Source organism: Rufibacter sp. LB8 (genome assembly GCF_014876185.1).
Classification (GTDB): domain Bacteria; phylum Bacteroidota; class Bacteroidia; order Cytophagales; family Hymenobacteraceae; genus Nibribacter.
Genome location: NZ_JADALJ010000001.1, coordinates 1,209,523 through 1,267,193, shown reverse-complemented (window position 1 = coordinate 1,267,193; position 57,671 = coordinate 1,209,523). Strand labels below are relative to the sequence as shown.

The 57,671-nt window shown below is 50.8% G+C and carries 40 protein-coding genes, 1 other RNA gene and 1 pseudogene (2 of these 42 only partly in view); 10 read left to right on the top strand and 32 right to left on the bottom strand.

Annotation, left to right across the window (positions count from 1 at the left end; all coding sequences use genetic code 11):
- From IMY23_RS05440 to IMY23_RS05385, 12 genes and pseudogenes are all read right to left on the bottom strand, one after another.
- Window positions 1-88: the start of a type IX secretion system membrane protein PorP/SprF gene (locus IMY23_RS05440; RefSeq protein ID WP_192821110.1), read on the bottom strand. 908 nt of this gene lie to the left of the window's left edge; only the first 88 of its 996 coding nucleotides appear in the window; its start codon is at window positions 86-88; its stop codon lies beyond the left edge, outside the window.
- A gap of 3 nt (window positions 89-91) precedes the next feature.
- Entirely contained in the window at window positions 92-3,682 is a 3,591-nt protein-coding gene (locus IMY23_RS05435) for a gliding motility-associated C-terminal domain-containing protein (RefSeq protein WP_192821109.1), read from the bottom strand.
- A gap of 489 nt (window positions 3,683-4,171) precedes the next feature.
- On the bottom strand, window positions 4,172-4,654 hold the full coding sequence (locus IMY23_RS05430; protein ID WP_192821108.1) for a GNAT family N-acetyltransferase: 483 nt from the start codon (window positions 4,652-4,654) through the stop codon (window positions 4,172-4,174).
- Window positions 4,655-4,940: 286 nt separating this feature from the next.
- Window positions 4,941-5,423 (bottom strand): hypothetical protein, encoded by a 483-nt coding sequence (locus IMY23_RS05425; protein WP_192821107.1) that lies wholly within the window; start codon window positions 5,421-5,423, stop codon window positions 4,941-4,943.
- 17 nt (window positions 5,424-5,440) lie between these two features.
- Complete coding sequence (locus IMY23_RS05420; protein WP_192821106.1) at window positions 5,441-5,863, bottom strand: ester cyclase; 423 nt, start codon at window positions 5,861-5,863, stop codon at window positions 5,441-5,443.
- Window positions 5,864-5,924: 61 nt separating this feature from the next.
- Entirely contained in the window at window positions 5,925-6,452 is a 528-nt protein-coding gene (locus tag IMY23_RS05415) for a Crp/Fnr family transcriptional regulator (RefSeq protein ID WP_192821105.1), read from the bottom strand.
- Window positions 6,453-6,632: 180 nt separating this feature from the next.
- Complete coding sequence (locus IMY23_RS05410; protein WP_192821104.1) at window positions 6,633-9,581, bottom strand: FAD-binding and (Fe-S)-binding domain-containing protein; 2,949 nt, start codon at window positions 9,579-9,581, stop codon at window positions 6,633-6,635.
- Between the two features lie 305 nt (window positions 9,582-9,886).
- Window positions 9,887-10,450: pseudogene (locus IMY23_RS05405) on the bottom strand (DUF4256 domain-containing protein).
- Window positions 10,451-10,534: 84 nt separating this feature from the next.
- Window positions 10,535-11,242 carry a hypothetical protein gene (locus IMY23_RS05400; RefSeq protein ID WP_192821103.1) on the bottom strand — a complete coding sequence of 236 codons (708 nt, stop codon included), beginning with the start codon at window positions 11,240-11,242 and terminating at the stop codon, window positions 10,535-10,537.
- Window positions 11,243-11,339: 97 nt separating this feature from the next.
- Entirely contained in the window at window positions 11,340-11,834 is a 495-nt protein-coding gene (locus IMY23_RS05395) for a DUF4348 domain-containing protein (protein WP_192821102.1), read from the bottom strand.
- Between the two features lie 205 nt (window positions 11,835-12,039).
- The gene (locus tag IMY23_RS05390) at window positions 12,040-14,997 is read right to left on the bottom strand and encodes an outer membrane beta-barrel protein (RefSeq protein WP_192821101.1); all 2,958 of its coding nucleotides are present in this window, start codon (window positions 14,995-14,997) and stop codon (window positions 12,040-12,042) included.
- A gap of 138 nt (window positions 14,998-15,135) precedes the next feature.
- Complete coding sequence (locus tag IMY23_RS05385; RefSeq protein WP_192821100.1) at window positions 15,136-16,128, bottom strand: alpha/beta fold hydrolase; 993 nt, start codon at window positions 16,126-16,128, stop codon at window positions 15,136-15,138.
- A gap of 306 nt (window positions 16,129-16,434) precedes the next feature.
- Between IMY23_RS05385 and IMY23_RS05380 the strand changes: the two genes are divergently transcribed.
- The 3 genes from IMY23_RS05380 (at window position 16,435) to IMY23_RS05370 (ending at window position 20,534) form a co-directional block, all read left to right on the top strand.
- Window positions 16,435-17,172: a GLPGLI family protein gene (locus IMY23_RS05380; protein WP_192821099.1), complete on the top strand. Its 738-nt coding sequence runs from the start codon at window positions 16,435-16,437 to the stop codon at window positions 17,170-17,172.
- Between the two features lie 22 nt (window positions 17,173-17,194).
- The gene (locus IMY23_RS05375; protein ID WP_192821098.1) at window positions 17,195-20,008 is read left to right on the top strand and encodes an outer membrane beta-barrel protein; all 2,814 of its coding nucleotides are present in this window, start codon (window positions 17,195-17,197) and stop codon (window positions 20,006-20,008) included.
- Between the two features lie 217 nt (window positions 20,009-20,225).
- Window positions 20,226-20,534: an HPF/RaiA family ribosome-associated protein gene (locus IMY23_RS05370; protein ID WP_192821097.1), complete on the top strand. Its 309-nt coding sequence runs from the start codon at window positions 20,226-20,228 to the stop codon at window positions 20,532-20,534.
- 135 nt (window positions 20,535-20,669) lie between these two features.
- Here IMY23_RS05370 and IMY23_RS05365 read toward each other — a convergent pair whose 3' ends face one another.
- The 13 genes from IMY23_RS05365 to rnpB all read right to left on the bottom strand — a co-directional run bounded on the left by IMY23_RS05365 (window position 20,670) and on the right by rnpB (window position 39,251).
- Window positions 20,670-23,897, bottom strand: a complete 3,228-nt coding sequence (locus IMY23_RS05365; protein WP_192821096.1) for an Ig-like domain-containing protein — start codon at window positions 23,895-23,897, stop codon at window positions 20,670-20,672.
- 470 nt (window positions 23,898-24,367) lie between these two features.
- Window positions 24,368-25,480: a chorismate mutase gene (locus IMY23_RS05360; RefSeq protein WP_192821095.1), complete on the bottom strand. Its 1,113-nt coding sequence runs from the start codon at window positions 25,478-25,480 to the stop codon at window positions 24,368-24,370.
- A complete protein-coding gene (locus tag IMY23_RS05355; protein ID WP_192821094.1) occupies window positions 25,477-26,667 on the bottom strand; it encodes a pyridoxal phosphate-dependent aminotransferase in 1,191 nt (396 codons plus the stop codon). The genes IMY23_RS05360 and IMY23_RS05355 overlap by 4 nt, the downstream gene beginning before the upstream one ends.
- A complete protein-coding gene (locus IMY23_RS05350; RefSeq protein WP_192821093.1) occupies window positions 26,664-27,557 on the bottom strand; it encodes a prephenate dehydratase domain-containing protein in 894 nt (297 codons plus the stop codon). The genes IMY23_RS05355 and IMY23_RS05350 overlap by 4 nt, the downstream gene beginning before the upstream one ends.
- A gap of 428 nt (window positions 27,558-27,985) precedes the next feature.
- Window positions 27,986-29,053 carry a serine hydrolase gene (locus IMY23_RS05345; RefSeq protein ID WP_192821092.1) on the bottom strand — a complete coding sequence of 356 codons (1,068 nt, stop codon included), beginning with the start codon at window positions 29,051-29,053 and terminating at the stop codon, window positions 27,986-27,988.
- A gap of 140 nt (window positions 29,054-29,193) precedes the next feature.
- Complete coding sequence (locus tag IMY23_RS05340; RefSeq protein WP_192820093.1) at window positions 29,194-29,910, bottom strand: IS1 family transposase; 717 nt, start codon at window positions 29,908-29,910, stop codon at window positions 29,194-29,196.
- Window positions 29,911-30,201: 291 nt separating this feature from the next.
- Window positions 30,202-32,766: a zinc-dependent metalloprotease gene (locus IMY23_RS05335; RefSeq protein WP_192821091.1), complete on the bottom strand. Its 2,565-nt coding sequence runs from the start codon at window positions 32,764-32,766 to the stop codon at window positions 30,202-30,204.
- A 276-nt stretch (window positions 32,767-33,042) separates the two neighbouring features.
- Entirely contained in the window at window positions 33,043-35,874 is a 2,832-nt protein-coding gene (locus IMY23_RS05330; protein ID WP_192821090.1) for a pitrilysin family protein, read from the bottom strand.
- A gap of 194 nt (window positions 35,875-36,068) precedes the next feature.
- Entirely contained in the window at window positions 36,069-36,974 is a 906-nt protein-coding gene (locus IMY23_RS05325; protein WP_192821089.1) for a DUF5694 domain-containing protein, read from the bottom strand.
- Window positions 36,975-37,344: 370 nt separating this feature from the next.
- Window positions 37,345-37,644, bottom strand: a complete 300-nt coding sequence (locus tag IMY23_RS05320) for a hypothetical protein (RefSeq protein ID WP_192821088.1) — start codon at window positions 37,642-37,644, stop codon at window positions 37,345-37,347.
- An 84-nt stretch (window positions 37,645-37,728) separates the two neighbouring features.
- The gene (locus IMY23_RS05315; RefSeq protein WP_192821087.1) at window positions 37,729-38,352 is read right to left on the bottom strand and encodes a J domain-containing protein; all 624 of its coding nucleotides are present in this window, start codon (window positions 38,350-38,352) and stop codon (window positions 37,729-37,731) included.
- Window positions 38,353-38,354: 2 nt separating this feature from the next.
- On the bottom strand, window positions 38,355-38,546 hold the full coding sequence (locus IMY23_RS05310) for a hypothetical protein (RefSeq protein ID WP_192821086.1): 192 nt from the start codon (window positions 38,544-38,546) through the stop codon (window positions 38,355-38,357).
- Window positions 38,547-38,791: 245 nt separating this feature from the next.
- Window positions 38,792-39,251: RNase P RNA component class A (rnpB, locus tag IMY23_RS05305), an RNA gene on the bottom strand.
- Between the two features lie 249 nt (window positions 39,252-39,500).
- Between rnpB and IMY23_RS05300 the strand changes: the two genes are divergently transcribed.
- On the top strand, window positions 39,501-41,387 hold the full coding sequence (locus IMY23_RS05300) for a pyruvate kinase (RefSeq protein ID WP_192821085.1): 1,887 nt from the start codon (window positions 39,501-39,503) through the stop codon (window positions 41,385-41,387).
- Between the two features lie 99 nt (window positions 41,388-41,486).
- Here the strand turns inward: IMY23_RS05300 and IMY23_RS05295 are convergent, their stop codons facing one another.
- From IMY23_RS05295 to IMY23_RS05285, 3 genes are all read right to left on the bottom strand, one after another.
- On the bottom strand, window positions 41,487-42,452 hold the full coding sequence (locus IMY23_RS05295; RefSeq protein WP_192821084.1) for a Smr/MutS family protein: 966 nt from the start codon (window positions 42,450-42,452) through the stop codon (window positions 41,487-41,489).
- Window positions 42,453-42,802: 350 nt separating this feature from the next.
- A complete protein-coding gene (locus IMY23_RS05290; protein WP_192821083.1) occupies window positions 42,803-43,531 on the bottom strand; it encodes a response regulator transcription factor in 729 nt (242 codons plus the stop codon).
- 51 nt (window positions 43,532-43,582) lie between these two features.
- Entirely contained in the window at window positions 43,583-45,679 is a 2,097-nt protein-coding gene (locus tag IMY23_RS05285) for a HAMP domain-containing sensor histidine kinase (RefSeq protein ID WP_192821082.1), read from the bottom strand.
- Between the two features lie 146 nt (window positions 45,680-45,825).
- Here IMY23_RS05285 and IMY23_RS05280 point away from each other — a divergent pair, with 146 nt between their 5' ends.
- The 3 genes from IMY23_RS05280 to IMY23_RS05270 all read left to right on the top strand — a co-directional run bounded on the left by IMY23_RS05280 (window position 45,826) and on the right by IMY23_RS05270 (window position 49,878).
- Complete coding sequence (locus tag IMY23_RS05280) at window positions 45,826-46,899, top strand: T9SS type A sorting domain-containing protein (protein WP_192821081.1); 1,074 nt, start codon at window positions 45,826-45,828, stop codon at window positions 46,897-46,899.
- A gap of 247 nt (window positions 46,900-47,146) precedes the next feature.
- Window positions 47,147-49,165, top strand: a complete 2,019-nt coding sequence (locus IMY23_RS05275) for a M1 family aminopeptidase (RefSeq protein ID WP_192821080.1) — start codon at window positions 47,147-47,149, stop codon at window positions 49,163-49,165.
- A 230-nt stretch (window positions 49,166-49,395) separates the two neighbouring features.
- A complete protein-coding gene (locus IMY23_RS05270) occupies window positions 49,396-49,878 on the top strand; it encodes a hypothetical protein (RefSeq protein WP_225986416.1) in 483 nt (160 codons plus the stop codon).
- A gap of 93 nt (window positions 49,879-49,971) precedes the next feature.
- On the opposite strand, the gene IMY23_RS05265 is transcribed toward IMY23_RS05270, so the two are convergent.
- Window positions 49,972-50,400, bottom strand: a complete 429-nt coding sequence (locus tag IMY23_RS05265) for a DUF2147 domain-containing protein (protein ID WP_192821079.1) — start codon at window positions 50,398-50,400, stop codon at window positions 49,972-49,974.
- A 264-nt stretch (window positions 50,401-50,664) separates the two neighbouring features.
- Between IMY23_RS05265 and IMY23_RS05260 the strand changes: the two genes are divergently transcribed.
- Complete coding sequence (locus IMY23_RS05260) at window positions 50,665-51,042, top strand: hypothetical protein (protein ID WP_192821078.1); 378 nt, start codon at window positions 50,665-50,667, stop codon at window positions 51,040-51,042.
- Between the two features lie 746 nt (window positions 51,043-51,788).
- On the opposite strand, the gene IMY23_RS05255 is transcribed toward IMY23_RS05260, so the two are convergent.
- Window positions 51,789-52,391, bottom strand: a complete 603-nt coding sequence (locus tag IMY23_RS05255; RefSeq protein ID WP_192821077.1) for a C40 family peptidase — start codon at window positions 52,389-52,391, stop codon at window positions 51,789-51,791.
- Window positions 52,392-52,520: 129 nt separating this feature from the next.
- Here IMY23_RS05255 and IMY23_RS05250 point away from each other — a divergent pair, with 129 nt between their 5' ends.
- Window positions 52,521-54,317, top strand: coding sequence for a M61 family metallopeptidase (locus IMY23_RS05250; protein ID WP_225986415.1), 1,797 nt, complete (start codon window positions 52,521-52,523; stop codon window positions 54,315-54,317).
- 82 nt (window positions 54,318-54,399) lie between these two features.
- Here IMY23_RS05250 and IMY23_RS05245 read toward each other — a convergent pair whose 3' ends face one another.
- Complete coding sequence (locus tag IMY23_RS05245; RefSeq protein ID WP_192823695.1) at window positions 54,400-56,346, bottom strand: KUP/HAK/KT family potassium transporter; 1,947 nt, start codon at window positions 56,344-56,346, stop codon at window positions 54,400-54,402.
- Window positions 56,347-56,684: 338 nt separating this feature from the next.
- On the opposite strand from IMY23_RS05245, the gene IMY23_RS05240 reads away from it, so the two are divergent.
- The gene (locus tag IMY23_RS05240; protein WP_192821076.1) at window positions 56,685-57,104 is read left to right on the top strand and encodes a hypothetical protein; all 420 of its coding nucleotides are present in this window, start codon (window positions 56,685-56,687) and stop codon (window positions 57,102-57,104) included.
- A gap of 202 nt (window positions 57,105-57,306) precedes the next feature.
- Here the strand turns inward: IMY23_RS05240 and IMY23_RS05235 are convergent, their stop codons facing one another.
- Window positions 57,307-57,671 carry the 3' portion of an FKBP-type peptidyl-prolyl cis-trans isomerase gene (locus tag IMY23_RS05235; protein ID WP_192821075.1) on the bottom strand. 256 nt of this gene lie beyond the right edge of the window, so the window shows 365 of its 621 coding nt (coding positions 257-621); its start codon lies off the right edge, out of view; it ends in the stop codon at window positions 57,307-57,309.

Below are 57,671 nucleotides of genomic sequence, written 5' to 3'. Positions count from 1 at the left end.
TGAACTGGGTGAACTGGGGCCGTTGCTGCCCCCAGGCCGGTGCGGTCAAAAGCAGCAGCACCAGAAACGTGCCTATATTTTTCATCATTGATTATCTAATTATGGTTACGCTGCCTTTGTAAAGGTTTTTATTGCCGTCTAGCCTAATGATGTAGTAATAGGTGTCAATAGGAAGCGGTTTGCCGTTGTGCGTGCCATCCCAGGGTTTGGCATAGCCCTTGGAGTTGAAGACCTGGCTGCCCCAGCGGTTGAAAATCTCCACGGTGGCATTAGGGAAGCTCTCAATATTTTTTATCACCCACACATCATTGATGCCATCATTGTTAGGGCTGAAGGTGTTCACAATGGCCACCCGAGGGAGCACGGTCACCACCACTTCGTCTGTGTCCACGCACCCGTTGGCGTCTGTCACCGTGACCGTATAGGTAGTGGTGGCTGTTGGCCTGGCTACCGGGTCTGACACATTAGGATTGCTCAAACTGTCAGCCGGCGACCATAAATACGTCACCCCGCCGCGCGCCCGAAGCGTCACCGCATCACCCACCATAATGGTCACATCACTGCCGGCATCTGCGGTGGCGGTGTTCAACGTCACCGAGACTGGCGTGCGGGAAGTGCTGGTACATTCAGTGGCGCTGATGGTTTCTACATAAAAAGTAGTGTTCTGCGTCAAGGCCTGGGTTACAAAAACACTTCCTATAAACAAGGGATTGCCACCCGTAGGGGTTGAGTACCAGGCATAGTTCCCTCCAGGGCCAATGGCTCTTAGCGTGGCCGGGAAACCTTGGCAAGACTGCACGTTAGAAGAAGCGACAATGGGGGCAGCCGGCGCCGGCTCTGCCGTAATAGCTACCACGTTAGAAGGCGGAATAGGACAATTGGCACTGGTAGACACCAACCTTCTGCGGTACCAGGTGTTCTGCATAACTCTTACCGGAGAATATGAGGCCGAGTTGGTGTTTGGGATAGGCGCAAATACACCGTTAGGGCCAGAGGTACTGCTTTCCCACTGGTACGTCCAGCTACCCGTAGGCACAGACCCGGTGATTACGGCATCTGTGCCTTGGCAAATGGTGCTTTCCACGGCAGAGATGGTGTTGTTGACATTAGTGGTGATGACGGTGACCACCACGGTATTGCTAATATCTACTTCACAATTACTGCCTGGGTCAACCACTCTTCTAAAATAAGTAGTCTGGGTTAGCGCAGCAGGAGAGTAGTTCAGTTCATTGCTTGTTCCAGGGGCAAGGGCGAAATCTGACGGATTGCCCGTCAAGCTTCTTTCCCACCGATACCGGTTGGTGCTGGTGCCGCCCGTTGGGGTAGAACCTAACAACCGAGCCGGCGTGGCGCCCGCGCAAATGGTCTGGGTACCGTCAATGGTGTTGTTGTCAATAGCCCTAATCACCTCCACCACCACCGCGGAAGAAACACTGCTACAGGCACCAGCTGTTATCCGCCTCCTGAACCAGGTAGTTTGCGTAATTCGTCCTGGGGCATAAGTTGGTAATCCGTTGGTACCAGCCGCCGTGGCAAAGTCGTTGGCATTTGGTCCTGTGGTGCTGCTTTCCCATACAATGGTAGCCGTGGTAGCCGAGCTGGTAATGACAGGTGCCTCATTCCCTTGGCAGATGGTGGCCGGAGAACCGCCCGTTAACGTGATGGTGTTGTTGTCCAGTGGAGGGCCCACCGTCACCATTACGGCCACGGTTGTGTCATTGGGGCAAGAATTACCTGATAAGGCTACTCTCCTGAACCAGGTAGTGGCGGTGAGCGGTCCGGTGGCGTAATTCCGTTGGTTGTTGCCGGTAGGGTTGTTGCTTGGCGCCGTTGTAAAACCTTGCGTACCGCTGGTTCTGCTACTTAACCAAAGAAAGCCAACTTCCCCTGACGGGTCAGACCCTGCAATGGTGCCGGGCACCGCTTGGTTGGCGCAGATTTCCCGCTGGTTTGGCGCCAGGGAAATAGTGTTGTCTGTAATGCGTTGGGTAACGTTGACCGTGAAAGGCGTGCGTGTAGGACTCTCACAACCCTGTGCCGAAAGGGTGGCTACGTAGAAGGTGGTAGTGTTATTGAGCGGGCCGGTGTTGTAGGTGGCCGCAGTGTCCAGGGCAGTGCCTCCGGCTACTACCGTGTAGAAAGTAAACGACGAACCAGGACCGGCAGGGCGTATGGTGGTGCTGTCCCCGCTACAGATAGAAGTACTGGTGGCCCCAAAGTTCGGCGCGTTTGGTGTGGGGTTAACCGTTATTTTTGCCTCAACCACTGGGCCAACCGCATCAGAAAAGCCGCACTCATTCTTTACTCTAGCCGTTACCGTGTAATCACCCGGATTTGGGAATAAAATTCTAGGGTATTTGTCACGCAGGGTAGTACCGCCCACCGCTACAGCTCCCAAGCCAGCGGGAGTGATGGTCCATTCATATGAAGCTTCATCAATGGTGCCCAGATTAGCATCATAAGTGACTACCTCGTCGTTAAAATTAAAGGTGATGGGCCCGCAGGCGGTGGTATCAGCATTGATCTTGATCTCCGGGAAACCAACCAGCAGGCTTTGCGTGGTGGTGTCTGACCCGCACATATTAGACACAATCATTTCAAGAGTATATCGCCCAGAAACATTGAATCGGTAAATTGGGGCTTTTGAGGTGTCTGTGGTGCTTTCTAAATAATCATAAATGCCAGCGGTTGCATTCTGTCCCTGGCTGTTTTTGACATTCCATTTATAGACCAGGTTCTCACCGGTGGTACTGTCTGAATCAGTAGTCACCTTAACAGGAATACAGTCTCTGGGTGGCACAGGTGGATCAATCCGTTCTTTATTTAAAGAAAAATGGGCCTTCGGCTTTTTGCTGATGTAAAAATTGCGGGTATAGACAGAATCACACCCATTGGTGCCAAGAGCCCTGATTTTGATGGGGAACGTTCCGGTGGTGTCATAGGGAATGATATTCCGGATAGGTTCAGTGGCGTTGAATTGGGCAGATGTGAACGTTCTTTCCCCAAAACCATCCCCAAAATCAATGACATAAGACAATGCCCCATTGACCAAAGTAGTATTTCTAAGAGCAGCCTGTACACTAATGGAGTCTTGCTCCTCAGGAATACAGACAAAGAAATTGCTGCTGTCTGTGGGTGGGGAGAAGGCGGGCTTGGCCTGTACGGTCACTACTTTACTGGCTTCTGGTGACGTACAACCGGTGAGAATAGACTGCCGGTACACTTTAACCGTAAAGTCCAGAGTAGCCAAACCTACTGCTTTGTAGGCATGCGTGATGGAACTGCCTTGTGTGGTAAACCCATCGCCAAAATCCCAGATATAGGTATATTCTGCCGGTTGCGGATTAGTGACAGTAAAGACAATAGGAGTTCCTGCACACTGGATGGAATTTGGGTTGAAGGTGAAATCAATGGCCGGAAGGGCAGGGTTGACAACTACTTGCACAGAAGTGGAAGTGGCGGTAGCACAGGTGGGCCCAGACACCTGAACGGTATAGGCGCCAGAAGTGGTAGCTTGAAAGGTGTTGCTGGTAGGATCAGGAACAGGAATTTCTACATTATCTCTGTACCATTTGTAGGTAAACCCGGTGCCGGAGCTGGCGGTAAGCAAAACGGAGCCCGGCTGACAGACGGGAGCCGGATTGGCCGGAGTGATCACTGCCGGGCATTGGGCCATTGCCATTGCCGCACTGCAGAGAAAAAGCACTATTATTAGTAAATAGCTTTTGATCGTATGCATTCTGAGGAGATGTAAAAATAAGTTATGCTTTGTGGGTTTGTCTGTTGCAACAAGTGTAAAAAAACTCCTGCACGCTTGTACTGGTACATAACCAATGATGCCCTAGCCTTATTGTATCTTAAGGTGTGGGCAAGCCCTTGTTTTCTCGTGCCAAAACCAGAATAAAAGAAATAGGTTTCGGCGGGCAGTAGTGGTCAAAGGCCCGTTAAGTGGCATGATCCACTTTCTGGCCAGAGTGACACTACCTCCTTAATTTATGCAAGAGATTGGTTCCTGTGAAGATAAGCAAAAAAACAAAGCCTGCTTCTTCTGCCAAAATAAAAACCGATGGGAAACGGAGAGCGCTCAAAAGTTTTTTTAAGTGACACTGTGTTGGCAACAGGGAAAGACTAGAAAGTATTTGATTAGTTGTACCGGGGCGATTAAAGAAAGTTATAGGTCCACGAGCATCCAGATAGTACAGGCAAAATGACCCGAGTTGCCCCTGGGTTCATCTAGAAATTTGAAACCCGCTTTTTCATACATGCCCACCGCTTGGCCTAATTCTGGGAAAGACTCCAAATACAACTGGCGGTAGCCCATTATTTTGGCCATTTGCAGGCTCTCGGTTACCAATTGGCTGCCCAACCCTTTGCCACGGGCTTCTGGGCGAAGGTAGAATTTCACCAGCTCTGCGCAGCCCGCGGGCAGGCCCGGCGTGGGATAAATGCCGCAACCCCCTAAAAGTTTGCCATTCTCTTCCGCCACTAGGTAGGCGCTGTGGGGCGTCTGAAAAAGCTCAAACAGGGCGCATGTGGTAGGGTCTGTGTACACCGTGCCGGGCTTGTCAATCTTAAATTCCCGAAACACGGTTTTGATTACCTCTGCCAGCGGTGCGTTGTCTTGTGGGGCAATAGGTCTTATACGTACCTGCATGTGGGGCAATAGGTCTTATACGTACCTGCATGGTGGTGGAATTAGTTGATGCCATACCAAACCACACTTCCGTTTTGGGGCTCATTTTCAGAAATGAGCCCCAAAACGGAAGTGTGGTTTAGCTACAAAACTAACAAAGTAGCGGTAAGAGACAGCATAAAATAGATGCGTTTCCGGGTCAGCTTTAGCAGGAAGGTTTAAGTGCTATTAGAGTCTAAAAAAAGCGGGCATTACAGCTAAAACGGCCTTTGGTGAGATTTGAATCTACAAGACCACTGCAGCTCAGCTAAGGTAGGGTTGGCTTGTTTTGTAGCAAAAAGCCAGCTAAAAGGGTTAGCAGCCCTACAATCATAATCCAACCTCGCACGGCAATATAAAAAAGCCACTCAACCCGCAGGCTTTCCCAATCTACCTGTTGGTTGTCGGGGTTAAAAGTAGCCATCAACTGGTTAAGCGGCACGCTGATTTTCAAGGCGAACCCCATGTCTGTCAAAAGGCAAACACAGCTGATGGCGGTAGTTATGAAAACCAGTGATCCGTAATTTTTACTTGCCAAGGCCAAAACCACCAAAACCAACAGAAGAGCCAGAAAGTAAATTACCTTTAACCTGCTGCCAATAATCAGGTCCACAGCCTTGCGTTGTTCTATAAAAGCCTCAATAGAAATAATGGTAAAGGCTTCTTTCACTGCAAACAGGTAAAAAATACCCTGGGCAGAAAGCACTATAAATAATAGCAACAGGGCAACCCGGAGAAGGTAAAGTGTCATACTGGTTTCCATTTTAATTAAAGCGTGCAACCGTGGGAAACGTCGCGCAGCTGATTTTCAAGGGAATTACCGTCCAGCAAAGCCCAATGCGCCAAAATCTTATTCTCCTTTACTTGAAAGTGCCGGAAACCGGAAATTTGAATTTTTGCTCCGGTGGGCTCTATGTTTCGCCAGGTGCCAATGTGTTGGAGGTGCATGTACAGTTTCAGCATGACATGGTTTTCTTCAGAGACCATGTTTTCAATAACAGTGGTGTGGTCAAAGGCGGTGCTGGTACTTTGTATCCAGGTTATGAGGCCTTGCTTGTCAGGGGGAAGGGCAGGAATTAGGGAGTGGTCCTGAAAATCCGGGTGCAGGAAACTGTCCAGCAGCTGGAAATGAGACTTGTTCCAAATCTTTTCTATAAATTCTGTGACCAGGTGTTTGTGGCGGCTGTCCATGTTGTTTAGTTAAGGAACAGCAAATATCAGCGGTGGGCAAGGCAAACCTATGTGATAAAAATCACAAAATGAGGGGAGCAGCAGGTTTTCTGATTCGGCTCAGCGTTTCTCTGGCCACTCCTAGATAAGAAGCCAGGTGCGTGAGGCTGACCCGTTGCAAGATCTCTGGGTGTTCGGTTTCCAACAAGTGGTATCTTTCTTTGGGCGAGGATAGCTTGAACAAATTAGCGTGCTCTTCCTGCTCAATCAACAAATGCTCTGCCAGCATGCGGCCGCAAGATTCAACTTCCGGAGATTCAGCATACAAGGCCAATAGTTTTTCTTGGGCAAACTCGTAAATAGAAGAATCTTCCCCAGCTTTAATAGTGATATCAGAGGGAACCTGCAGCCTTAGGCTCTTCAGGTTGGTGAGAAAGCTGTTGCCAAACGTGAAGTTGGTATTTATCTCAGCCCCGTCTTTGGTGATATAACTTCTTAAATATCCAGATTCCAGGTAAAAAATGGACGTGCAGCGCTGGCCTTCCTGCAAAAGGATGTCATGTTTGCTTATTTTTCTGTGGACCGCTAACGCGAATAATTTTTTAGCCACCTCTTCAGAAAACTGATGATTGGTGAATTTGGAATTGCAGTAAGCGGGAATGAAAGGCTGCATTTGATCTGGTTTTTTTATTTGCAGAAAATTGGTTTAAACCAACAAAGGTATCTTCCTAAAACCAAGCTTGGTTTCCGTTTTGGGGCTCATTTCCGGAAATGAGCCCGAAAACGGAACTTACTTTAACGCGTCATACAACACCTCAATGGGGTGCTGGGCCGTTCTGCCGGTGCCGTCATGAATCTGGTGCCGGCAGCTGGTGCCGGGGGCGGCAATAATCACTTCCTCCTTGGCAGCCCTTACCGCCGGGAACAACACCAACTCGCCCACCGCCATAGACACGTCATAATGTTCGGCTTCGTAGCCAAAAGAACCCGCCATGCCGCAACACCCCGAAGGAATGACTTCTACCTTGTAATTCCTGGGCAGGGTGAGCATCTGCTGGGTGTACAGCACGCTGCTGAGCGCTTTCTGGTGGCAATGGCCGTGCAGTTTAATTAGGCGTTCCTCGTCTTTGAAAAGGCTGGGGTCCAGGTTCTTGCTCAGGATTTCGCGGGCGATGAACTCGTCAAAAGACAAACAATGGATGGACAGCGATTTGGCGGCTTCCACCTGGTCTTTGTCCACCAAATCAAGGTATTCATCTCTGAACGAAAGAATGCAGGACGGTTCAATGCCAATGAGCGGCGTGTCTGCGCTTATGAGTGGGTGAAGTTTGGCCACGTTCTGCTGGGCCAGTTTTTTGGCTTCGCGCAACAGGCCTTTGGAGAGGTAGGTACGGCCACTTTCCTCGTGATCCGGAATCTCTACCTGGTAGCCCAGTTTTTCCAGCAACAGCACGGCTTTCTGGCCAACGGGCGTGTCATTGTAATTGGTGAATTCGTCGCAGAAGAGGTAAACTTTCTTTTTAGGCGTAACAGGTTGATTTGCCTTTTCTTTTTCTTTTTGATGTTTCCTGAACCAGCTTTTGAGCGTGGTGTCATGCAATAAAGGCAAGCTCCGTTTGGTCGCAAACCCGACGGTTTTCTTGAACAGGTTGGCCGTGAAGGTATTTTTGAACAGCAGGTTGTACGCACCCGGCAGGAGCGATGCCAGTTTATTGGCGTTGGTGAAATTGGCGATGAGCCGCGTTCTAAACGGAATGCCGTTGGCGTCATAGTAATGCTGCTGGAACTCGGCTTTGAGCTTGGCCACGTCTACGTTGGAGGGGCACTCAGACTTGCAGCCTTTGCAGCTCAGGCACAAATCCATGGCTTCCTTGATTTCCTGGTGGTCAAAACGGTTGGCCTTGGGCGAGCGCGTCAGAAACTCCCTGATGGCGTTGGCGCGGGCGCGGGTGGTGTCGCGCTCATGGCGGGTGACCATGTAGCTGGGGCACATGGTGCCGCCGGTGAGGTGCGTTTTGCGGCAGTCGCCGGAACCGTTGCAGAGCTCGGCGGCCCGCAGCACGCCGCCGGCCTGGTTAAATTTGAAGACCGTGTTAAAGTCAGGGGTTTCCTGGCCAGGGTCATAGCGCAACATGGTGTTCATGCTGGGCGTGTTCACAATCTTGCCCGGGTTGAAGATGTTATTGGGGTCCCAGACGCGTTTCACTTCCTCCAACAGCCGGTAATTCTCCTCACCAATCATGAACGGAATGAACTCGCCGCGCAGACGCCCATCGCCGTGCTCACCACTCAAAGAGCCGCGGTATTTCTTGACCAGGGTGGCAATCTCGGTGGCGATGTCCCGGAAAAGTTGGTTGCCTTCCTCGGTTTTGAGGTTGATGATAGGCCGGAGGTGCAGTTCGCCGCTGCCGGCGTGGGCATAATGCACGCAATAGAGGTTGTACTGCTCCAGCGTGAGGTTGAATTCCCTGATGAACTCGGGCAAATCAGCTACATCTACGGCCGTGTCTTCAATAACCGCCACGGGCTTGGCATCGCCGGGAATATTGGAGAGCAAACCAAGGCCCGCCTTGCGAAGATTCCAGACTTTCTTGGTGTCGGGGCCTAGCACCAGCGGGAAGTGATAGCCCAGGTTGTTTTGCTGTAAATCTTGGATTAGTTTCTGGGCGCGTTCCTGAATAGCGGTCTGGGAATGGTCATTGAGTTCCACCACCAGAATGGCTCCGGGGTCGCCCTGCACGAAGAAGCGGTTCTGGCTCTGCTCCAGGTTGGTTTTGGTGCACTCCAGCACGTAATGGTCCATGAGTTCGCTGGAGCTGGGGTTGTGCCGTAGGGCTACCAAATTCGCGCGGAGCGATTCATCTACGGTCTCACAATGCACGCAGAGCAGGCCAATCTCACTGGGCGGAAGCGGGTCTACGTGCAGTTTTATCTCGGTCATGAACGCCAGCGTGCCCTCTGAGCCGGCAATGAGTTTACAGAAGTTGAACGGCTCTTTGCCTTGGGTGAAGGGTTGGGTCTCCAGCAACAAATCTATAGCGTAGCCGGTGTTGCGGCGCTGAATGCTGGGCTTGGGGAACTCGGCCCGGATGTTTTCCTGCGTCTGTTCATGGCTCAGCATGGCCTTGGTGGCCTGGTAAATGCGCGTCTCCAGGTCACCGGAGGTGTTTTCGCCACGGCATTTCGCCTCAAATTCCTCCAGGGTCAAGGCCTTGAATTCTACTTCAGAGCCATCGCTTAAAAGGGCTTTCACGCTTAGCAAATGTTCGCGGGCGCTGCCGTACACAATGGAGTTGGAGCCGCAGGAGTTGTTGCCCACCATGCCGCCAATCATGGCGCGGTTGGCGGTGGAGGTCTCGGGACCGAAGTACAGGCCGTGCGGCCGAAGGAACATGTTCAGTTCATCTCTGATCACGCCCGGCTCTACGCGTACCCAATTTTCCTGCGGATTCACTTCCAGGATCTGGGTGAAGGTGCGGCTCACATCTACCACAATGCCGCTGCCCACCACCTGACCGGCCAACGAAGTGCCCGCCGTGCGCGGAATCAGGGACGTGCCCTGGGTGCGGGCGAAGTGAATCAGTTTTTTGAGGTCAGCACTATTTTTGGGGAAGGCCACGGCCAGCGGTTTCTCACGGTACGCCGAGGCGTCTGTGGCAAACAGCGTGCGCATGGTGTTGTCTGTGTGGAAATCGCCTTCAAACTGGCTGGCAAAGCGGGAGAGAATTTCTGGGTTCATGGTCTACACACGGCGCAGGCACTCTTTAAAAGTGCTCCTAATCGGCCGTTTTGGGCAAATGGAAAGAGGACGGAAGCCGGCAAGATTTTCACCTTAGGCCGTGCTTCTATCTTGAACCCGAATGTAAGTGCTCTGCCGGGAAAGTCAAAGCAGAACCGTTAAAGATTTTGAACATGCCAAGAAAGGGCAGTAACGGTTATAAGAATTTGAAAAAGTGCGCGTGGAAATTGTGAATTTGGGAGCGGAAAGAAAAACAAATTCCGTTTTGGGGCTCATTTCTGGAAATGAGCCCCAAAACGGAAAACTCAGACTTTTACACAGCCCCTAAACCCCCGGGCCGCATAATATGACTGCACGCCATTGTGGTACACAAACACCTGCCCGTACCGGTAATCGCCAAAAATGGCCCCGCCCAGTTTTCTGATAGGTTCCGGCGTTAAGAGCTAGCTGGACGTTTTCTGGTCAAATTTGCCCACCTGCTGCAAGGCCCGGTATTGTTCTTCAGTGAGCACAGAAATGCCCATGGCTTCAGCTGTTCCCAGGGCGTTGCCGGCGGGTTTGGCTTCTTTGCGGGCGTCCAGCGCTGCGCGGTCATAGCACAGACTTCTTCGGCCGGCGGGGCTTTCTGGGGAACAGTCCATAAACTGGAATTCCCCCGTAGCTTCTTCAATGGCCACCACGTCTGGCTCACCGCCCGTTCTTTCCATTTCATGCAGTGACCACAACTTCTCTGGGTTGGCTTCCAATTTGGCTTGCACGGTTGACCAGTTTAGGTTTTGATGGCGTTGCGGGTTTTGCTCAAAGCGGGCTTGCAGGGTTCTGAGCAGTTCCTGCCGGATAGTGGGGGAGAGTTGTTGGTTTGTAGCCATGTATGAGGAAGTTTTTATGGTGTAAAGGTTTTGCGCATGAAGTGTGATAGGCCTTCGTTGACAGATGCTGTGGTTAGCTGTTTGTTATTTTATTATTGAAGCTGGATCTGCCAAGTTTATATTTCTTTTCACTTTATCTTCTCTAAAGGAATAGTATACAAATTCATTAGTTGATTTAGAATCAAACCCGAAACTATCATCGTCAATCCATTTGCATTTTGCTGCAATCCTATACAAGTCGTCCCACCAAAACCAGTTCTTCTTCTCTAACAAGACTACTTCACTTGTTGCCCCGCCTGCGGTTATTTGTACTTTCAAGGTGGATATGTCCTCTGTCTTTGCCAAAATTGCGACTCCTGTGCTTTTCCTGTTTTTTGCTTTCTTTTCCTTTTGTCGCTTTTCAAAAACAAAATCAGAACCAAGAACAATGTGGTAAGCAGACTCGAAGATTGATTTATCCCAGCCTAACTTTTCAGCTGCTTCTATCACAGCAGTATGAATTAATTCAAGAAGGTAACGGTACTGTTCTTTTTTGCTGAGCTGGAGGTACTTACCTTCATTCATTGTGGAAGAGAGGGTGCAGATAGCACCAAAATAAGTAGGCTCTTGTAAAAACCTTTTTTCCTTTATCTGGATGCAAATTCTGCCTGTTTTAGGCGGCTTGTATCCTGCTAAAGAGTTGTGATAGTAATCCGAGATAAAATTTACCGCTTTTTTGAATTCCCCAACAAAAGTAGTGCCTTTGATTTTGTTGCCATCGTAGTAAACGGTAATGTCAGTTAAAGGCCACATTGATTCGTGATTATAATGTCAGATAACGGTTAGTATAAAAAACGTGCTAGGCCGTCGGCCGTAGCATGATTTTTATACAATGTTACCTGTTGTTTTTTTATGTTGAAGCATCTTCCCAAGTTTCTAACATCCATTTCCCATTTTTCTTTTTAAAGTAGAAGTCTGCCATAATTCCATTCTCAATTCCTCTTAATCCGATTGTCGCTTTGTCTCCTTTTACTTCTATTATTTGTTCATATTCAATGGATTTTATACTGTCGTAGGTAAAGTCCAGCTTGAGAAATTCTTGCTTTGGAATGATTTCTTCGGACATTTCGTAGTCCTTGCTAGAATCTGCAAATTTTACCTTTATTGGAAAGTCGATTCTACTTACTTGGAATATGGAATCTTCATTAAAGTATTTTAGAAACGTTTCAAACTTATCATCAACATTACTTGGGATTTCACTAATCGGTTTTTGTGCCTCTACAGTTAAAGAGTCGAGGTTTGATGAATTTGAAATTGGTTGAGGCTCTTTTTTATTTGTCTTTAATTTCGTGTCGCTACAACCGATGAATAAAATTGGAAGGATTAGAAGATAAAGCTTTTTCATATTTTAAATTACAGGTAACTAGTGTATAAACGAACCCACCTGCACTTATCAGCCTTATATCTACAGGGCCTCACTTTAATTTACTGGACAAGCTACTAAATTTCAACATACCAAAAACCACCCATAAAAAAAGTCTCCGTTTTGGGGCTCATTTTCAGAAATGAGCCCCAAAACGGAGACTAAAGATAACAAGTAGTAGTACTTCTTAGAACTGGTTCATGCCACCACCACTGTTTCCGCCGCCGCGTTGGCCGGGTCCGCCAGCAGGAGAAGGGGCCGCACCGCCACCACCAAAGGCCCGCAGGTTGTAGTTGAAACTCACCATGAAATAGCGCTGCAGCACAGTGGTCTGCACGTCTTCAATGTACGCGTTGGTGATGTTACGTTGGATGCTGGTGTTTTCGCCCAAGAGGTCAAAGCCAGACAACCTGATTTCGGCCTGACGGTCTTTCATGAACTTGTAGCCAATGCTGCCATTCCAAAGCAAGAACGTAGGGTCAATGCCCGCTGATAAACCGCCGTTGTATTGGTGGTTTAGGTCAGAGGTGATGGTCAAGCCTTTCCAGAGCACCCAGTTCACTCTAAACAAGCTGCTCTGGTTAAAGTAGTTGTTGTTCTGGGCCGTGAGGTAGTCATACTCCACTTTGTTGTAGTTGGAGTTGGTAGAGATCAGGAAGTCCAGGTTCTCACTAATGTTGCTGCTCAAGACCAGACCGCCGCCTAAATTGGTGACTTTGTTGTCATTTGAAATTTCTCTGAAACCCGTAGTGTGGTCCCCGTACAAAGACGGGCTGTTGGTATAGGTGGCGTTCAGGTTCACGTTAATGTTAGACTTAATGAACGTGATGGGCAAACCGTAATTCAGGAAAGAACGCAGGCTGTACTGACCTTCCAGGTTTACTGGTCTGGTCAACTGCGTGCCCTGGTTCAGCAAAACGCCGGTAGAAGTCACAATAGAATTGTTGGCGTTGGGGTTGTTTCTGTCTACGGGCGTGGTGTTCCTGATGGTGCTGTTGCCAATGAAATCCTGGGCGGCAGAACCACCAAACACCAAGAAGAAGTTAGAAGACTTGCCTGGGTTGGCAGAAGAATACCTGATGTTGAAGTTGTGGTTGAAACTCTGGCCTAAATTGGCGTTGCCCTGGCTCAACAAGGTTGGGCTGGAATAGTCAACGGCGCTTTGCAACTGGGTCACAGACGGCGTCTGGGAACGGCCGTTGTAGAAAATACGCACGTTGCGGTCTTGGTTGAAGTTGTAACGCAACATGGCAAACGGCAACACATTGTGGTAGGTGCGCGTGGTGTCAATGGGTTTAGGGTACACCTGGTCTGTGGAAAGCTGCAGGTACTGGTACCGCGCGCTCAGCATGAACTGGAAGTCTTTGGTGTTGTAGCGCCAGCCACCGCCAAATTCCTGGGTTTTGGTCACGTTGTCAACGGTGCTGGTCTGGTTCACCACCAGGCTGTCATACAAATTGGTTCTTGGCCTGAACTGGAACGTCTGGCGGTCGCCTTCAGATTTGCTGTAATTGGTGGCGTAGGTTAACTGCAGCTGCGTGTTCTGGGTCAAAGGCTCGGTGTAGTTCACGTTGGCACCTGCGGTAATGCCTTTGTTGTCCAGGGTAGAGGAGAGGTACACTAAGGAATCATCGCCTTCGTTCTGCAAGTCACGCAAATAGGAGATGTCTGAGCGGCTGTCACCGTCATTCTGGTTGTAACCGTTAGACACATCCAAACTGATGGTGCGGCCGCGCTTCGCGAAGCTGTGGCGGTACAAGATGCTGTTGTTGATATTCATCCCGAACAACTCTGACTGAAAATTATTGTCAAAGTTGTTGATGAGCAAGCGGTTGTTCTGCAGGTCATTGATAGACGAGAACCGCGAATTGGTAAGGCTCATGCCATCGTTTTTCTGAAAGCTCAACCGTGGCCGGATGATAATGGAGTTGGCGCTGTCTATGTTGTAGGTAATTCTGAGGTTAGCGCGGTGGTTCTGGTTTTTGGCATCTGACAAGCTGTTCTCGTTCACATTGTAAGCGCCTTGGCTGTTTAAACCAAACTGACGGAAGGCATTGGAGTTAAAGTCATTGTCTGTGAAGTTGAAGAAATAGCTGCCTTGCACATCTACTTTCTTGCCCCATTTGTCCAAGTAGTTCAAACCAATGGCGTTGGTAGTGGCAATACCGTTGCTGGTGTTCACCAGAAAGTCGCCGGTGTTGTTACCGCCGCCAAAGCCGCCTCCACCGGGTCCGCCGCCGCCCCGGGGACCACCGCCCCCGCCGCCACGTCCGCCTCTGGCCGAAGCGCTGGCCACGCCTACCAGGTCTTCAGAGGAGAAGTTCTGCTCGTTCACGTTGTTGCTCAAACCCACAATAGAAATGCGGCGGTCGCCCTGAAACTGGTTCAGGTTTCCGCTCACTCTAAAGCGGTTGTCGGTACCTACGCCGGCGCTGAAACGCCCAAAGCGGCCGGTTCTGAATTCTGGTTTGGTGATGATGTTGATGGTTTTCTGCTCGTTGCCGTCACTGAAACCTGTGAACTGAGATTGGTCACTGGCCCGGTCAAACACCTGTATTTTGGCAATCACCTCGGCGGGTAAATTCTTTAAAACAGCGCTCGGGTCTTCCCCGAAGAATTCTTTACCGTCTACCAATACCCGTTGCACGCGCTCGCCCTGGGCCTGCACCTGACCGTTCTGCACCGTAATGCCGGGCATTTTCTGGATTAGGTTCTCAGCGTTGGCGTCACGGTTCACTTTGTAGGCGGCGGCGTTCATCTCGGCGGTATCTGCCTTCTGAATCACGGTGGCCGCGCGACCTACTACTTCCACTTCTTTCAGGCGCGTACTGGTAGTGGCCATGGTTAGCGTGCCCAACTGAAGAGGTGCGCCCGTGGCCGTTACTGCCCTGAACAAATCATTGAAACCCAGATAGGTAGCCCGCACAATGTAGCGCCCGTTGGGAATGCCCGCGAACTCAAAACGACCATCCACGTCAGTGGCGGCGCCTCTGAACACGCTGGAGTCGGCCTTCAACAGTGCCACGGTGGCGCCTATCAACGGCGACCCGCCGCCCACCACTTGCCCTTTGATGGAAGTGCCCTGGCTAAACCCTAAAAATGGAATGATTAAAAAGAGAAGGAAGAGTAGAAGTTTTTGTCTCATTACTGAATTGGTTTGCTCTTTGACCAATGAATTGGCAAAAGGTTTAATCTTTTCGCATCTTTTTCCATTTTCGGGCTCATTTACAGAAATGAGCCCGAAAATGGAAATTGAAAAGGTATCATTATGAGCTTGTTACGCCTACTTTTTCAGGAAGGCCAGTAGCGGTTTCATGAAACGGTCATAGGCCTCAATGTGTGGCAAATGGCCCACGTTTTCTAACTCCACCAATTGCGCATTCTTGATTTTCTGGGCAGTTGCTTTGCCCAAGGCCGGGTAATTGCCCAACAGTTTTTTAGCCTCTGGGCTGGCGTTGGCTTTGCCCAGCGCGGTGCGGTCCCGCTGGCCAATTATGAGCAGAACGGGCATGGTAAGCTGGTCAAATTCATATACTACCGGCTGCGTGAACACCATGTCATAGGTTAGGGCGGCGTTCCAGGCAATGCGGGGGTAGTCGGGGTGCAGGGTCCAGCCGGCCAAAAGGTTCACCCAGCGGCCATAAGCCGGTTTCCATTGGCCACCGTAATAATTTTCCAGCTGGTAGTTCTTGATGCCCTCGGCGGTTTGCTTCAGTTCAGTGGCATACCATTTCTCCACGGGTTGGTAGGGCACCCATCGTTTCCAGTCTTCCAGGCCAATGGGGTTTTCCAAAATCAGTTTCTGCGTGAAGGTCGGGTACATCAAGGCAAACCGGGTGGCCAGCATGCCGCCCATGGAATGTCCCAGAACTGCCGCCTTGGTCACGCCCAGACTGTCCAGCAGGCTTTTGGTGTTCTGCGCCAGCAGTTGGAACGTGTACTGAATATTCTGCGGCTTAGACGATTTCCCGAAACCTATCTGGTCTGGAATAATGACCCGGTACCCGTTTTGGCGCAGGTCTTTGGCGGTCTGTTCCCAATAGGCCCCGTTGAAGTTCTTGCCGTGCAGCAGCACCACCGTCTGTCCGTTGGGCTGGTCAGGGGTCACGTCCATGTAGGCCATTTTAAATGTCTGCCGTTGCACCTGCACCTGATGAAATTGTACCGGAAAAGGGTAGGTATAATTGGTGAGTTCAGCGTCTAGCGGTTTCAATTGGGCCACCGCCAAAAGGGGCAGAAGTAAGGTTAAGAGCAAAAGGGGGATTAGTTTTTTCATCGAATTAAAAAAGGCTAAGCAAGGTGATGTTAAGTATGAACAGGTGAATTCTCTCACCGGATTTCATCTTAAAACGGCAAGAACCTGTTTTGGGTGTCATTTCCAGTTTCAAGCCCGAAAACAGAAATTTCCCATTATCTGATTTTTCCGTTTTCGGGTTCAATTCCGGAAACGGGGCCGAAAACGGAAACGCTTTTTCGGTCTGTAATTCCTTGGGCAACTTTAACGTTTCATTAACAAACCTTAGGGTGGCCTTAACACATGGGCGCGGGTGTTTGCGGTACTTTTACCCAAAAGAAATCGCCCATGAAAAACCTACTCAAATCTTTTACTGCCGCTTTCTGTCTATTGCTATCTACTGCCGCTGCCGCGCAAGAAGGCGTGATTGTCTATGAAGCCAAAATGAACATGCACCGCAACTTACCAAAGGAACGCGAAGCCATGAAAGCCATGATTCCCGAATTTTCCGTGAGCAAACAGGCGCTCACCTTCAACGCCAATACCTCGCTGTACAAACGCATGGTGGACGAGGAAGAGGAAGCTGCCCAGATGAGCTCAGCCGGCGGTGGCGTTCGGTTCAGCATGCGTACCGCCAGCGGCGAACTGTACCTGCAACCTGGTGAAAGCAAACGCGTCTCCCAGCGCGATTTCAATGGCAAGAAATACCTCATCCAGGACTCGCTCACCGTGCTTCCCTGGAAATTCGGGACCGAGACCAAGACCATTCTGGGTTACAGCTGCAAACAAGCCACCTATTTTGACGAACGCCGCAAGCAGACCGTGGTGGCCTGGTACACTGAGAAACTGCGTCCGTTTCTGGGTCCGGAGTCTTATGGCTCTTTGCCCGGCGGAATTCTGGAGATTGACGTGAACAATGGTGAACGCGTGATCAAAGCCCTGCAAGTGGATCTTCGTCCACTTAAGAAAAATGAACTGCTGGAGCCCACCAAAGGCGAAAAAATCACCGAGCAGCAGTACCAGGCCCTACTCACCGAACAGATGGAGCAGATGCGCCGCAACGGCGGCACCATCATCAGAAACTAACGCACCCGCAACTTCTCCCTTTATGAAAAACCTTTACCTGTTCGCACTGCTGCTGTTGCTGGGACAGACCGCGCTTGCCCAGAAATTTACCGTGAAAGGCACCGTAGTAGATGACCGCAACAGTGCCTTGCCGGCCACCACCGTTCTGGTGCTCAAACCCCAGGATTCTACCTTGGTTTCGTTTGCCTCTACCAATGCCCAGGGAATTTTTGAGCTCAAGAACCTGAACAACGGCCCCTTCCTGCTGAAAATCTCTTTTGTTGGATTCAACCCGGTTTTTAAACGCATTGAAGCCCCGGCAGACGGCGGTTTGGTAGAACTTGGAACTGTGAAACTGGAGCCTGCCTCTACTACCTTGGGCGAAGTGCTGGTGAAAGGCCAGCAAGACCCCGTAACCATTAAGAAAGACACCCTGGAATTCAACGCCGGTTCCTTTAAAACGCAGCCCAATGCAGCCGTGGAGGAACTGTTGAAGAAACTCCCCGGCGTGCAGGTGGAAAGCGACGGCTCCGTGACGGTGCAAGGCGAAAAAGTGCAACGCGTCACCGTTGACGGCAAAGAGTTCTTCGGGCGGGACCCAAAGCTGGCCACCAAGAACCTGCCCGCCGATGCCGTGAACAAAGTACAGGTCTATGATAAAAAATCTGATCAGGCAGAATTCTCCGGCATTGATGACGGGCAGCGCACCAAAACCATTAACCTGGAGCTCAAAGAAGAAAAACGCAACGCTATGTTCGGCAATACCATGGTGGGCGTGGGCACCGACGAGCGCCTGCAAACCAAACTGAGCCTGAACAAATTCAAGAAAGGGCAACAACTCTCGCTTTTGGGCATGGCCAACAATGTGAACAGCCAGGGCTTCGGGATTGATGATTACATGACCTTTACCGGTGGCGCACAGCAGCTGGCCGCGGGCGGGGGCGGTCAAATGCGCATTGAGATTGGCGGTGGCAGCAGCGGCATACCTTTGAACACGGGTGGCCGTAGCAACGGACAGATGCAAACCTATGGCGGAGGCCTCAACTTCAACCAGACCTTGGGCAAAAACACCGAGGCCAACGGCAGCGTTTTCCTCAACCACCTCAACCAATACGTGCGCCGCACCGCCGAGCGTGAAGACATTGTGCCCGCCACTGAGACCAGGCCCAACGGCAATTTCCTCACAGATTCTTACGGCGTGCAGGACAACTCCAACGCTAACCAGCGCCTTAATTTGACCGTGGACCATAAAATTGATTCGGCTAACTCTGTGAAACTGATTGCTGGGGTTTCATACAACAAAACAGAGGCCGAGGGCGTGAGTGACAGAAGAAGTTTTACCAAAGAAGGCCGAACGTTCCTGAGTTCCTCCAACAGCAGCACCTTGGCCGAGGGCACGGCGCTCAATGCCAGTTTCAACCTGTTGTTCCGGCATAAATTCAACAAAAAAGGCCGAACTCTTTCTGTCAATGCCATTGCCAACCTGGTGGAAAATGACAACCAGAACCTGCTGCTGGCCACCAACCGGTTCGCCAACCGGCCAGACCAACACCTGAATCAGGAACGCGACAACCAAACCAACACACAAACCTACACCACCACGCTGTCGGCCACTGAACCTTTGGGCAACCGAAGATATCTGGAGGCCAACTACAGTTTCCGGCAGAGCATGAACCAGGTGGACCAGGAAGTGTATGACGTGCAGGAAAGCGGAAAAGTCCTCAACAACTTACTCACTAACCGCTACAACAGCAGTTACCTTTTCAACCGCCTGGGCGGTAATTTCAGGCTGAACCGAGATGCGTACAGCGCCACGCTTGGTTTGAATCTGCAACTGACCACCTTGAATTCTTTGATTGCCGAGAAACGGTTTGAGATGCCTGGCGCCACCATCAAGCGGTCTTACCAAAATGTGTTGCCGGTGGCAAGGTTCAACTATGATTTCAGCGGCAACAGAAGAATAGATTTCAACTATGAAACCTCGGTGCAGGAACCGTCAGTACGGCAGTTGCAGTCGGTGGTGGACAACAGTGATCCGCTTAATATTTACATGGGAAATCCTGGTTTGCGGCCGGCGTATAATCACCAGTTTCGGTTGAATTTCAGCATGTTCAACCCAACCACGTTTATGAATTTCTTTGCTTTCGCGTTCATGAATTACACCACAGACGCCATCGCCAACGCCATCAGCTATGACCAGACCGTGCGCACTACGCAACCGGTGAACGTGAAAGACAGCCGCCTGCTGAGTTTAAACCTGAACCTGGGTTTGCCGCTCAGGAAATACAACAGCCGGTTCAACGTAGGCGGCGCCCTGCGGGGAAATTCCAGCATTAACCTGCTCAACGGGCAAGCCAACGTACTGGATTCCAGAATGCTCTCTGGCAATGTGCGCTATGAATACCGCATTGACAATAAGTTTGACGTGAGTTTGCGTACCGATCTGAGCCTGCAAACCACCGAATACAGCGTGGGCAACACCCCAGATCAGGAATTCGTCAACCAGACCTATGCCGCTGAGGCGAACGTGTATTTTCCGGGTGGGGTACACCTGAACACCACCTATGATTATCTGGTGTACAACAACCCGCAGTTCAATTTCAGGCAGGCTATTCCGTTGCTGAACGTGGCGCTGGCCAAGCAGTTCCTGAAGAACAACAGCGGCGAGTTACGCCTTACGGCCGTGAACCTGCTCAACCGCAACCTGGGCATTAACCAAACCGCCACCGCCAACTACTTTGAGCGCGAAACCCTCAATTCCATAGGCCAATATTTCATGCTCCAGTTCACCTACAACCTCAACAAGCACCTCAACCCCATGGGCAACCGCGGCGGCGGCATCAGGATCATGCGGTAGTTAGTAAGCCTCCGGATTTGGAATTCCTGATTTTGAACGCTTCCCGTTTTCGGGCTCATTTCCGGAAATGAGCCCGAAAACGGGAAACGTTTTTTGTTTGTCATCCAGCGTAAGTATGGTTGGCATGAACATTCACCAATGGCAAATGGTCAACCCTGCAAAGGTTCTGCCGTTTAGTGAAGAAGTAGTACTTGACAACCCTTTTAACCACACAACTATGAATTATACAGAGAACTTCGGAGACATTAAAGTAGACGTGCAATCATCTGCAGACTTTACGGTGACAGACGGCATGCAGCAGCGCATTAGAGATGTGATTACCAAGATGAAGCGGTTTGTGCATGACATCAACTGGGTGGAAGTCCATTTCAAAGTAGAGGAAAACCACCCTACCAACAGCAAGACCGTGGGTTTCAAGCTGGGCATTCCGGGCAATGACGTGTACGCCTCAGATTCCGGCGACAACTGGGTGCCCATGATGAAGAACATTGAAGACAAACTGCAGAAGCAGCTTGATAAAAGATAAGGCAGTTTCCGTTTTCGGCTCCGTTTTCTGAAATGAGCCCGAAAACGGAATTGCTATTTAACAAAAGAAGCTCCCTAAAAAAGGCTCCCAACGGGAGCTTTTTTAGGGAGCTTCTTTTGTTGAACTGGTACAGTTTTACTTTTTGATGAACCGCTTGTGGGCTGTCTTGCCTTTGCTGGTGAGTACCAATTGGTAAACGCCGGGCGTTAAAGCGGCCACAGAAACCGTACCGTTGGTTACTTTTCCGGTGTAGGCTATTTTTCCCAGTACGTCATACACTACCACGGTGGCGCCTTCCAACGGTTGGCTGCCAGCCAGTGTCAAGTCGGCTTGGGTGGGGTTGGGGTAAAGGGTCACGCCGGCGCTGAATTCCTTGTCTTCTTTCAGGCCAAGCGGGCCAGGGCTCAGGAAGATGTTGTCAAAGAACAGCTCAGCGCCCGTGGTAGGAGCCGTTACGGAGGCCACCATGAAGGATTGCTCCACCGCGTTCAGGTTAAAATTGGCGGTGGCCATAAAACGGCTCAACGGAATGGAAATCCGGTGCCAGTTTCCGTCGCGCACCAGGCCAAACTGCTCACCGTTCGGCACAAAGTTCACCCAGCTTTCCACCGGACCACTTTTCATGCCTACTTTGAACGTTCCGCCCGCAGTAGTTTTCATGTGGAAGTTCAGCATGCCGTTGGCGGCGTAGGCAGACAGGTTCTTGGCTCCGTTCGCAATCCCGAAACCATACCAGCCCACAGTGCCCACTTTCAAGGCAATCACTTCAGCGCCTTCAAAAGCCGTGGCATTTGCCACCGCCGATAAGGTGTTTTCCCATAAGAAGAGGTTGGCGTCGCCGTCAAAGTTGAGTTTGTCAACCACGGGTGTGTTCTCTGTGAAAATGCCATAGTTGCTGCCGGAGTTGGAAGACCCGTTCACAATCACGCTCACTGGCGTAGACGTGGTGGTGAGGTTGGCATTGTCATAGGCCACGGCCGTTAAGTTGTAATTGCCTGCCGGGGCGTTGGTCCAGGTGTAAGAATACGGCGCGGTGGTGGCAGTACCCAGTAGGGTGGTGCCGCGGTAGAATTCCACTTTGGAGATGGTGCCGTCTGTATCTGCCGCGTTGGCGGAGATGGTAATGCTGGCAGGAGCCGTGAACGTGGCGCCCGTCACCGGTGACGTGATGCTCACCGTAGGCGATGAACCGTTGGCCACGCCATTGGTGTAGTAAATGTTATCAAAGAACAGTTCAGCACCAATGGTTGGGGCGGTTACTGAGGCCACCATGAAGGAAGTTGTCACACTGGCCAGGTTAAAATTAGCCGCATTAAACGCCGACAATGGAATGCTCACCTGGTGCCAGTTGCCGTCACGCACCATGCCGTACTGTTCGCCGGTGGTGCCAATGTTGACCCAGCTTTCCACGCCGCCAGAGACAATGCCCACTTTAAAGGTACCGCCGGTGGTGGTTTTCATGTGGAATTTCAGGTGCCCGCTGGTGTAGCCGGTCAGGTTTTTGGCCGTGTGCGCAATCCCAAATCCGTACCAACCCACGGTGCCCACTTTAAAGGCCATTACCTCGGTGCCTTCCTGCGGTACCGGAGCCGGAGCCGTAATAGCCGACAAGGTATTTTCCCACAGGAATAAATTGGCGTCGCCTTCATAATTGAGGCGTTGGGTGGTGGGTGTGTTCTCGGTGAAAACCCCAAAGTTACCGGTAACCGCAGAGGCATTTACAATCACATTGACCGGAGCCGTGGTGGTGGTATTGCCTTCGTTGTCAAACGCCTTGGCGGTGACCGCATACATGCCGGCCGGGGCGTTGGCCCAGGTAAAAGTATAGGGGATTGAAGTGGCGGTGCCCAGCAGGGTAGGGCCATTGTAGAACTCTACTTTGGTCACGTTGCCATCTGTGTCTGAGGCAGTGGCCGTTAACACTATTGTAGCCGGGGCCGTGTACACCGCGCCGTTGGCCGGGGCGGTCATAGTGACAAGCGGCGCACTTTTGAAACTGGAACCGGTGGTATAGTAGATATTGTCTAGCTGGAAGTCAAAATTGGCGGCTGGTTTGTCGCCGGCCAGCATGAACGTGGAGACAATGTTGGAGAAATCTACCGAAGGGGCATTGAACTGGCTCAACGGAATGGTGACTTCGTGCCAATTGCCGTCGCGCACCAGGCCGTAGTTTTGGCCGCCGCTTACAAAGTTCACCCAGCTTTCTGTGGTACCGTTTTTCACGCCCACCTTAAAGGTTTGGGTTGAAGAAGTCTTCATGTGGAACTTCAAAGACCCAGCCGCTTTGTAGGCCGATAGGTTTTTAGCGGCGTGGTCGGTGCCAAACCCAAACCAGTCACTGTTGCTGGCCCTGAACGCTATGGCTTCTGTGCCTTCAAAGGCTGCTGGGGCCGGGGTGGTAGGCGTTAGGTTATTCCAGATGAAGAGGTTGGCGCCACCGTTGTAGTCTAACCGCGCAATGGTGGGCTTGGTTTCTGTGTATACGCCAAAATTACCAGCGGCAATTACATGCTCAGAGGCTTTGTAGAGTTCATCGCCCTGGTTTTGATAAAGCTTAATATAATCTACATACATCTTGGCGGGCATGGGTGCCGTGATGTTCGCGCCATTGCTGATACCTGTGTAATTGCCACCCACGGCCAGGTTCATGATTAAGAAATGGCGGTTATGGAATTCCTCCAGGTCACTTCCGGCTGCCCCGGCAATGTTAAAGGTGAAGTACTCCACGTTGTCAATGAATATTTTAATGGACTGGCTGGTCCACACCATTTTGTAAATGTGGTAGTCATTGTTCAGGTTCACGTCGCTGTCGCGGTGTTTGCCAAAGTCAGCGGTGGTGCCGTTGTGTTCCCAGTGCACGGCTGCGCCTACACGTTTGTTGGTGAGGCCAGCGGCCACAGCTTCCCTAATGCCCATTTCCATGATGTCAATCTCGCCGTTGGACGGCCATACGCCTCCCACGGTGCCCAACGTCCAGAGGGCGGGCCAAAGGCCGTTCTGCAAATCTGGAACTTTGATTCTGGCCTCCACGGTGCCGTATTTGAAATGGATTTTTCCTTCGGTTTTTAACCTGGCCGAGGTGAAACTACGGGTCTGGAACCCTTCACGGCGGGCTTCTATAATCAGGTTGCCTTCCTCAACGCGGGCGTTTTCCGGGCGGTCTGTGTAGTACTGCAATTCATTGTTGCCCCAGCTGCAGAGACCTTTGTTGCAACCGTCGCCAATCTCAAAGGTCCAGTGGTTGCTGTTAATGGCGGTGCCTTCAAAGTTTTCTTCCCATACCAAAGTCTGCGCAAAGGCTCGAGGGGCAAAAGTCACCAGGAAGATTCCCAGGACAATCAGGAAGATTGCTTTCCTGGTCATAAAAGTGTACTTGTTTGTCATATAGTAGGCGTTAAAGATGCAGGTATGAAAAACCAGCGTTAAGGGACTCTCATGTTGAGCGCTTTACCTCTGGATTTTCAGTTGCTAAAGTACCTTATATAAAACAAGAAAACTGAAATCTGCCTACTACATAACTACATCACGCCCCACCATCTGGCTACATCAATTCTACATCAAAAGGCCGAAATTTATGCCAGAAAGCAAATGAAAGCCTTTTTTAGCATTTTCATTTTAAGGATTTCGTAATTCATCTGTTAATTAAAGACGGCTTATGGCGGTATTCTGATGTCCTTCAATAATTGGGTTAATTGCCCTTGTTTCTAACAGGAAGCTCCATGAATTTTAGGGAAGGAAACAGAAAATCTGAAGGACTGAATTTTGTTAAAAACAACAAAGCCCCGGTTACTTGACCATGCAAACAACCGAGGCCTTCTTTATGAACTACTAACTTAAACGGCTGGGGCAATCACTTTAGAAACCGCGGCAGCCTGTACGTGCAGGGAATGCTGGTGAATTTCCTGGAAGATGGCTTTCACGAATCCTTCGTCCAGGCCTTCGCGCAGGGCGGCTTTCATGCGTTGCTCCATCACTTGTTCCCAACGGCCGGTCTGCAACAAGTTTATCTTGCTTTCTTTTTTCAGGATACCAATCTGCTTGGCCACGTTAGAACGGCGCGACAATACGTTGATCAATTCATTGTCCAGGTAGTCAATCAGGTTGCGCAGTTCGCTCAGTTCTTCTTCATTCTGGGTTGTGGTTGATAATACGCGCTCAAACACCAGGGAAGCGAGCAAATCAGACAGCCCTTGCGGGGTTACTTGTTGCGAGGCATCGCTTAAGGCCACGTCTGGGTTAATGTGGGTTTCTATCATAAGCCCGTCTACCTGTAGGTTCAAGGCTTCCTGGCTAATCTGCTGTAAAAGGCTGCGCTTGCCGGCAATGTGGCTGGGGTCACAAATCAATGGTACCTCGGGCAACAGCTTCTTGAACTCGTAGGCCATGTTCCATTTGGGGTGGTTTCTGTACGGCCGGCTGTCAAAGGAAGAGAAGCCGCGGTGAATGGCGGCCAAATCGGTGATGCCAGCTCGGTTCAAGCGCTCCAGGGCACCCAACCACAATTGCAGATCTGGGTTCACGGGGTTTTTCACCAACACTGGTACGTCCACACCTTCCAGGGCATCGGCTATCTCTTGCACTGAGAACGGATTCACGGTGGTGCGGGCGCCCACCCAGAGAATGTCCACGCCTTGTTTGAGGGCGTCGTTCACGTGCTCGGCGGTGGCTACCTCGCAGGCGGTTTTCATGCCGGTTTCCTCTTTCACGGCTTTCAGCCATTTAAGGCCTACTTTCCCGATTCCCTCAAACGCGCCGGGACGGGTGCGGGGTTTCCAGATACCGGCTCTGAAGATGGTGACTTCGGGGACCAGTTGCAGGCCGCGGGCGGTCTGGAGCATCTGTTCCTCGCTTTCGGCGCTGCAAGGACCGGCAATGATTAAAGGTTGGCCATCTGGGCGTTTGAACGTAGAGTTGGCAGCTAAATTGAGGTGTTTTGGAGTACTCATATGGGTAGGGCGGCGGTGGCCGTTACATGTTGTTTAATTCTATTAGTAGCTTCTTCAATGGTGGTTTGGGGCAAACAGAGACTTACCCGCAGGTAGCGCTCCCCCTGGGTTCCGAACACTTTGCCCGGGGTCAGGAAAACTCCGGCATGGTACAGGATGTTGTCTAAATAGGCTTCCACGTCCAACACCTGGTCAGGCACCCGCGCCCACACAAACATGCCCACGGCCTGCCTGTTGAAAGAACAGCCCAGCATTTCCAGCAGTTCAAACACAGTCTGCCGGCGTTGCGCGTAGACCTGGTTTCGTTCATTATGCCATTCATCTGAATTCTGCAAAGCCTGAATGGCGGCCTGCTGAACGGGTTGGAACATGCCCGAGTCTAAGTTGCTTTTCACCCGCAAAATGTTCTGCAGGTAATCTTGCCGGCCCAGCACCATGCCCACGCGCCAGCCCGCCATGTTATGCGATTTGCTCAGCGAGTTGAATTCCAGACAGCAGTCTTTGGCTTTGGGCAACGACAGCAAACTCAACGGCGGGTTATTGGGCAGCACCAGGCTGTACGGGTTGTCATTGGCGAGCAGAAAGGAATGCGCCAGCGCCAACTCCACCAGTTTTTGCAAGGTTTCTGCAGATCCTTCGGCCCCGGTTGGCATGTGCGGATAGTTCACCCACATCAGTTTCACGCCGCCTTGGGTTAGCAGTGCTTGGAGTTCGGTAAAATTAGGCTGCCAGTTGTTTTCCTCGCTTAAAGTATAAAAAACCGGCTCAGCGCCAACTAGCCGGGCGGTGGCGGCATACGCCGGATAGCCCGGGTTGGGCACCAACACTTTGTCGCCGGGGTTCAAAAAGGCCATGGCTACGTGGAAAATACCTTCCTTGGAACCCATCAAAGGCAGCACTTCGGTTTCTGGGTTTACATCCACCTGATAGGTTTGCTGATACCATGTAGAAATGGCCTGACGCAAGGGCAAAATGGAATTGTAGGGTTGGTAACCGTGGGCCTTCGGTCTGCTAGCTGCCATGGTTAAGGCGATTACGGTCTCCTCAGAAGGAGCCATGTCTGGGTCACCAATGCCCAGGTTGATGATGTTTTTGCCTTGGGCATTCAGGGCCCGTACTTCTGCCAACTTGCGGGAGAAATAGTATTCCTGTACTTGCTGGAGCCGGTCTGCGCTGGGAATGATCATACAAGTTCTGGGGTAGAGGTGCGTAAAGTAGTGGGGAGACAGCCGTTCAGCCGTTCTTTGGGCAGCGGCGACACCGCCTTTTTATACAAGCCCAGCACTTGGTGGTTAGGGGAAATGCCTTGCAGTCGGGCCAGGGCGTGGGTGAGGTCGGCGGTTTGCTCGCTTTCCATTTCCAGTACCCAGGCTTGCGGTTGGCCCGGGTGGGCGGCTGGCAAGGGCTGCAACATGGTCAACGTCACGCCGGAAGTAGCCAATACCTCCACTACATTCTCCAGGGAAAACTGCACCACCGGATATGGCAGTAAGACAGTGGCTTTGTCAGATGCGCTGCTGGTGGCCTGCCGGGAAATAACCAGAAAGCGCGTGAAATTGTCAGGTTGGTTGGCGACGTTGCCTTGGAGCACCTCCAGGCCGTACAGGTCGGCGGCCCGGCGGCTGGCAATGGCGGCCACCCCGGAGATCTGCTCTTCCTTCAGTTGGCGGGCGGTGTCCGCGGTGTCGGCGGTTTCTTTTGATATCAGGCCAGAATTTTGCACAAAGTCACAGCACTGCAGCAAGGCAATGGGGTGCGACCAGATTTCTTTCAGGTCTGCCATGGTTTGGCCGGGCAGCGCCATCAAGGTTTGGTCAATGAACAGCCAACGCTCCGCGGCCACATAAAATCCATGGGCGGCCAGCAAGCTGTAATTGCTGAGGATTGGGCCGGCCACGGAGTTCTGCACGGCCATGACGGCGTAGTCTGCCAGGCCGCTGGCCAAGGCCTGGCACAACTCCGGGAACGATGCGCAAGACATGGTTTGCATACCCGAAGAAGCAAACAACTCCTTGGCGGCAGTCTCGTGGAAAGAGGCGGGCCCTCCCTGAATGGCGATTTTTAAGGTTCTGTCCATAACAAAAAAAAAGCCCCGCTATAGGCGGGGCTCTGTGGTATATCTTTTAGTTTATCAAACGCAAAGTCTTACCTGCTGAGCCCCGGATGAGGTCCAAAAAAGTAAAAACCGTAATAATATGCATTGCGCTGAATCATGTTCTTGAAGTAATGCGTCAAACTTAAGGGGTGAAAAAACAACTTCCAAACAGAAGCCCGAAAAATTTTAAAAATCTTATAAAAAAACTGGTAACGCCTGTAAAATCAGTACATAAGCAAACGGTTGTTTGGTATTTTTGCCAGACCTTCCCTAGTAAAGACGAACTTTTGCCTAGATTTTGGTCGAGTTCAAAGTATAGTGAAAGCTGTTTCCCCAAGGACATTTTTCCGTTTTCGGGCTCATTTCTGGAAACGAGGCCAAAAACGGGAAATATGCTGTCACCTTTGCTTTTATCTGGTGAGGTGCGGCAATTGATAGAGCAGCTGAGATTCTAAATGATACGGAAGCCCCTTGAAAATCTGTTGCACCAGGTTCGGAATTAAATGGGAATTGTCGGCACGATTGGAGAAGGCGGCTATGGTTAAGTTCACTTCCGGAAGAAAGATGACCAGGTTGCTGAAGCCGCAGGTGTTTCCTGTGTGGTACAACTCTGGTTGCCCGTTGGCGCGAGGCGCGTAAAACCAGGCCATGTCATAAAACCAATCTTCGCCAGGGATTATTGGATTGGCGTACGTGAGATAAGGCGCCAAAGAAAAAGTAGGTGTGTGCCAAAGCGCGTGGCTCCATTTGGCATAATCTAGCGTGGACGTGTACAGACAACCGTCTGCCTGGGTGGCGCTGCCCACGCTTTGGTCAGCAAAACCATAATTGCCTTTTTCACTTGGCGCATAGCCCATGGCCCGGTGGGCAATGTTCAAGTCAGGCGTATAAATCTTGCTCACGGTCATACCCAACGGATGCAGAATTTTGTCTTCTATTATTTGACGGAACGGTCGGTCGGTTATCTTTTCTATGACCAAGCCAACCAGCACGTACCCGGTGTTGCTGTACCTGAAAGACGTGCCCGGCGGAAAATAGAGTTCTGACTGCGCTTGTGCGATGACCAACACTTCCTCATCTGTGATTTGTGTGGTTCTGCCGGGCGCAATAAAATCCTCATAGTCCAGAAGCCCAGACCTGTGCTGCAGCAAATGATGCAGCGTGATGTGTTGGCTTAGCCCGGTCCAGGCCGGGAAGAATTCCTGCAAGGTTTGGTGAACGGAAATGTTCTTTTCCTGGCAAACCAGCGCCAGCGCCATGGCGGTGAACTGCTTGGTCACCGAGGCCATCCGGTAATTGGTGCCTCGGCTGGCCGGAATCTGTTCCTCCATATTCGCCAACCCGAAGCTTTGGTCAAACCACACCTGGTCTTTGTCTTTCACGAACACCGAAATGCCCGGCAAATGCGCCGGATATTCCTTCTCCAGCAAAGCCGTAAGGTGTTGGGTAAAATGAGCGGGGGAGAATTGGGAAGGCATTGAAGTAGGTACGTTGTTTTTTCAAGTGCCTAAAAGTAAAGGTTTCTTGGAAACATAAGATCAAAATCCCGTTTTAGGGCTCAATTCTGGAAATGAGGCTGAAAACAGAGAACCTGTTTAGTAAAAGAATAGGTAGTGGTTTACAATGTATGATGCTTTGATTTTTGGTTGTTTCGGTAGTTGAACATTAGGTTTAAGCTCGCATCATGGTTCTCCTTTTTCTTGGAGAAGCAGGTCGTTTTCCTGACCAGCCTCCTGTTCCTGGCCCTGAGGCAGGTATTTACCCCTTCTATATTTTTTGTGTAAGCCTTGCCCACCTTGTGTTTCTCTGTAGGTATCACCTGGGCGAAGGCTCTCCAATGGTCGGTGCAGTATTCTCCAATGTGTGCTTTCTCCAGCTTCTTGAGCAGCTTCCTCACAGTTGCTGCGCTCCTGGGGCCGCAACTGTAAGCCAAAACCTCATCCGTCTCGGGGCAGTAGGCATACAAAAGCCAGTACTTCCCTTTCCTGCGCCTGCCCACGTAGCTCCAGACCTCGTCTATCTGCACCGACTCGTAGCAGCGCCGCGCCGGTGCGATGCTGAGTCGGCTGCCTTGCCGGCACAGGTTGTCCAGTATGCACTTGCGGCTCACCCCCAGCAGCGCCTCTATGTCGCGGATGCCGTTGTTGCGCTCCAAAAGCCGCACCATTAGCTGCTTTGTGGCCGGATCGGCGCCTTTGTACTGGTACGTGGCCTGGAACTGCTTTCTGCAGCTGTGGCATAGCAGGTTCTGGGCACCGTTCTTTTTCTTTCCGTTTTTTACTACCTTACTGCTCTGGCAGTGGGGACAGTTTATTTTGATGAGGACTTCGAACATTCCATCATCTTAAACAACTCACTGTCAGCTTTTATCCCATCATACTTTCTAAACCACTACCAAAGAATACCATGAACCTGAACCCTTGTTGGTGTTATCACCAACAAGCAAAATATCCGATGCCAAACAATATGTTGGTAATAACCTAAAAAGGGCAATCATGTTGTAATTTTCCGTTTTCGGGCTCATTTTCAGAAATAAGCCCGAAAACGGAATGGAAAAAACTGGAGCACAAAAAAAGAGCCGCTCCAATTTGGAACGGCTCTTTTAATTTTAAACGCTCTGGGTAAATTATCCTCTTGGGTCTAAAGCCTCATTGATACGGTCAGAGAGATCCTGCAAGTGGTAATTGGTCAGGGAATCTGAGTTGTTGGCGCCGGCCTTGATCATGCTGTTGATGTTGCGCAGTTCGGCTTTGGCCACCGATACCACATCACTCATGGCAATGTTCATAGACGCGCTACCGGCACCACCTCTTCCGGCTGCCGCGGCTTGCGCGCCGGTGGGGGCTGGAGCTGGCTTTACCAGGTCAATCAGTTCCTGCACGTACATTTTCTGCAGGTTACGGCGGTACAGGTCAATGGCCTGCTTGTTCTTCACTTCCCGGAAAATGGTACTGTTCATGTCAGAGAAGAAGTCAGTTACCTTGTAGGCTTTGGCACCGTCCATGGCTTCGCTGGAAATCAACTTGGTCAAGGTGCTGTTGCTTACCAAACGGTTTAAAACCGCCTGCTGGCTGCGGGCAACCACCATCATGGGATCTGCGCCGGTGTTGTTCAACACAGCCGGAGAAAGTAACCAGGTAGGCGTGGTGAACAATTGCTTGTCCAGGAACGTCATGGCTTCTTTCTGGGTGGCGGCCGGAGTGCGCTCGTAAATGAAGCCTTCCTGCTCCACCGTCTTCGGGTTCTCATACACACCGCCTACGTTCTTGGCCACGTGGCCCATGTAGCGGTTGAACTGCGTGGTCAATTGGCCATACATGTTTTCCAGGTTGTCATAGCCTTCGTTTTCAGAACGCGTCCACTCCGGTAATTTGGTCAAGATGCGCTGCAAGTTTTTGATGCCGTACTCAGAGGCTTTCATAGAGTTGTCGCCTAAGTCCTCATTCTGGGAATGCGGGTCATCTGGGTTGGTCTCGGTACCAAACCAGTTGCGGCGATTTTTCAAGGCAGCCATGGTCATCTTGTTCAAGATGGGCACCTCGTCTGCCGCGCTTTTGGCGTTAGGCAGCATGCGGTAGCCCCACTCAATGGCCCACAGGTCATAGTCCCCAATTCTTGGGTAAATGCCTTTGTAATTGATGTTGTCTTCTGGCTGGGCCACGTAGTTAAAACGGGCATAGTCCATGATTGACGGGGTGTGGCCGTTGGCTTCCACCCATTTTTTGTCGCGCAGGTTTTCTACCGGCACGGTGGAGCTGGAACCGTAGTTGTGGCGCAAGCCAATGGTGTGGCCTACTTCGTGCGAAGACACAAAACGGATCAAATCTCCCATCAATTCATCAGAGAACTCCATTTTACGGGCGCGTGGGTCTGTGGCGGCCGCCTGAATGAAATACCAGTCACGCACCAGTTTCATCACGTTGTGGTACCAGTTGATGTGGCTTTCCATGATTTCGCCGCTGCGTGGGTCAGAGATGCTGGGCCCAGAGGCATTGGAGATTTCTGAGGGCTTGTACACAATGGCGCTGTGGCGGGCGTCATCTATGTTCCAGTTGGGGTTTTCTTTGGCGCTGGGGGCTTCCTTGCCAATAATGGCGTTCTTGAAACCAGCTTTCTCAAAAGCTTTCTGCCAGTCGTTCACACCGGCAATCAGATACGGTACCCATTTCTTAGGCGTGGCCGGGTCAATATAGAAAATGATAGGGTTTTTAGGCTCCACCAGTTCCCCGCGTCTGTACTTGGCCATGTCTTTTTCCTTAGGCTCCAGTCTCCAGCGTTTCACCATCTGGATTTCCTTTACGCCTTGTGGATTGGCATCAAAGTCTGTGTAACCAACGGTGAAGTAGCCAACGCGTGGGTCAAAGAAGCGGGGCTGCATGGGCTTCTTGGGCAATACTACCATTGACGAGTTGATCTCAATGGTAGAAGAACCGCTCAGCGCCGAATTACCGCCGCCACCGGCCGGGGCAGCGCCAAAACCTGTGGTGGGTGGGGTGAGCACGTAGGTTTTCACGGTGGTCACTTCCACGTTCTGCGGATAGCTGCGCACATTCTGGATGTAGCTGCGGTCCCCAATGAAGTTACCCAGTCTGAATCTGGTTTTGCCGTTGGCCGAGCTGAAAGAGAAGATTTCGTTCTCGCCTTTCATGTAGTCGGTCATGTCAATGACGCTGCTCTTGTTGCCTGCACCGTAAGCGGCCACGTTGAATGCCGCCACAATGGCCTGCACGTTAGAGCGCTGCACACTTTGGTACATGTCTTTGGTGCTGTCTGGGCTGTAAGTGGAGTAAGAGATTTTGCGCATGAAAATGCGGTCATCTGGCCCTTTCTCAAACATGATTACGGATGAACCAATCTGGTCACCGGCGTAACCCGCCGAGGCACGCACCTCGGCACCGGCTTTGGAGATACGGTTTACCACCAGAATCTCGCGGCCCATTACTGAGTCTGCCAGCTCAAAGAAATACTTGTCTTCTACCTTGTGGGTCTTGAAAAAGCCCGACTTGGAGATGGCTTTGTCCGTGATGACCTCAGCGTAAGGTTTGGGTTTGGTGTTCCGGCCGGCAGTGCCCTGCATGCCAGTGGCGCCGGCTACCCGGCGGGTAGAGTCGGCGGGTTGCGTGCGGCCCTGCGCCATGGTTGCTCCGGCTACGGAGCCCACCAGGCCGAGCGTCAGTAAAAACTTCTTCATTGAAATTGTTTGTAGTTTGATAAAGGGTTTGCGTTGGTCCATGTCTCAGGACAATGGCTTAGACAAGCAACGCGCAGAAAGGTTTAACCTGAATTTTAAAATTAACTGAATTTCAGACAACAAAAATAGAGAAGCTGATTTGCGGTTAAAGGGCTTCAAAGGTGGCGGCGTTTTTGCCCTCGTTTCCAGAAATGAGCCCGAAAACGGAAAAAGCCCTGGCTTCTCTGAAAATGAGAGAAGCCAGGGCCTTAAAAGTGTGACCGAATGACCTGTTGGTTAATTGAGCAAAACAGGTTTTCCGTAGCCCAGGTTTTCCAGTTTCTGGAGTTGGGTGGCGGCATCGCCCACAATTAAATAATACATCTTGTCTGGGTTCACGTACTGGTTGGCCAGGCTTCTGATTTTCTCCACGGTCATGCCTTGCACTAGTTGCTGGCGCTTCTTGGCGTAGTCAACCGGCCAGCCGTAGGCACTTATGTTGCTGAGCATGCCCAGCTTGGCACCCATGGTCTCAAACGAACGGGCAGTGCTTTTCACCAGGAAGCCCTTGGTCACGTCCAGGTCCTGCGCCGTGAAACCCGGACCATAGTTCTTCAAAATGTCTTTCACCAGGGCCGCCGACTCAAACGTGACGTTGGACCGCACCCCGCTCTGGATCACAAACGGACCCGGCACGCTGCTGCCCGAAAACGAAGAACTGATGCCGTACGTGTAGCCTTTGCCTTCGCGCAGTTGCTGGGTGAGTTGAGACGCGAAGCTTCCGCCGCCCAAAATATAGTTCATCACCGACAAAGAATAGAAATCTGGGTGAGTGGCCGGCAAAGCCAAATACCCAAACCGCAACACCGACTGCTTGGCACCCGGCACATCATAGAAATACACCTTTGACGTGGCCGGGGCGGCCGGAATCTGGTAAGTAGGGAAGGTGACTTCCTTGGCTTTCCAGTTCTGGTCAAGGGTAGCCAATGGAGCCACCGCCGCTTTCTTGTCTAGCGCGCCCACCACATGGAATGCAGCCCCAACCGGAGACAGGTTATTCTGGTAATAGGCCTGTAAATCTGCCAGCGTAATAGCTTTCACCGAGGCCTCAGTGCCCAGGATGTTATTGGCCAAAATGTGCTTCTCCCCGAAGAGTAGTTTCTTGAACTGGTTGGCGGCAATGGAGTTGGGGTTGGCTTTCTGGCCTTTGATCTGGCTTTCCACGCGCTGCTTGCTCAGGTCAAACTCCTTGGCATCCCAGCGCGGTTGTAAGAGCATTTCCTGCATGAGGGCCAGCGTGGCGGCATAATTACGGGCCAGCGTGCGGCCATTGATGGAAATGTCTTCATCATCAGCTGACACTGAAATGCTGGCGCCCAGCGCGTCAATGGCTTCCTCCAGCTCGGCGGTGGTTTTGTTTTTGGTGCCTTTCATGAGGCTTTCGGCCAGAAGGTTGGCCACGCCCACTTTGTCGGGGTTTTCCAGGAGAAGGCCGCCTTTTATGCGCAGGTTGAATTGCACCAGAGGCACTTCGCGGTTTTCAATGCCCAGCACTTTCAGGCCGTTGCCCAGTTTTTCCTCCCACACAGCAGGCACCGAGATTTCTGGGCTTTTGCCGTAGGCGGGTTCCTGGCTGCGGTCAAAGGTTGACTGGGTTTTGGGGTAAGAGGCATCGGCGGTCAGGTCGAATTTCTCTTCGGCACCTTCCACAATTTTCTCTTCCACCACACTGGCTTTCCTGGAACCTTCCAGCACCAGATTCACCTGACCTTTGGGCACAAAACTGGTGGCCACGTATGGCTTTCCTTTGAGGTACTGATTATAGACGCGCTGCACATCTTCCACGGTCACGGACATCATGTTCTCAATGTCTTTGGTGGCAAAACCGGGGTCTCCGGCAAAGATGTTGTACTGCGCCAACTGAAAGCCTTTGCCTTGCACGCTGGCCAGACTGTTGTAAAAAGCCACTTCCTGGCCGGCTTTAATGCGGTTGAGGTCAGCTTCTGAAATGCCGTTTTTCTCAAACCGCGCGAAGGCCTCAAACACCGCGCTGTGAATCTTGTTCAGGTCTGTTTTCTCAAAACCGCGCACGCTGAGCATGGTCTGGCCGGCAATCTCTGAGTTGTTGTTGTACATGCCCACGCGTGGAGCCAGCTGCTTTTCATCAATGATCACCTGGTTGAACGGTGCTTTCTTGCCTTCTGTGAGGTAGGTGGTGAGCACGCGCAGCGCGTAAGAATCTGGGTGGTACTGGTACACGCCCGGCCAAGCCAGGGTCAGTTCTGGTAAGCGCGCGAAGTTGTCTTCATGGTACAGTTTCTTGGTCTGGGTTAACACCGCAGGGCGTTTTTCCATTCGCGGAATGTCGGCGCCTTTTTTGATTTCCCCGAAATATTTCTGCACCCAGGCTTTGGCCTGACCCGGCTCAAAATCACCGGTCACCACCAGGGTCACATTGTTAGGAGCGTACCAGCGGCGGTAAAATTCCTTCACATCAGCTAGCGTGGCGTTCTGCAAATCTTCCAGAGAACCAATTACTTGCCAGTGGTAGGGGTGGTCTGCGGGGTAAAGGTTCTGGTCAATCACATAAGACGTGTGGCCATAGGGATTGTTGTCCACGCTTTGGCGCTTCTCGTTTTTCACCACTTGCTTTTCCTTGGCCAGGACTTGCTCGGTCACGGTGTTGATGAAGAAACCAAGCTTGTCGGCCTCGGCCCAGATCATTTTCTCCAGCGCGTCATTGGGCACGGTCTGGTAGTAGTTGGTGCGGTCACGGCTGGTGGACCCGTTGGCCCCGGAGCCGCCAATGCGGGCGCTCATCTTATCCAGACCACCTTTGCCCAGGTTTTCAGACTCCAGGAACAACAGGTGCTCAAACAAATGCGCGAAACCGGTTCTGCCTTCCTTCTCGCGGGCCGAGCCTACGTGGCTGGTGAGGGCCACGGCCACCACCGGGTCAGATTTGTCCACATGGAAGACCACCTGCAAGCCGTTGTCTAAGGTGAATTTCTCATAGTCCACGGCAAAGGACTTGCCGGCGCTGCCGCCATCTGATTTGCTCAGTTTCTGGCAGGCAAAAAAGAGGGCCGGAAACAGCAGCGCTAATAAAATAGGTTTACAATACTTCATGAAAGCTTGTGTTAGTTTGAAGGTTTTGGCTGAAAACACCCCGAGGAACGGGGCTGCTTCCGGCGGTGAAGATAAGACTTCTGCTGCGTTTCTGCGCAAACCGCTGGGGCGTAAAGAAAATTTCCGTTTTCGGGCTCATTTCTGAAAATGAGGCCAAAAACGGAAATCAAAAAAAGGCTAGTGATGGTTTTGGCTTAGTTCAAATACTTCTGCACCGGCACCAGGCGGTACTGCGGGTCATTGACGAAGATTTTGGAAAGCGCCGCGGCGTGCCGTTGCCCCATAATAACCAACAGCCGTTTGCCTTTCTGCGCTAGCTGCGTGGTGACAATATTGGAGTAGATTTTCATTTCGCGTTCATAGAACGAGGACACAAACTCAGCGCCAATGTAGTTTTTGTTTACGTAAGCCGTGTCTATGTACTGCGCGGGCGGATTGGTGAACTGGCCGTTCCGGACTTTGGCGGGCGTCATGTAAATCACATTGTACGTGAAATCCAACACCTGCGGGTGGTTGATGTACAGCAAAAAATCTTTGAGCGATGTGGTGCCTTCTTTGTAGGTTTTGTCCACGTCACGCACCACGCTGTTGAAGGCGGTGAGAGCGTTCTGATACTGCTCTATGTTTTTGCCGTTGGTGAGAATACGGTTGGAGACGCTTTCATAATAATCTACCCCAAAAATGCGGTCATGGTGCAGTTGCTTGGCAATGGAATAGCCAAACTGAAACCGCTCAGACCGGCCGTTGGCCAGATCAGTTAATTTTATTTTGTCGGTTTTATAGAGCTGGTACAGGCTGTCCACCATTGCCTGGTCTTCTGGCGTGTTCTCAATCATGACCATGTCTGGCTTGAACTTTAAAAGCAGCTTGTTCAGGTGGGCAACTTCCTGCTGTCTTTTAAGGCTGAACAAGTCGGCGTGGGGTTGGTCTTTGTGGTATTGGTCCTGCCCGAAATGCGTGCTTCCCAGAATCATGATCTGCACCTGGCCCTGCTTTTTAGGCGCTGCCGGAATATGGCTCAAACCCTTTTTGGTGACCTGTGAAAAACTGAAAAACGAAAGCAAAAGCAACAGACTGAGCAGGAGGGACGTTTTTTTCATGAGCGAGGCGCTACCTGAGCGGGGCCAGCGGAGATATATAGAACTGAAATTTACATTTGAGAAAGCAAGGTACAGGTTAAACCGAAGCCATGGCCGCTTTCCAGAAAATTTAGCTGGTTCGCTTCCGTTTTCGGGCTCATTTCTGGAAATGAGCCCGAAAACGGAAAATACGTTTGCCCTTACTTCGTTGCCAGGAGCCAGTTTTGTACTAGTTGGCTGAGCGCCTGCTGGGCTGTTGCCATTCCCTTTTTGGTTTTAAACGAAGCCACCGCCCAGTCATTGGTTTTCCATTGGAGCAGGCAATACGGGTCACTGATCAATTGCTGCGGTGGAAGGAGTAGCGGCTTGGCACCGCGGTGAACGGTTAGATTCAGGTTCTTAGGCGGCTGCAACCGTTGTTTTGCAAAGCCCACCATTCTGTAATGTCACCGGCCATTTTGTTTATGTCTTCTGTTTCCATAGATAGGCCATAAGTCACAACAAGGTCACTTTCTAACACACGGGAAATTTTTTCAAAGTCAGCGCCTTGGTACAAATGGCTTAAAACTTTATGGTGTAAAGTGTCAAATTCGTCTGTTGGTGCACCAGGAATCAAATTCCAGGAATAACTAATTTTTCTTAGCTCAATAAGTTTCCCCTGGAACCCTTGAATTAGGTCATTTTTAGCCATTTTAAATTATTAGTAACGGCTAGTGTAAAAGACGTGCACGGCCGTCGGCCGATGCATGACTTTTACACAATGTTAGCTGGTGTTTTATTCTTTTTTATTTTCCCAATTCTTGTTTGCAAAACGGTACAGCACAATTCCGACTGGAAGCATAACAATACCTAATATCGGGTTGCCAATATCTCCGTTGGTGGCAAGTCCAGCAACTAAATTACCACAACCAGACATAGTCAAAATCATTGCAAAGAATATCATGAGAGTGTTTCCAAGTTGGAATCCAGTTTCTTTCACGAATCCAATAACCTGTTTTGAAAATTCACCGAATGCCATACTAGCAAAATCCTGACCTTGTTTTCTAGCATTTTTAGCCCAATTATTTAAATCATTATCTGAAAAGGCTTGTTCATTTTCATTTTGTCTCTGATTATTTCTATTATATTGTGATTCCTGTTGGCGTTGATTAGAATTTGTACTTTCTGATGCTTCTTTTGGTTTAAAATAAAAATCATATTCCCTGTTATACTTAATCCTCGCTTCTTCATCATATAAAATCAAGTATGCTTCATTAATCTCAATGAATTTTTGATGGGCATCTTTATTTTTGTTACGGTCGGGATGATACTTTAGAGCAAGACTTCTGTAAGCTTTTTTTATTTCTTCTTTTGTTGCATTTTTTGTTAAGCCAAGTCTTTGGTAATAATTAGGTATCATTACTACTTATTAAGTGTAATGTCTTTAGTTGCTTTAGGCTTTTCCTTTTTAAACATTGCTTTATAAAGGAAGTAAATTGCAAGCCCTCCTACTGCTGCGCCAGCACCTATTCCTGCTTCTTTAAGTAAAACTGTAATTAATATAATTGCAATTACAACTATAATAAAAATTACCACTTTTCTAGATTTTCCCATTTTTTTCTAATTTTTAAGTTTTGTTTAATTTGAAGATTTTAAGTCTTGTAGCTTTTTTTATTTTTAAATACCAGCTAACTAGAGTATAAACGAACCTCACCTGCACTCACCTGCACTCACCTGCACTATGTACACAGGTTTTTTTGCAAAAAATCGGAAACCCGCCTCGTTACACTTCCAAAACCAAACTACTAAGAAATCATAGAAGTACCAAAGACCGAGCGGCCTTTGCAAGAAAGGAAAAAAATAAAGGGGAGCCTATAAGCCGGGTTTTGTCCTCTGCCGGGTGGCAGATGGCTTACCATTTATCTAGGCCCGTCCTCACGGAGGGGCTCCATCAACCTACCCACTGACATCGGGCGAGCCGCCCTTAGCCGTGCCCTAGAGCCTGGCGCTGCCAGCCTATTTGGTCTTTCAACTCCTGAGGTTTACCCAGCCGGACTGGTCGCCCAGCCGCTGGTGCGCTCTTACCGCACCTTTTCACCCTTACCCGCAATTAATTAAGAATTAAGAATTTAAAATTAAGAATGATTCCTAATTCATAATTCCCCATTCCTAATTAAATGCGGGCGGTTATTTTCTGTGGCACTGGCTGTCACCTGGCCGTCGCCCGCCAGGTGCCTTCCCGTTAGGAAGCAGGATGCTCTGCGTTGCCCGGACTTTCCTCTCCGCCTTAAAAGACGCAGCGGTAAGCCAGCTCCCCTTATTTTTCAGTCAAAGATAACACATTCTGGGCGGGCTTGGTGCGCGTACTTCCGTTTTCGGCCCCGTTTCTGGAAATGAGGCCCAAAACGGCGTGCTTTCAAGGGTACATGTGGGTGCCACCAAAGGGTAGAAACAGCCGTGCCTAATAATATATCAAGTCACTGGGCAGCGCTAGCCGTATACCAGAATGGCAGGGCTAAACCCCTGAAAAAGAACCCGTACGCGTTTACCTATACTATAAGAGAACTAATGGAAGTGAAAGAAGTAGTCAGGAAAACAGAAAAGAAGAACTGCGGCCAGAAAACCGTTTCCACCCTTTTAACCAAGATCACCAAATTACAGAGAGAAGCGCTGGTCCTGGAAAACACCTTTGAGGCGCAAGTTCAAAAAGTACACCCAGACCTCCAGGAAAGCGCCAAGAATCTGCTGCACTACCTGGCCCTCCGCAAGCAAGACAACCGCGATCTGCAGGTTGACCTGTCGGTGCTGGGTTTGTCTTCTCTGGGCCGCGCCGAGAGCCACGTAATGGGCAGCCTCACCGCCATCCAGAACCAACTGCAGGTGCTGGAGGCCAATTACACCGGCGCCCCGCAACCGCAGGTGGCGTTTAAACCCTGGAATTCAATATTAAAGCGAAACCTGGCCGCCCTGCTGGGCCCGGGTTCTGAGGGCCGCGAAGGCCGGATCATGGTCACCTTCTCCACTGAGTTCGCCACTGACTATGAACTGGTCAAGAGCCTGCTGCTGGCCGGCATGAACTGCGCCCGCATCAACTGTGCCCATGACGATAAAAAAGTCTGGAAGAAGATGGTGGAAAACATTAAAACCGCCGAACAGGAAGTAGGCAGACCCTGCAAAATCCTCTTTGACCTGATGGGCCCTAAACTGAGAACCGGATCTGTGAGCCCCGGCCCGGAAGTCTTGGGCATTCACCCCACCTTCAATGAACTAGGCGAAATCCTGTCGCCGGCTAAGGTGTGGCTGGCGCCCAAGGGCGTTGGTACGCAGCAGCTGGTCACGGCATCGCTTAAAATCTCTGAGGAATTTGTGAGCCAGCTACAGCCCGGCGATGAAATCAGGTTCCAGGATGCGCGTCGCCGGAAACGGAAATTCACCGTGGCCGAGGCCCAGGGCGGTGGGGCGCTGCTCCATCTCCAGAAATCTTCTTTCCTGCGCACTGGTACTGAGGTGTGCCATTTCAGAGACGGCCAGGAATTGCAGCAGGAGCGAATTGGCAAGGTGCCGTCAGTGTCCATGCCGTTGCTGTTGCAGCCGGGCCAGACGCTGGTGCTTCACCGTGACCCAAAACCGGGCGCCCCCGCCAAATATGACAAAGACGGCAATGTGCTGGAGCCCGCGCATATTTCCTGCACCTTGCCGGAGATTTTTGCCCGCGTGAAAGCCGGAGAGCCCATTTTGTTTGATGACGGCGAAATTGAAGGGGTGATTGCCGAAGTTCAGCCTGAGTACCTCCAGATAAAAATCACCGCCGCTGAAGACACCGGCAGCAAACTCAAACCCGACAAAGGCATTAACCTACCCGAGAGCGACCTGCGCCTGTTCACCCTCACCGAGAAAGACAACGCTGATCTTAAATTTGTAGTGAAGCACGCTGACATTGTGAATCTTTCTTTTGTGAGCCACCCCGAGATGGTGGAGGAACTGCAGCGCGCCCTGGCCTCGTACAAAGCCAGCCACGTGGGCATCATGCTCAAGATTGAAACCAAGGCCGCCTTCAACAACCTGCCGCACTTGCTGCTTACTTTAATGCGCAACCATCCGGCGGGCATAATGATTGCGCGCGGTGATCTGGCCGTGGAACTGGGCTGGAAACGCCTGGCAGAGGTGCAGGAAGAAATTCTTTGGATTACGGAAGCCGCGCATTTACCCGTGGTCTGGGCCACCCAGGTGCTGGAAACGCTCACCAAGAAAGGCCGCCCCAGCCGGGCCGAGGTCACAGATGCCGCCATGGCCCAACGCGCCGACTGCGTCATGCTCAACAAAGGCCGCTACATCTTGAAATCTATGGACATGCTAGATGACATCATGAAGCGCATGCAGCAGCACCAATACAAAAAAACACCGCTGTTGCGCATGCTCCATGTCTCAGATTTAGAAGCCTCTTTGGGAAAATAATTTTCGCAAGGCAAGTCCTAAATTTAAACTCCCGTTTTCGGGCTCATTTCTGGAAATGAGCCCGAAAACGGGAGTTTTTTGTCTGCTTCAATAAGAAAACTACTTCAGCTGCACTTTGGTGGCGCCGTATCCAAATTTCTCTTTGCGGGCATCTTCATAATACTTAATGCTGGGGTTGCGGGAGAGCAGTTTCTGGATTTCCTTTTTGAGAACTCCGTTGCCCGTGCCGTGAATGAAGATAATCTCCTGCATGTTGTTGGCCACCGCCCGGTCCAGGTTGTCTTGGAATGCGGCCAACTGCACCCGCAGAACCTCAGAGTTGGTCATCAGTTTGTGGTCTTCCTGGGGCAACAGTTTCTCAATGTGCAAATCCACCTCGTTGGCCGGTACGGGCACTTTCACGTTGGCTGGCCCTGCAGAAGACTCCTGCAACTGTTCCTGAATCTGGTCTGGGTTCACCAGGTTGGGCTTGGCGTCTAGTTGAAACAGATAGCCTTCCTTTTGCAGTACGGGCACCATTTTCTTGCTTTTGTAGAACGAGGCGGCTTTGAATTTCAGGCGTCTGGTCACGGGTTCCAGCAAAGTGTTGCTGCTGGTTTTATGCTGCAGGTACTGCACCACCAGGTCGGGCCATTTGTCGAAGTCGTTGAGGTGCACGTGGCCCACGGCTTTGGTTTTGCGCGGCGGCAGTTTGTCATTGTTCACGGCTTTGTAGCCGTTCAGGGTTTCCTCGCCATAGGTGAACAGCAAATCAAACTCAGAATTGTTGATCACGTGAATAGCCAGCAGCTCCGGGGTTTGGTGCACCAGACCCACGTAAATGCCGGCCACCAAGGCCACAGGCGGCGTCAAAAGCGTTTGTCTGGGTTTTGCGGGCTCCGGGGCCACCGGCGCGTTGCCAAAATTCTTGTCTTCCTCCGGCGAAATCACAATCACCTCGCGGCGCATCACCGGAATGGTGAAATCATTGTCAATGGCCACTTCCACCAGGTTGTTGTCCAGAAAGCGGGTGATGATGCCGTTCTCCTTGCCATGCAGTAATCGTACGCGATCTCCTATATTCATCTCTGTTTTGGGGCTTATTTGCAAAACGGAGGGCAAAAACGCCACTCCCATCCCAAAGATACGGTAAATTAAAAGGAGCGACGAAGTGAAGGTTTTTGGTGGGTTTTCCTTTGCGCTTAACTCGGCCTTATAAAAGCAAGCGAAGCCAATGTAGAGACGCAATACTTTGCGTCTGGCGTGCACCTTCGTTCCATGGAGAAAAGACACAAAGTAGTACGTCTCTACAAAACCTGACTAAGCAACTATTATTTAATCCAAATGCTATCATAAAAGAAAAAGCCGTTCCGTTTTCGGGCTCATTTCCGGAAATGAGCCCGAAAACGGAACGGCCAGAGATAGAGAATGAAATTCTATTCCGCGGCGGCAGAAACGGGCGTGGGCGCCACCAGCCGGAAACCGTTGCCGTGCACATTGATGATCTCCACCTGCGGATCGGCTTTGAGGTATTTGCGGAGCTTGGTCACAAACACATCCATGCTGCGGGCGGTGAAGTAATTGTCGTCTTTCCAGATTTTGCTCAGGGCAATCTCGCGCGGCAGCACGTCATTGAGGTACTGGCAGAGCAAGAGCAGCAATTCCGCCTCTTTGGGCGACAATTTCTGTGACTCACCGTTGAGTGTGATTTGACGGGTTTTAAAATGAAAATAGTATTTGCCCAGCTGGAACTCGGTGGCGGCTTCTTTCTCTGGCGTGTGGGCATTGGCTTTGCGCTGCAGAATGGCTTTCAGTTTCCAGAGCAGAATCTCAGAGTCAAAGGGTTTGGTGATGTAGTCATCGGCGCCAATCTTGAATCCTTCCAGCATATCGGCTTTCATGGCTTTGGCCGTGAGAAAGATAACGGGCATCTGCGGGTTGATTTTCTTGATGTCGGTGGCCAGTGAAAAACCGTCTTTAAAGGGCATCATCACGTCCAGAATACACGCGTTGAAGCTTTCCTTCTGAAACGTACGCAAGCCCTGCAGCCCGTCCACGCATAAGGTCACGTCATAGTCATGCAACTCCAGGTAATCTTTCAGCACCATCCCGAAGTTGGGATCATCTTCCACCAAAAGCAGGCGGGTGGCGGCAGGTACAGTCATGTTTTTTATAATTTTATTATGCGATACAATTCGAAATTCAACCTTAATATTTTAAGCGTGCGGTTGGCACGGCAACCACAAAGTGAACCGGCTGCCTTTGCCCAGTTCTGAGCGAAGGTGAATGGTGCCGGCGTGGGCCTCGGCCATGGTTTTCACGTAACTCAGCCCCAACCCGAAGCCTTTGACGTTGTGCACATTGCCCGTGGGCACGCGGTAAAATTTCTCAAACACCCGCTTCTGCGCCTCCCGTGACATGCCCGTGCCCTGGTCTTCCACTGATATATGAATTCCCTTGGATACATTGGCCGTTTGAATCACAATTCTAGGGCCGTTGGGCGAATATTTGTTGGCGTTGTCCAGCAGGTTGGCCACCATGTTGGCCAGGTGGCCGGGGTCGGCGTAAATTACTTCATGGGTGGCGTCCAGTTTCAGGTCAAGGGAGCCCTGGCGTTGCTCAATGTGCAGCTGGAACGGCTCAATCACTTTCTGGATCAAGGCGTGTACGTCCACTTTTTCGCAGGCCAGTTGCAGTTTCTGGCGCTCCATCTGGGCCGTCTGCAGCACTTTCTCCACTTGCTGGTGCATGCGCTTGTTTTCGTCTTTGATAATGCGGGCATAGTAATCCACGCGCACTTCATCTTTGCGCACTTTGGGGTTCACCAACGCATCAAGGGCCAGAGAAATAGTGGCGATGGGCGTCTTGAATTCGTGGGTCATGTTGTTGATGAAATCGTTCTTGATCTCAGAGATTTTCTTCTGCCGTAGAATGGTGTACAGCGTGAACGAGAACGTGAGAATGATAATCAAGGTGAACAGCACCGAGATTACGGTGGGCACTGCCAGGCTCTGCCAGACATAGTAATTGCGGTTGGGGAAATCCAGGATAAGAAAAGCCGGGGCCGAAAGCACGTCATTGGGGAAAAGGCGCACCAGGTATTCATTGGCGCTGGCCGGGCTGGGCAATGCGGCAGAGGACAGCGCGTTGGTAGAGGCCAGCGTGATAGTAGAGTTGTTGCCTGCGCCAGTTTCTACCTTGAAATGGTAAGGAATCTGAATGTTGTGCATCTGCAATTCGGTGGCCAGCAATTCTTTGAGCTTGAGTTGCTGAAGGCGCTCGGCCAGAGGCTTTTCATTCCTGGCGTATTCCACCGCCATCTGCTGAATCACGTTGTTGAGGTGCTGCGCCTTGGCTTTCTCCTTCTGCTGCAGGGTTTTCTCAACGGGTTCTGGGTTCAGTTGCGCCCGGGCTGGGAGGGCCACAATGTCTGTAACCTGAACTTCTCTGCTGCCATTGGCGCTTTTAGCAGCCACAGAGTTCACTACACTTCTGAACCGCCGGTGCCGGGCCATGGAGTCTAAGGCGTAAGGAACCTTGCGATGGCCCGCTATTCTGACCAGGGTGTCTGAGAAAATGTTGATCACGTTGCCGCTCACGTTCACCTCCTGTATATTTCTGGCCGGAATAAGGTTCAGTAAATCCAGCTTGTTTTTAAAGGAAACGGTATCGCCCGTGAGGCTGAATACCATGCCGGAATCTACCCGCAACCTATGCGCCAAAGACCTAGAATGCGTTTTGAGCGTGTCCCGGATGGCGGCCTGCGCGGCCAGCACTTTCCAGACCACCACAGAATCAATCTTAGATTTCCCGAATACCTTGACCGTGGCGCCTTGCTGGTGCGGGGCAGCGGTGGTGGAACGCAGGTACACCCGGCTCTGGGGGCTCTGGGCAGTAGAGGTCACCACAGAAAAACCTGTGGCCGGGGCTGGCGGTGGAGTAGACGCTTCTGAAGGGCGCGTGAGCAGGACCTGCTGATCTTCTGGAGCCGCGTTGAACGTGATTTTATAAGTAGTTTTTTTGGCTTTCGCTTTTCTGGCGGGCGTTGGGGCAGGGGCGTTGTCCTCCATAGATGGCGTAACGGGCGTCAGCGCGGCTGCCCGTATCAAGGGCGCTTCCTCTTTCAGGAAATGCATGGCTTCCTCCGTTTCCAGGCGACGGGCCACTTGGTGCAGGGCCACGCTCACGTTGCGGTCAAACACTTCCTCCTCCATCTGCACCGCATGCTGAATCCAATAAGCCTGAAAGCCTATCAGCCCAATAAGCGACAGACTCATGAGGGCTATGACCAAAAGCAATGTTTTCTTCTTCATCTCTACAAAGATATAGGGTTGGCGCTAGCCTTGGTATTCTTTAACGTTTCCTTAACACACTTTAACCTGCTCTTAACCAGCAGCTACCGCCTAAGGCAGTACTATTGTACCAACCAAAACAAGCACCTTACCTAAACTACAGATTTATGATACAAAAAGCAACCCGCACCCTTGGCAGCACCTTCCTGGCCACCTTGTTATTAGGCCTGGGTACCCAGTCATTCGCCCAGGAAAAAGCCACCGTTGAAAAACATGCCCGCCAATCCAAAATTAAAATCATTCAGGCCGAAGGCGACGTCCATTATCTCTTGGACACCACCTTTACCCTTAAAGAAGGCCAGACTATTGCACAGGCCGTGAAAGAAATGAAGGAGAAAGCCGGTTCCCTTAAAAACCTGGGTGCCAAAGTGATCCTACCCACCAAGGTCAATTCGTTAAGTCAGACCGAGTTTGTGAATGTTTTCCCCAGCCGGGTAGGCGACACGGTGAACGTTGCTGTGCTCCGGTTTGCCGGGCGCGATTCTTTGTTTAGACAGCTGCATCGTACCCGCGTGTACACCAGAGATTCTGCTCAAACTTTGTTTCACGGTGATTTGAAGGAAGTACGGGTGACGGGTGCCCGGGCCCTGGGCAAAGAAGGCATACGGATTTTTACCCGTGACCTGGCGGAAGGCGATTCCCTGCAAAAGCGCCGGGTCATCTTCCGGATGGACACCACCTTCACCACCAACATGGATTCCATCAAGATCCAGAACATTGAAAGCATCAGAGTGCTGAGAAACGGTGCGCGTGTGCAGGCAAAACTCCTGGAAGCGGCTGGGAACATTAGGGTAACCGAGCCCGGTAACGTGGAAGTGATCAGCCTCACCACCAAAGAAGGCAAAACCATTATCTTATTGAAACCTTCCAAAGCCCTGGCCGCCAAAACCGACAAGAAAAACCAGAAAGCGGCGAAGAAAAAAGAAGGGCAAACCGATGTTTTGGTGGCCCCCAACCCGTCCAACGGCAAGTTCAGGCTTTCCTTTAATGTGCCTGCTGCTTCTGAGGTGAAGGTGAGGATAGTGAACAACGCCGGCAAAACCGTATTCCAAGATGAACCAGGAAAAGTATCTGGGTTCTACGCCAAAGATATTGACTTGAGCAAGGCAGGCGCTGGGCTATACGTCATTCAGTTGATGATTGGCAACAAGGTGCAGTCTGAGAAAATACTGGTGCAGTAGCAATTGCCAAATTTGAACTAAGCATCATTAGTTAGGTTGAAAGCCAAGCCTTTCTGTTTTGGAGCTCATTTCCAGAAATGAGCCCTAAAACAGGAAGGCTTTTTTTAGGCATGAGGAAATGGACAGTGAATTGCCCTGAAACAATTTGCGATAGAGTGTGCCAGGTGCCGGGAAAATTTCGTTAGTTGAGATATAATCATAAGGCACCATTTTTGTGGCCTGGCCAGTTGTTTCGCTAGCACTTCTTATGACACATTTTTCCTATACTTCTTTCAGGCCTTCGTTTTTAAATCGTTTAAAGACTAAATGGGGCTGTCTGCTGCTGGTGCTCTTACTTGGCCAGGGAATTGTGGCGCAAGCCCAGGAGAAAGATCCGCATCCGTGCGCGGTGGCCCGCCTACAATCAACCTCCCTGCTGCTCGCCGATGGCATCACCTCTGAGGCGCACGTAGCCCTGATGCGGCAATATGACGTGCACTGGTACAAACTGGACCTTGGCCTGGAGCGAAACAATCTGAATGTGCAGGGAAACGTGACCATTTTGGCCACTAATCTTTCTTCAAATTTTTCTGAATTCGCGTTTGAGCTGCACCCAAACCTGACCATTGACCGCGTGTTGATCAACGGGCAGCCGGGCGTGGTGAATAGGACCAACAGCGAGGTGCGTGTACAGATGCCCATGCAGGTGCCGGCCCAGCAGAAATTCACGGCGCAGGTTTTTTACGCCGGTACCGCGCCTTCGGGAGCTAGCGCCGCCATTGGCAACGGCCTGAACACGGCCACGGTTTCTCAGTACAACGCACAGGTCACCTGGAGTTTGAGCGAGCCTTTCGCGGCCTCTGAGTGGTTCCCGGTCAAACAATTACTCGCAGACAAAGCAGACTCCGTAGACGTTTGGGTCACCACAGACGTAGGCAACAAAGTAGGGTCTAACGGCCTGCTCCAGCGCGTGACGCCACTTCCCAACCAGAAGCACCGTTATGAATGGAAGTCTACGTACCCCATAGCCTATTACCTTATCTCGGTGGCGGTGGGGCAGTACCAGGAATACACGTTTCCGGTAACGGTGCCTGGCGCCACGGCGCCCATTCCGGTTCAGAACTTTATATATGACCATCCGCAGGCCCTGGCGGCGTTTAAACCTGGCATTGACAACACCGCCCCCTTGTTGCAGCTGTTCTCAGAAAAGTTTGGCTTGTACCCGTTCCACAAAGAGAAATACGGGCACAGCATGGCCCCTATGGGCGGCGGCATGGAGCACCAAACCATGACCACGCAGTCTAGCTTTGAATTCACGCTCACGGCCCATGAACTGGCGCACCAGTGGTGGGGCAATGAAGTAACCTGTGCGGGCTGGAGCCATATCTGGTTGAACGAAGGCTTCGCCAGTTACAGTGAGTATTTGGCCTTGCAGGAATTTCAGCCTGGGGCTGCGCGCAATTGGATAGAGAGAGCAGCGGGGAGTAGCACATTTTCGCAGGGCTCTGTTTTTGTACGAGACAGCACGCAGGTGGGAGCTATTTTCAACTCAGTGTTAAGTTATAGAAAAGGGGCCATGGTGTTGCACATGCTTCGGCATGCCCTGGCATCTGACGCCTTGTTTTTCCAGGTGTTGCGCACTTATAGAAATCAGTATAAAAATAAAGTAGCCACCACCCGAGATTTCCAGCGCGTGGTGGAACAGGTGGCGGGCCGGTCTTTTGCCTATTTCTTTGACCAATGGGTGTATGGCGAAGGCTATCCTATCTTTGACATACGGTGGGCACAGCAAGACGGAAAGCTCTACCTCAAATCCACGCAGACCGGCTCTAGCCCCAATACGCCTTTCTTTAAAACCGAAATGGAGTTAAAAATCTACACCACTGAGAAAGACACCTTGGTTCTTTTGCAGCAAGACAAACCAGTGGAAGAATATTCCTTTAAATTAAAGGGCACCGTGGTGGGCATGCAACTGGACCCTGACCAGTGGCTGGCAGAGAAGGTAGATGTGTTGGACAAAGACCCTTCGCTCATGCCAATCCAAGGCAGAAAACCAATCTATGAAGTAGGTGTCTACCCAAACCCGGCAAGGGATGAAGTGCAATTTCTGGAAGGCGTAGGTGGCCTTACTGAGATTACCTTGACAGATATAGCAGGCCGTACATTGAAGTCTTTTGACCCACGGGTGGAGAAAACTATAAAAATTGATTACCTGGCGCCCGGCGCTTATTTGCTCATATTGAATTACGGTGGTATGGTAAAGGTGATCAAGTTTGTGAAACTGTAAATCAGCGGCTTGGCCTGAAAAATTTTATTTTATCCCAACAAATTCTGATTTTATCAGTTTAAAGCTTTGCGACGATAGGAGAGTCACCGTCCTTTCCGTTTTTAGCCTCCATTTTGTAAATGAGCCCTAAAACAGCTTTTCTGAAGCGTATGTAAACCTTTTGTTTCTTTGTTTGCCCCAGCTTTGGCCTGACCAGGCTGGAGGCGAGCCCCAAACCAAACCTAACGCCTATGACCACTTCAACTATGACAGAAACTGCCCCAGACCTGGAGATCAAACACCGGTTGATGGAAGAATGCCTCAAAGCCCAGACAGATTTTGTGGAGAACGCCCGGTTTGCCATGGAAGAAGCCCAAAACAGCGCCAATGAAAGCCAGGGAGCCATGGAAGATAAGTTTGAGTCGTTCAGGGAGGCCTGCCAGATTCAGCGCGACATGTTTGCCAAGCAGCTGGACGAGGCCATCAGCAAACTTAGTATTCTCAAGCGCATTGTGCGCAACAAAGTGAACGAAGACATTTCCCTGGGCTCTGTGGTGAAAACCGATGCCCAGAATTATTTTATCTCGGTGAGCCTGGGAGAAATTAACGTGGAAGGGGAAAAGTACTTCGCCATTTCACCGGCCTCCCCGGTGTTTCAGGCCATGGCCGGTAAGACCAAAGGAGACTCATTTGTGTTCAGAGACAAGAGCATCAAAATTCTGGATCTTTGCTAATTGATTTTTCAGGAAATATTCCTTTCATCAACATAACACAAAAAGAAAAGGGCCACTCTAGAGTGGCCCTTTTCTATGTAATCAATGAGTGGCTTATTGAACGCGGGTCCAGGTCTGTGAACGGCCAATCAAAGAGATGCCAATGTAGCCTTTCACTTCCATTTTGCCGTTGCTGAGCAGTTTCATGTAAGAAGAATACTCCTTGCCCGACTTTGGATCATAGATAGTGCCATCATCCCACTTGTTGTCGCCGTCTGGCTCAAAGCCTTTCAGGAACACCAACCCAATGATGGGGCGGCTCTGCAATTTGCTGTCTGGGTTGAACTGGTCGGTTTTAGGTTTGCCGTCGCGGTTAGGTTCTTTGAGCCAGATAATCTTGCCGCAAAGTTTGGTGCCGCACTGGTAAATCTCAAACCGTGCTTCTTTCTCCTCATTGGTCCAGATGCCAATAGGTGATTTCTTTTGAGCCCAGGCTAGCGTGGTGAGGCTAAGCATAAGAGCCAGCAAAAAGATCTTCTTCATAAATGGTTGGTTAGTAGGTTATGGTTACTAAATATAAGCAATTTAAAGACCAAAAATAGTTTCACGTAAAAAATAATGAGAAGTACGGTGGCAAGAACCTACCATTAGCGGCTTGAAATGCTCCAGCAGGCCTAAAATAAATATACGCCAATCCTAATTCCTTTGACTTCCATCCTCTAACCTATCTCATTTGCCTTTGTAAGGTAGAAGTCTTAGTTTAGTTTGCCCTGGTGCACAACCTCGCTACATAAAAAATTTTGCCTCATGCGAAAATTCCTACTAACGGGGCAAGGCCTCTTTTATGGTTTTACCGGTATCTGGCCCTTGGTGCATATGCCTAGTTTTCTGGCGGTTACGGGGCCCAAGAATGAAGTTTGGCTGGTAGAAGTGGTGGGCGTGTTGGTGCTGGCCATAGGAGCGGCACTCTTCTGCGCGGCCTTCCAGCAACAGCGGGAACGCAGCATTGACCTGCTGGCGGTTTTCAGTGCCTTGGGGCTGGGCGCCATGGATATCCGCTACGCCACCCTTGATGTGATTCTGGATATTTACTTGCTTGACGCCGCTGTGGTGGCATTTTTGGTAGTGTCCTGGATTTGGGTAATCTGGAGATTAGACGCGGCCGGGCCCACAGAAATAAGATAAATTATTTCATAAATCCTTTTGAACTATCCTTGGCCTTTTTAACTTTATAAAACGGAAGCGAGTGCTCCGGGCCCTACCAGAATCGCCATAAGTTATTTGGAAGTTTAATAGGGTTTATGTCGGACTTAAAGAAAGGAGGTAAAAGTGTCTAATCCCAGTAAGAATGTATCAAGCCTAGCTCATGTGTCAACCGTTAATCGTGTTGAAGCTTGCTAAAGACTTTGGTCTAACTGGCGAATCCGGCATGAGGTAGCCAGGCGTGAGAGGGAGGCATCCTTCCTGTGCCGCTTGATACCATTTCAAAGGATTCCGTACCCGGCTATTGCAATAGCCGGGTATTTTTTTGCCCTTTTTTTCCTCGGTAAAATTATGTGAAGCCCAAGCAAAAAATCCGTTTTCGGGCTCATTTCCAGAAATGAGCCCGAAAACGGAAAATGGTTCAGGCGGCCCAAGGTTTGCCGAGCTGCCTTTATTGGAAAAGTAGCCTGGTAAGATTATTACCTGGTGGTGCTCCGCAGGAAAACAGGTTGTTAAAACAAGAATTTTATTTCGCAGGTTTCGCTTTAGAATTGTAGTTTTTGATGCGCCCCGGTTTCATGGAGCCACCTTGTAATACTATTGCCACGCTACATTTTCTAATAAAGTGGGAAATTCCGTTTTCGGCTTCATTTCTGAAAATGAGCCGGAAAACGGATTTTTTATCCTGAATAATTACCTAGTGAACACCAGCAACCAATCACCAATAACTACTGTATCACGCGCCGCACATCCAGAAACCGTTTCTGGTACAGGGTGCCTTCCACTTCGCTCACTTTCACGCCGCCGTTGGAGGACGAATGCACAAACTGCACTTTCTTGGGCGGGTTGGTGATCACAATGCCTACGTGGCCAGGGGTTCGGTCTTGCAGGTTGGTGCCGGTGAAAATGAGGAGGTCGCCTTTGCGGGCTTCCTGCAGGGGCACGCTTTGGCCCAGCTTAGATTGAAGGGTGGAGCCGTGGGGCATTTCTACGTTGAATTTGGTATACACATAGGTGGTGAAGCCCGAACAGTCAAAACCTTCCTCTGAGGCCCCGCCATAGGTATATTCGGTGCCGTACCGTTGCAAGGCAAACGCCACCACGCTGTCGGCTTTGCTGGAGTATGAGCCTTCCAGCACATCAAGGTTGGCGGCCTGGTCTGGAGTATTGGTGACGGGTTTGCCTGCGGAATCCTGGTGAAACGTTTTGTCCTTGCCGTCAAAGCTGGTTCTTCTGAGGCCGGGTACCACGGTTTCCTCTGTGGCGAAAAACGCTTTGTACAACAGCAGCAGGACCAAAATGACGCCGAAGCCTATCCAGATTTTTTTCATGGGTATGTGGTTTACACGTGATACGTTCAAACCTGCCGCCATGGTTGTTCCGGGCAAGCACCGTCTTTGGAAAAGCCCCGGTTTCGGCGTATTTTTAACTTTTATACCAACCGAATTTCACCCTACTCTATGCTACACAAACTCCTTTCATGCTTAGTGGCACTGGTGCTGGTCTTGTCGCTGTCTCTGACGGCCGCCGCCGCCCCCGTGCTCACCTACCGTTTATCAATGCCAGAACCGCACACCCATTACTTTGAGGTGGAAATGAAGCTGTCTGGCTTTAAAGGAAAGACGGTGGATCTCACCATGCCCGTGTGGGCGCCGGGTTCTTACCTGATCAGGGAATTCCCCAAAAACGTGGAAGCGTTCACCGCCAGCACCAGCGCCGGTGCCGTTGCTTCGTCTAAAATAGACAAAAACACCTGGCGCGTGGCTTCGGGCGGAAAAGACGTGACCGTTACCTACAAAGTATATGCCTATGAAATGAGCGTGCGCACCAGCTTTATTGACGCCAGCCACGGCTATTTGAACGGCACCAGCATATTCATGTACCCCGAAGGCCAGAAAAACCTGCCTTCTACCTTGACCGTGGTGCCTTACAAAGACTGGAAGAAAGTATCTACCGGTTTGGCCCCGGTTGCCGGACAACCTTTCACTTACCGCGCTGAGAATTATGACGTGCTCGCCGATTCGCCCATTGAAATTGGCAACCATGAAATCTTTTCCTTTGAGAGCAACGGCGTGAAGCATGACGTTGCCATGTACGGCGACGGCAACTATGACCCCACCCGCCTGGTGGCCGACATGAAACGCATTACGGATGAGTCAGCCAAGATCTTCGGCGACATGCCCATCAACTACTACCTGTTCATTGTGCACAACCTGAACAACGGCGGCGGCGGTCTGGAGCACTTGAATTCCACCACCTTGCAGACCACCCGCACCAGCTACGGCACGCGCCGCGGCTACCAGGGCTTTCTGAGCTTGGTGGCGCATGAGTATTTTCACCTCTGGAATGTAAAGCGCCTGCGGCCTATTGCCCTGGGGCCGTTTGATTATGACAAGGAAAACTACACCAACATGCTTTGGGTGTCTGAAGGCTTCACCAGTTACTATGATGATCTTTTGGTGCGTCGCGCCGGGCTGATGACTGAACGGGAGTATTTAGATATTGTGGGGGCCAACATCACAAGCGTGGAGAATGCGCCGGGCAACAAAGTGGTATCGGCGGCGGAGTCCAGCTTTAACGCCTGGATCAAGCAGTACCGCCCAGATGAGAACTCGTACAACACGCACATGTCATACTACAGCAAAGGCGCGCTCTTAGCCATGCTCCTGGACATGGAAATCATGAAAGCCAGCAACGGCACCAAAACCCTGGATGATGCCATGCGCCACTTGTATGAATTGCATTACAAGAAACAGGGCAGGGGCTACACAGACAAAGAGTTTCAGGCGGGCATGGAGAAGTTTGCCGGCAAGTCTTTGAATGACTTTTTCCAGAAATACGCTTATGGCAAAGAAACCCCAGACTATGCTGCGTACCTGGCCGCCGCGGGCGTGAATTTGGTAGACCAGAACAAAACGCAGAATATTCCCTTGCTGGGCGCCGCCATTTCCACTGCTTCCGGCAAACCCATGGTCACTACCGTCACCCGCGACGGCAGCGCCTGGCAGGCCGGCCTGAATGTGCATGACGAGATTATTGCCGTGAACGGCTACCGTGTGACCGATGACCTGAACAGATCTGTGCCCTCTTATGCGGTAGGTGATGTGCTGGAGACCATTGTGAGCCGCGGCGGTCAGCTATTAGGCATTTCCATCAAACTCCTGAAAGACCAGACTTTGAAATACCGGGCAGAGGCAGCCCCCAACGCCACTGAGCAGCAGAAGAAAATCTACGCCAAATGGCAGAATGTAAAATAGCGTTTTGGGGCTCATTTCCAGAAATGAGCCCCAAAACGGAATGTACAAAAAAAGGGAGGCGTTCAACGCCTCCCTTTTTTGTTTACAGAATCCGTTTCATTTCCAGCTCGCGGGCAGGTTTAATGATGAGGGGCACTTTCTCCACTTTCACAGAGCTGGTGTCAAGCCCAAACCATTTGCCTTCTGAGGTAGTGAATTGCTTTATGCTGAAGTAGGCCTGCATGATGGTGTTCTCCCAAAACGGCAAATCGTTTTCATAGCTCAGGAACTTCTCCAGCACCACAAACCTAAAGTCACCTATGAGGTTCTGGCGGCTCAATGAGCTGTAGCGGCTGGTAATGTCCACTTCCTTGTTCTTCACCAGATCTTCCACCACTTTTCTGAAGAACAGGTTGATGCGCTGCTCCACCCTGAACCCTAACCTGAAATCAATGCGCACTACGTCCTGCGTGGCCAGCACGTTCACTTTGTATTCCATGGTATAAGGGTCATCCATGGTGTTCACGTGAATAAACCAATAAATGTCAGCGCGTTTGGGGCGTTTCTGGAAAATAGAATAAATAATTTTTGACTCAATCTCAGAGGTGCGCTCGGCACTGGTCATGAACACCAGATGCGTGGCGTATTTCGGGATGGATTCGTCTTCGCTCAGTTCACGCAGCTGCGGAATATACTCCTGTATGGGCACATACTCGGTGAGTCGTTTCTTAATGAAATAGGCCCTCCGCCAGATGTACATGAGCAGAATTACTAAAATTGCCACCGTGAGGGAGAACCAGCCGCCTTCGGCAAATTTCAGGAGGTTGGCCACAAAGAAGGAGCCTTCCACGGCAATGTACACCGCCAGGAACAAGTACACCCAGAAACGTGCCACCCGTTTGGTGAGGAGATAAAAGCTAAGCAGGGTGGTGGTCATGAGCATGGTGATAGTAATGGCCATGCCGTAGGCCGCCTCCATGCGGGCAGATTCCTGAAAAATCAAAACCACTACCACGCAGCCCGCCCACAGCATTTTGTTAATGCTGGGCACATAGATCTGGCCTTTGACATTGGTAGGATAGATCAAGCGAACCTTGGGCCACAAATTCAACCGGATGGCTTCGCTGATTAAGGTGAAAGAGCCCGTAATCAAGGCTTGGCTGGCGATAATGGCGGCGATGGTGGCAATGGCGATACCAAAAATCAGGAACCAGTCTGGCATGACCGCATAAAACGGGTTGGGAATGGGCAGCGCTTTCAACACACTTCCCTGGTGCTCCATGAGCCAGGCGCCTTGCCCAAAATAGTTGAGCAGCAGACAGGTTTTCACGAAGGTCCAACTGATTCTGATGTTCTCCTTGCCGCAGTGCCCCAAGTCTGAATACAAGGCTTCGGCCCCGGTGGTACAAAGGAAAACCGCGCCTAAAATCCAGAAGCCCTCTGGTGTGTCAAACAGCAGCCGGTACGCATAGTACGGGTTGAAGGCTTTCAGAATTTCTGGGTGCTCAATGATGGAGAAAATGCCCAGGGTCCCCAACATGGTGAACCACAGGAACATAACCGGTCCAAAGGCCTTGCCCACAATCTGCGTCCCGAAGCTCTGCAAGAAAAACAGGAGCGTAAGAATGGCAATGACAATGGGCACCGTAGGAATGTGCGGATATATCAACTCCAGGCCTTCCACCGCCGATGAGACCGAAATAGGAGGCGTGATGATGCCGTCGGCGAGCAGGGCGCTCCCGCCAATAACGGCCGGAATGGTCAGCCATTTGGCGTGCCGCCGAACCAAGGCGTACAATGAGAAAATACCGCCCTCGCCGTTGTTGTCGGCGCGTAAGATTAAGATGACGTATTTGATGGTGGTCTGCAGGGTGAGGGTCCAGACCACGCAGGAAATGCCCCCGTACACCAGGTTCTCACTAATGGCCCTCTCGCCCATAATGGCTTTCATCACGTACAGCGGCGAGGTGCCAATGTCTCCGTAGATAATGCCAAGCGCAATGAGTAAACCGGCCCCCGACACGCGGTGAGCGTGGCCATTTTCCTTCATGTTCATTCCTTTAGGTGTTACTCTACTTGCCAGTATATTTTGCAATGGCAGCCAACAAGGTTTCCTGTTTTCTACCTCCAAACGGGCGCCAAAATTAACAGCAAAAGTGTAATTAAAAATCTTTTATAATATTTATTTAATCGGCTTAGAATTAAGCTTGTGGCAGGTTTGTCTTGATATGGTAGAAAAACCAGAACTAGCCAAAAATACCATCTCAAGATTTCAAAGAATACCATTGCAAATGAAAGGCCTACTCCTTAATTTAGGCTTTATATTTATACCAAATTATATCCATAAGTAGGATTATTTAAATAATAATCTGTGAAATAATTATCTTTATGTTTCCTTTAGAAACTGATTATTGCCGCTTGGGGTTAGATGAAACTCAAAAAGTGGCTATGCTAAGCTGGAAACGGCCTGTGCATCTATCTGAATACCAATCGGGTCTGTCGGCGCTGATTGACCTGCTGAAAACCCATGCCATCCAGCGAACACTTATTGATTCCACGCACAAAGGTCCTTTGTCTAAAGAAGCGGATGAATGGGTGTTCAATGCTCTGCCCAATGCTGTGGCCGGTATAGATTTGAATGTACACCAGGTGGCGCTTGTCATGACCGAGGATATGTACCAAAACATGGTGCAACAGTATTCAGTGCTTCGCACCGGTGCTTTGCAGTTGCCCCTGAGCATTAATTATTTCACCAAACGGGAAGAAGCCCTGCATTGGCTGGCCCATGAACCCACTATGTTATCCTGAGTTACGTAAGTTGGCTATTATATGAAAAACGCCCTGTTCTTACTAGAAGAACAGGGCGTTTTGCTTTCCGTTTTGGGGCTCATTTCTGAAAATGAGCCCCAAAACGGAGAATTATTTTGCCATCTGAGATAGCGAATTGGTCTTGTTTAAAACGTGCGCTTTTAACAAGAACGTTTTTTACAAGTGAGCTTTGAAAGCTGGCTTAGTGCACCTTCAGCAATTCCACATCAAAAATCAAGGTGGTGTTAGGTCCTATGTCTGCCCCGGCGCCTCTTGACCCGTAAGCCAGGTCACCCGGAATGTAGAGTCTCCACTTGTCGCCTTCTTTCATGAGTTGCAGGGCTTCTGTCCAGCCGGCAATCACGCCGTTCACCGGGAAAGTGGCGGGCTCACCACGCTCGTATGAAGAATCAAACACGGTGCCGTTGATCAAGGTGCCGTGGTAGTGGGTGGTCACGTTGGAGCTTTTGCCTGGCGTTTTGCCGGAACCGCTTTCCAAAACTTCGTACTGCAGGCCGCTGGCCAGCGTGGTCACGCCAGATTTTGCCTTGTTTTCCTGCAAGAAAG

Excerpts from the sequence above, each read along its gene's own strand:
- IMY23_RS05435 (WP_192821109.1), bottom strand. The coding sequence starts at position 3,682 with ATGGCAATGGCCCAATGCCCGGCAGTGATCACTCCGGCCAATCCGGCT.
- IMY23_RS05430 (WP_192821108.1), bottom strand. The coding sequence starts at position 4,654 with ATGCAGGTACGTATAAGACCTATTGCCCCACAAGACAACGCACCGCTG.
- IMY23_RS05425 (WP_192821107.1), bottom strand. The coding sequence starts at position 5,423 with ATGACACTTTACCTTCTCCGGGTTGCCCTGTTGCTATTATTTATAGTG.
- IMY23_RS05420 (WP_192821106.1), bottom strand. The coding sequence starts at position 5,863 with ATGGACAGCCGCCACAAACACCTGGTCACAGAATTTATAGAAAAGATT.
- IMY23_RS05410 (WP_192821104.1), bottom strand. The coding sequence starts at position 9,581 with ATGAACCCAGAAATTCTCTCCCGCTTTGCCAGCCAGTTTGAAGGCGAT.
- IMY23_RS05400 (WP_192821103.1), bottom strand. The coding sequence starts at position 11,242 with ATGTGGCCTTTAACTGACATTACCGTTTACTACGATGGCAACAAAATC.
- IMY23_RS05395 (WP_192821102.1), bottom strand. The coding sequence starts at position 11,834 with ATGAAAAAGCTTTATCTTCTAATCCTTCCAATTTTATTCATCGGTTGT.
- IMY23_RS05390 (WP_192821101.1), bottom strand. The coding sequence starts at position 14,997 with ATGAGACAAAAACTTCTACTCTTCCTTCTCTTTTTAATCATTCCATTT.
- IMY23_RS05385 (WP_192821100.1), bottom strand. The coding sequence starts at position 16,128 with ATGAAAAAACTAATCCCCCTTTTGCTCTTAACCTTACTTCTGCCCCTT.
- IMY23_RS05380 (WP_192821099.1), top strand. The coding sequence starts at position 16,435 with ATGAAAAACCTACTCAAATCTTTTACTGCCGCTTTCTGTCTATTGCTA.
- IMY23_RS05375 (WP_192821098.1), top strand. The coding sequence starts at position 17,195 with ATGAAAAACCTTTACCTGTTCGCACTGCTGCTGTTGCTGGGACAGACC.
- IMY23_RS05370 (WP_192821097.1), top strand. The coding sequence starts at position 20,226 with ATGAATTATACAGAGAACTTCGGAGACATTAAAGTAGACGTGCAATCA.
- IMY23_RS05365 (WP_192821096.1), bottom strand. The coding sequence starts at position 23,897 with ATGACCAGGAAAGCAATCTTCCTGATTGTCCTGGGAATCTTCCTGGTG.
- IMY23_RS05360 (WP_192821095.1), bottom strand. The coding sequence starts at position 25,480 with ATGAGTACTCCAAAACACCTCAATTTAGCTGCCAACTCTACGTTCAAA.
- IMY23_RS05355 (WP_192821094.1), bottom strand. The coding sequence starts at position 26,667 with ATGATCATTCCCAGCGCAGACCGGCTCCAGCAAGTACAGGAATACTAT.
- IMY23_RS05350 (WP_192821093.1), bottom strand. The coding sequence starts at position 27,557 with ATGGACAGAACCTTAAAAATCGCCATTCAGGGAGGGCCCGCCTCTTTC.
- IMY23_RS05345 (WP_192821092.1), bottom strand. The coding sequence starts at position 29,053 with ATGCCTTCCCAATTCTCCCCCGCTCATTTTACCCAACACCTTACGGCT.
- IMY23_RS05340 (WP_192820093.1), bottom strand. The coding sequence starts at position 29,910 with ATGTTCGAAGTCCTCATCAAAATAAACTGTCCCCACTGCCAGAGCAGT.
- IMY23_RS05335 (WP_192821091.1), bottom strand. The coding sequence starts at position 32,766 with ATGAAGAAGTTTTTACTGACGCTCGGCCTGGTGGGCTCCGTAGCCGGA.
- IMY23_RS05330 (WP_192821090.1), bottom strand. The coding sequence starts at position 35,874 with ATGAAGTATTGTAAACCTATTTTATTAGCGCTGCTGTTTCCGGCCCTC.
- IMY23_RS05325 (WP_192821089.1), bottom strand. The coding sequence starts at position 36,974 with ATGAAAAAAACGTCCCTCCTGCTCAGTCTGTTGCTTTTGCTTTCGTTT.
- IMY23_RS05320 (WP_192821088.1), bottom strand. The coding sequence starts at position 37,644 with ATGGCTAAAAATGACCTAATTCAAGGGTTCCAGGGGAAACTTATTGAG.
- IMY23_RS05315 (WP_192821087.1), bottom strand. The coding sequence starts at position 38,352 with ATGATACCTAATTATTACCAAAGACTTGGCTTAACAAAAAATGCAACA.
- IMY23_RS05310 (WP_192821086.1), bottom strand. The coding sequence starts at position 38,546 with ATGGGAAAATCTAGAAAAGTGGTAATTTTTATTATAGTTGTAATTGCA.
- IMY23_RS05300 (WP_192821085.1), top strand. The coding sequence starts at position 39,501 with ATGGAAGTGAAAGAAGTAGTCAGGAAAACAGAAAAGAAGAACTGCGGC.
- IMY23_RS05295 (WP_192821084.1), bottom strand. The coding sequence starts at position 42,452 with ATGAATATAGGAGATCGCGTACGATTACTGCATGGCAAGGAGAACGGC.
- IMY23_RS05290 (WP_192821083.1), bottom strand. The coding sequence starts at position 43,531 with ATGACTGTACCTGCCGCCACCCGCCTGCTTTTGGTGGAAGATGATCCC.
- IMY23_RS05285 (WP_192821082.1), bottom strand. The coding sequence starts at position 45,679 with ATGAAGAAGAAAACATTGCTTTTGGTCATAGCCCTCATGAGTCTGTCG.
- IMY23_RS05280 (WP_192821081.1), top strand. The coding sequence starts at position 45,826 with ATGATACAAAAAGCAACCCGCACCCTTGGCAGCACCTTCCTGGCCACC.
- IMY23_RS05275 (WP_192821080.1), top strand. The coding sequence starts at position 47,147 with ATGACACATTTTTCCTATACTTCTTTCAGGCCTTCGTTTTTAAATCGT.
- IMY23_RS05270 (WP_225986416.1), top strand. The coding sequence starts at position 49,396 with ATGACCACTTCAACTATGACAGAAACTGCCCCAGACCTGGAGATCAAA.
- IMY23_RS05265 (WP_192821079.1), bottom strand. The coding sequence starts at position 50,400 with ATGAAGAAGATCTTTTTGCTGGCTCTTATGCTTAGCCTCACCACGCTA.
- IMY23_RS05260 (WP_192821078.1), top strand. The coding sequence starts at position 50,665 with ATGCGAAAATTCCTACTAACGGGGCAAGGCCTCTTTTATGGTTTTACC.
- IMY23_RS05255 (WP_192821077.1), bottom strand. The coding sequence starts at position 52,391 with ATGAAAAAAATCTGGATAGGCTTCGGCGTCATTTTGGTCCTGCTGCTG.
- IMY23_RS05250 (WP_225986415.1), top strand. The coding sequence starts at position 52,521 with ATGCTACACAAACTCCTTTCATGCTTAGTGGCACTGGTGCTGGTCTTG.
- IMY23_RS05245 (WP_192823695.1), bottom strand. The coding sequence starts at position 56,346 with ATGAAGGAAAATGGCCACGCTCACCGCGTGTCGGGGGCCGGTTTACTC.
- IMY23_RS05240 (WP_192821076.1), top strand. The coding sequence starts at position 56,685 with ATGTTTCCTTTAGAAACTGATTATTGCCGCTTGGGGTTAGATGAAACT.